Origin of the sequence: Psychrobacillus sp. NPDC096426 (assembly GCF_044762745.1) — a bacterium.
GTDB lineage: Bacteria > Bacillota > Bacilli > Bacillales_A > Planococcaceae > Psychrobacillus.
Map to the genome: position 1 here is coordinate 57,672 of NZ_JBIWEX010000007.1, position 57,671 is coordinate 115,342.

47 protein-coding genes and 1 pseudogene are annotated in these 57,671 nt (G+C 36.4%); 18 read left to right on the top strand and 30 right to left on the bottom strand.

Annotated elements, in window-relative coordinates; all coding sequences use genetic code 11:
* Nucleotides 1-584: 584 nt before the first annotated feature.
* On the top strand, nucleotides 585-1,133 hold the full coding sequence (locus tag ACIQYS_RS07740) for a GNAT family N-acetyltransferase (RefSeq protein WP_402977158.1): 549 nt from the start codon (nucleotides 585-587) through the stop codon (nucleotides 1,131-1,133).
* A 43-nt stretch (nucleotides 1,134-1,176) separates the two neighbouring features.
* On the opposite strand, the gene ACIQYS_RS07745 is transcribed toward ACIQYS_RS07740, so the two are convergent.
* A complete protein-coding gene (locus ACIQYS_RS07745; RefSeq protein ID WP_402977161.1) occupies nucleotides 1,177-1,995 on the bottom strand; it encodes a GNAT family N-acetyltransferase in 819 nt (272 codons plus the stop codon).
* Nucleotides 1,996-2,280: 285 nt separating this feature from the next.
* On the opposite strand from ACIQYS_RS07745, the gene ACIQYS_RS07750 reads away from it, so the two are divergent.
* A complete protein-coding gene (locus tag ACIQYS_RS07750; protein WP_402977163.1) occupies nucleotides 2,281-3,231 on the top strand; it encodes a nucleoside hydrolase in 951 nt (316 codons plus the stop codon).
* Nucleotides 3,232-3,237: 6 nt separating this feature from the next.
* Here ACIQYS_RS07750 and ACIQYS_RS07755 read toward each other — a convergent pair whose 3' ends face one another.
* Genes ACIQYS_RS07755 through ACIQYS_RS07765 form a run of 3 tightly spaced genes read right to left on the bottom strand, consistent with a single transcriptional unit; the run spans nucleotide 3,238 to nucleotide 7,009 of the window.
* Nucleotides 3,238-4,362, bottom strand: a complete 1,125-nt coding sequence (locus ACIQYS_RS07755) for a Ger(x)C family spore germination protein (protein WP_402977166.1) — start codon at nucleotides 4,360-4,362, stop codon at nucleotides 3,238-3,240.
* Between the two features lie 2 nt (nucleotides 4,363-4,364).
* Complete coding sequence (locus ACIQYS_RS07760) at nucleotides 4,365-5,471, bottom strand: GerAB/ArcD/ProY family transporter (protein WP_402977169.1); 1,107 nt, start codon at nucleotides 5,469-5,471, stop codon at nucleotides 4,365-4,367.
* Between the two features lie 20 nt (nucleotides 5,472-5,491).
* Nucleotides 5,492-7,009 carry a spore germination protein gene (locus tag ACIQYS_RS07765; RefSeq protein ID WP_402977172.1) on the bottom strand — a complete coding sequence of 506 codons (1,518 nt, stop codon included), beginning with the start codon at nucleotides 7,007-7,009 and terminating at the stop codon, nucleotides 5,492-5,494.
* Between the two features lie 168 nt (nucleotides 7,010-7,177).
* Here ACIQYS_RS07765 and ACIQYS_RS07770 point away from each other — a divergent pair, with 168 nt between their 5' ends.
* From ACIQYS_RS07770 to ACIQYS_RS07790, 5 genes are all read left to right on the top strand, one after another.
* Nucleotides 7,178-8,206: a Wadjet anti-phage system protein JetD domain-containing protein gene (locus ACIQYS_RS07770; RefSeq protein WP_402977176.1), complete on the top strand. Its 1,029-nt coding sequence runs from the start codon at nucleotides 7,178-7,180 to the stop codon at nucleotides 8,204-8,206.
* Nucleotides 8,179-9,699, top strand: coding sequence for a replicative DNA helicase (locus ACIQYS_RS07775; protein ID WP_402977179.1), 1,521 nt, complete (start codon nucleotides 8,179-8,181; stop codon nucleotides 9,697-9,699). The genes ACIQYS_RS07770 and ACIQYS_RS07775 overlap by 28 nt, the downstream gene beginning before the upstream one ends.
* Entirely contained in the window at nucleotides 9,689-10,429 is a 741-nt protein-coding gene (locus ACIQYS_RS07780) for a DUF6063 family protein (RefSeq protein ID WP_402977181.1), read from the top strand. Before ACIQYS_RS07775 ends, ACIQYS_RS07780 begins: the two co-directional genes overlap by 11 nt.
* Nucleotides 10,416-14,828 (top strand): coiled-coil domain-containing protein, encoded by a 4,413-nt coding sequence (locus tag ACIQYS_RS07785; protein ID WP_402977184.1) that lies wholly within the window; start codon nucleotides 10,416-10,418, stop codon nucleotides 14,826-14,828. The genes ACIQYS_RS07780 and ACIQYS_RS07785 overlap by 14 nt, the downstream gene beginning before the upstream one ends.
* Nucleotides 14,829-15,092: 264 nt before the next feature.
* On the top strand, nucleotides 15,093-16,394 hold the full coding sequence (locus ACIQYS_RS07790) for a CitMHS family transporter (protein ID WP_402977187.1): 1,302 nt from the start codon (nucleotides 15,093-15,095) through the stop codon (nucleotides 16,392-16,394).
* 56 nt (nucleotides 16,395-16,450) lie between these two features.
* On the opposite strand, the gene ACIQYS_RS07795 is transcribed toward ACIQYS_RS07790, so the two are convergent.
* Both ACIQYS_RS07795 and ACIQYS_RS07800 read right to left on the bottom strand, forming a co-directional pair.
* Nucleotides 16,451-16,705, bottom strand: a complete 255-nt coding sequence (locus tag ACIQYS_RS07795; protein WP_402977191.1) for a (4Fe-4S)-binding protein — start codon at nucleotides 16,703-16,705, stop codon at nucleotides 16,451-16,453.
* A gap of 17 nt (nucleotides 16,706-16,722) precedes the next feature.
* Nucleotides 16,723-18,393 carry a ribonuclease J gene (locus ACIQYS_RS07800; RefSeq protein WP_402977194.1) on the bottom strand — a complete coding sequence of 557 codons (1,671 nt, stop codon included), beginning with the start codon at nucleotides 18,391-18,393 and terminating at the stop codon, nucleotides 16,723-16,725.
* 209 nt (nucleotides 18,394-18,602) lie between these two features.
* Between ACIQYS_RS07800 and ACIQYS_RS07805 the strand changes: the two genes are divergently transcribed.
* From ACIQYS_RS07805 to ACIQYS_RS07820, 4 genes are all read left to right on the top strand, one after another.
* Nucleotides 18,603-19,991 (top strand): amino acid permease, encoded by a 1,389-nt coding sequence (locus ACIQYS_RS07805; protein WP_402977197.1) that lies wholly within the window; start codon nucleotides 18,603-18,605, stop codon nucleotides 19,989-19,991.
* Between the two features lie 159 nt (nucleotides 19,992-20,150).
* Nucleotides 20,151-21,101, top strand: coding sequence for a polysaccharide deacetylase family protein (locus ACIQYS_RS07810; RefSeq protein ID WP_402977200.1), 951 nt, complete (start codon nucleotides 20,151-20,153; stop codon nucleotides 21,099-21,101).
* Nucleotides 21,102-21,212: 111 nt separating this feature from the next.
* Nucleotides 21,213-22,025, top strand: coding sequence for an LAGLIDADG family homing endonuclease (locus ACIQYS_RS07815; protein WP_402977203.1), 813 nt, complete (start codon nucleotides 21,213-21,215; stop codon nucleotides 22,023-22,025).
* Entirely contained in the window at nucleotides 22,009-22,386 is a 378-nt protein-coding gene (locus ACIQYS_RS07820; RefSeq protein WP_402977206.1) for an rRNA methyltransferase, read from the top strand. The genes ACIQYS_RS07815 and ACIQYS_RS07820 overlap by 17 nt, the downstream gene beginning before the upstream one ends.
* A 206-nt stretch (nucleotides 22,387-22,592) precedes the next feature.
* Here the strand turns inward: ACIQYS_RS07820 and ACIQYS_RS07825 are convergent, their stop codons facing one another.
* The 4 genes and pseudogenes from ACIQYS_RS07825 to ACIQYS_RS07840 form a co-directional block, all read right to left on the bottom strand.
* The gene (locus ACIQYS_RS07825; protein ID WP_402977209.1) at nucleotides 22,593-23,096 is read right to left on the bottom strand and encodes a GNAT family N-acetyltransferase; all 504 of its coding nucleotides are present in this window, start codon (nucleotides 23,094-23,096) and stop codon (nucleotides 22,593-22,595) included.
* Nucleotides 23,097-23,232: 136 nt separating this feature from the next.
* Entirely contained in the window at nucleotides 23,233-26,403 is a 3,171-nt protein-coding gene (locus ACIQYS_RS07830; protein ID WP_402977212.1) for an ATP-binding cassette domain-containing protein, read from the bottom strand.
* A gap of 279 nt (nucleotides 26,404-26,682) precedes the next feature.
* Nucleotides 26,683-27,099, bottom strand: a complete 417-nt coding sequence (locus tag ACIQYS_RS07835) for an SRPBCC family protein (protein WP_402977598.1) — start codon at nucleotides 27,097-27,099, stop codon at nucleotides 26,683-26,685.
* 138 nt (nucleotides 27,100-27,237) lie between these two features.
* Nucleotides 27,238-27,426, bottom strand: a pseudogene (locus ACIQYS_RS07840) (ArsR family transcriptional regulator); the annotation flags it as partial.
* Between the two features lie 273 nt (nucleotides 27,427-27,699).
* Between ACIQYS_RS07840 and ACIQYS_RS07845 the strand changes: the two are divergent.
* Nucleotides 27,700-27,927: a hypothetical protein gene (locus ACIQYS_RS07845; RefSeq protein WP_402977215.1), complete on the top strand. Its 228-nt coding sequence runs from the start codon at nucleotides 27,700-27,702 to the stop codon at nucleotides 27,925-27,927.
* Here ACIQYS_RS07845 and ACIQYS_RS07850 read toward each other — a convergent pair.
* The 5 genes from ACIQYS_RS07850 to ACIQYS_RS07870 all read right to left on the bottom strand — a co-directional run bounded on the left by ACIQYS_RS07850 (nucleotide 27,907) and on the right by ACIQYS_RS07870 (nucleotide 34,758).
* Nucleotides 27,907-29,013, bottom strand: coding sequence for a copper resistance D family protein (locus tag ACIQYS_RS07850; RefSeq protein WP_402977218.1), 1,107 nt, complete (start codon nucleotides 29,011-29,013; stop codon nucleotides 27,907-27,909). The two genes, ACIQYS_RS07845 and ACIQYS_RS07850, sit on opposite strands and share 21 nt — an antisense overlap.
* Nucleotides 29,010-29,558, bottom strand: coding sequence for a copper resistance CopC family protein (locus ACIQYS_RS07855; RefSeq protein ID WP_402977221.1), 549 nt, complete (start codon nucleotides 29,556-29,558; stop codon nucleotides 29,010-29,012). Before ACIQYS_RS07855 ends, ACIQYS_RS07850 begins: the two co-directional genes overlap by 4 nt.
* Before the next feature lie 169 nt (nucleotides 29,559-29,727).
* Complete coding sequence (gene parC / locus ACIQYS_RS07860) at nucleotides 29,728-32,160, bottom strand: DNA topoisomerase IV subunit A (protein ID WP_402977224.1); 2,433 nt, start codon at nucleotides 32,158-32,160, stop codon at nucleotides 29,728-29,730.
* Nucleotides 32,157-34,109, bottom strand: a complete 1,953-nt coding sequence (parE, locus tag ACIQYS_RS07865; protein ID WP_402977601.1) for a DNA topoisomerase IV subunit B — start codon at nucleotides 34,107-34,109, stop codon at nucleotides 32,157-32,159. Before parE ends, parC begins: the two co-directional genes overlap by 4 nt.
* Before the next feature lie 367 nt (nucleotides 34,110-34,476).
* Entirely contained in the window at nucleotides 34,477-34,758 is a 282-nt protein-coding gene (locus tag ACIQYS_RS07870; RefSeq protein WP_402977227.1) for an ATP-binding protein, read from the bottom strand.
* Between the two features lie 211 nt (nucleotides 34,759-34,969).
* On the opposite strand from ACIQYS_RS07870, the gene plsY reads away from it, so the two are divergent.
* Both plsY and ACIQYS_RS07880 read left to right on the top strand, forming a co-directional pair.
* Nucleotides 34,970-35,575 (top strand): glycerol-3-phosphate 1-O-acyltransferase PlsY, encoded by a 606-nt coding sequence (plsY, locus tag ACIQYS_RS07875; RefSeq protein ID WP_402977230.1) that lies wholly within the window; start codon nucleotides 34,970-34,972, stop codon nucleotides 35,573-35,575.
* Between the two features lie 19 nt (nucleotides 35,576-35,594).
* Nucleotides 35,595-35,888: a HesB/YadR/YfhF family protein gene (locus ACIQYS_RS07880; protein ID WP_402977233.1), complete on the top strand. Its 294-nt coding sequence runs from the start codon at nucleotides 35,595-35,597 to the stop codon at nucleotides 35,886-35,888.
* A gap of 17 nt (nucleotides 35,889-35,905) precedes the next feature.
* Here the strand turns inward: ACIQYS_RS07880 and ACIQYS_RS07885 are convergent, their stop codons facing one another.
* The 11 genes from ACIQYS_RS07885 to ACIQYS_RS07935 all read right to left on the bottom strand — a co-directional run bounded on the left by ACIQYS_RS07885 (nucleotide 35,906) and on the right by ACIQYS_RS07935 (nucleotide 45,559).
* The gene (locus ACIQYS_RS07885; RefSeq protein WP_402977236.1) at nucleotides 35,906-36,202 is read right to left on the bottom strand and encodes a hypothetical protein; all 297 of its coding nucleotides are present in this window, start codon (nucleotides 36,200-36,202) and stop codon (nucleotides 35,906-35,908) included.
* The gene (locus tag ACIQYS_RS07890) at nucleotides 36,202-36,627 is read right to left on the bottom strand and encodes an acyl-CoA thioesterase (protein ID WP_402977239.1); all 426 of its coding nucleotides are present in this window, start codon (nucleotides 36,625-36,627) and stop codon (nucleotides 36,202-36,204) included. The genes ACIQYS_RS07885 and ACIQYS_RS07890 overlap by 1 nt, the downstream gene beginning before the upstream one ends.
* Before the next feature lie 57 nt (nucleotides 36,628-36,684).
* Nucleotides 36,685-38,163, bottom strand: coding sequence for a class I adenylate-forming enzyme family protein (locus ACIQYS_RS07895; RefSeq protein WP_402977242.1), 1,479 nt, complete (start codon nucleotides 38,161-38,163; stop codon nucleotides 36,685-36,687).
* Between the two features lie 18 nt (nucleotides 38,164-38,181).
* Entirely contained in the window at nucleotides 38,182-38,922 is a 741-nt protein-coding gene (gene fabG, locus ACIQYS_RS07900; RefSeq protein ID WP_402977245.1) for a 3-oxoacyl-ACP reductase FabG, read from the bottom strand.
* Nucleotides 38,919-39,818 (bottom strand): intracellular short-chain-length polyhydroxyalkanoate depolymerase, encoded by a 900-nt coding sequence (gene phaZ / locus ACIQYS_RS07905; RefSeq protein WP_402977248.1) that lies wholly within the window; start codon nucleotides 39,816-39,818, stop codon nucleotides 38,919-38,921. Before phaZ ends, fabG begins: the two co-directional genes overlap by 4 nt.
* Before the next feature lie 19 nt (nucleotides 39,819-39,837).
* The gene (locus ACIQYS_RS07910) at nucleotides 39,838-40,845 is read right to left on the bottom strand and encodes a 3-oxoacyl-ACP synthase (protein ID WP_402977251.1); all 1,008 of its coding nucleotides are present in this window, start codon (nucleotides 40,843-40,845) and stop codon (nucleotides 39,838-39,840) included.
* On the bottom strand, nucleotides 40,842-41,852 hold the full coding sequence (locus ACIQYS_RS07915; RefSeq protein ID WP_402977254.1) for a branched-chain amino acid ABC transporter permease: 1,011 nt from the start codon (nucleotides 41,850-41,852) through the stop codon (nucleotides 40,842-40,844). The genes ACIQYS_RS07910 and ACIQYS_RS07915 overlap by 4 nt, the downstream gene beginning before the upstream one ends.
* 9 nt (nucleotides 41,853-41,861) lie before the next feature.
* Nucleotides 41,862-42,722: a branched-chain amino acid ABC transporter permease gene (locus ACIQYS_RS07920; RefSeq protein ID WP_402977257.1), complete on the bottom strand. Its 861-nt coding sequence runs from the start codon at nucleotides 42,720-42,722 to the stop codon at nucleotides 41,862-41,864.
* A 12-nt stretch (nucleotides 42,723-42,734) separates the two neighbouring features.
* Nucleotides 42,735-43,442, bottom strand: coding sequence for an ABC transporter ATP-binding protein (locus ACIQYS_RS07925; RefSeq protein WP_402977262.1), 708 nt, complete (start codon nucleotides 43,440-43,442; stop codon nucleotides 42,735-42,737).
* Nucleotides 43,426-44,193, bottom strand: a complete 768-nt coding sequence (locus ACIQYS_RS07930) for an ABC transporter ATP-binding protein (RefSeq protein WP_402977266.1) — start codon at nucleotides 44,191-44,193, stop codon at nucleotides 43,426-43,428. The genes ACIQYS_RS07925 and ACIQYS_RS07930 overlap by 17 nt, the downstream gene beginning before the upstream one ends.
* Before the next feature lie 100 nt (nucleotides 44,194-44,293).
* The gene (locus ACIQYS_RS07935) at nucleotides 44,294-45,559 is read right to left on the bottom strand and encodes a substrate-binding domain-containing protein (protein WP_402977269.1); all 1,266 of its coding nucleotides are present in this window, start codon (nucleotides 45,557-45,559) and stop codon (nucleotides 44,294-44,296) included.
* A gap of 398 nt (nucleotides 45,560-45,957) precedes the next feature.
* Between ACIQYS_RS07935 and ACIQYS_RS07940 the strand changes: the two genes are divergently transcribed.
* Nucleotides 45,958-46,512: a sigma-70 family RNA polymerase sigma factor gene (locus ACIQYS_RS07940; RefSeq protein WP_402977272.1), complete on the top strand. Its 555-nt coding sequence runs from the start codon at nucleotides 45,958-45,960 to the stop codon at nucleotides 46,510-46,512.
* Nucleotides 46,513-46,542: 30 nt separating this feature from the next.
* Complete coding sequence (locus tag ACIQYS_RS07945; protein WP_402977275.1) at nucleotides 46,543-47,550, top strand: DUF4179 domain-containing protein; 1,008 nt, start codon at nucleotides 46,543-46,545, stop codon at nucleotides 47,548-47,550.
* 110 nt (nucleotides 47,551-47,660) lie between these two features.
* On the opposite strand, the gene ACIQYS_RS07950 is transcribed toward ACIQYS_RS07945, so the two are convergent.
* Nucleotides 47,661-50,870, bottom strand: coding sequence for an AfsR/SARP family transcriptional regulator (locus tag ACIQYS_RS07950; RefSeq protein ID WP_402977278.1), 3,210 nt, complete (start codon nucleotides 50,868-50,870; stop codon nucleotides 47,661-47,663).
* A gap of 152 nt (nucleotides 50,871-51,022) precedes the next feature.
* Here ACIQYS_RS07950 and ACIQYS_RS07955 point away from each other — a divergent pair, with 152 nt between their 5' ends.
* Nucleotides 51,023-51,565, top strand: a complete 543-nt coding sequence (locus ACIQYS_RS07955) for a GNAT family N-acetyltransferase (RefSeq protein WP_402977281.1) — start codon at nucleotides 51,023-51,025, stop codon at nucleotides 51,563-51,565.
* A 136-nt stretch (nucleotides 51,566-51,701) separates the two neighbouring features.
* Here ACIQYS_RS07955 and ACIQYS_RS07960 read toward each other — a convergent pair whose 3' ends face one another.
* From ACIQYS_RS07960 to ACIQYS_RS07970, 3 genes are all read right to left on the bottom strand, one after another.
* Entirely contained in the window at nucleotides 51,702-52,118 is a 417-nt protein-coding gene (locus tag ACIQYS_RS07960) for a hypothetical protein (RefSeq protein ID WP_402977284.1), read from the bottom strand.
* Between the two features lie 824 nt (nucleotides 52,119-52,942).
* Nucleotides 52,943-55,651 carry an aconitate hydratase AcnA gene (acnA, locus tag ACIQYS_RS07965; RefSeq protein ID WP_402977286.1) on the bottom strand — a complete coding sequence of 903 codons (2,709 nt, stop codon included), beginning with the start codon at nucleotides 55,649-55,651 and terminating at the stop codon, nucleotides 52,943-52,945.
* 116 nt (nucleotides 55,652-55,767) lie between these two features.
* Nucleotides 55,768-56,271: a DinB family protein gene (locus ACIQYS_RS07970; RefSeq protein WP_402977289.1), complete on the bottom strand. Its 504-nt coding sequence runs from the start codon at nucleotides 56,269-56,271 to the stop codon at nucleotides 55,768-55,770.
* 129 nt (nucleotides 56,272-56,400) lie between these two features.
* On the opposite strand from ACIQYS_RS07970, the gene yfkAB reads away from it, so the two are divergent.
* Entirely contained in the window at nucleotides 56,401-57,510 is a 1,110-nt protein-coding gene (gene yfkAB, locus ACIQYS_RS07975) for a radical SAM/CxCxxxxC motif protein YfkAB (protein WP_402977294.1), read from the top strand.
* The last annotated feature ends 161 nt before the right edge of the window (nucleotides 57,511-57,671 follow it).

Here is a 57,671-nt window from a genome sequence, read left to right on the forward strand (position 1 = left end):
GTAAAAAATACAAAAGCATTAGTGAGATAAATATAGGACGCTTACCAGTAAAACATCCGGCTGATTTAGTTGGTTCATCGCCAATTACTAGGATATATACTAACACTTCTCTATAGTCTATAGAATATTCCGATAAAAACTCCTTCTAATATATTTAGTTTATAGAATTCCCAACAATAAAATAGAGTTTGTTTTAATATGACAAAATATTAATAATAGTGATATAATTTAATGATATTTTAATATTATCTAACACATGGACTAAAATTGAAGTATTAAATAGGTTGTTCTAGGGGGCATTTTCAATCGCCCGCTTTTCTGTTCATTTAACTTGATCAAGCTATGGAGCTAATGTCGTTTAAAGACACTTAAAGCATTGATGGTTGCATGTTTGACGGGGGGAAATGCTATATTTACGGGACCTTGAACGTTTGTTCGGTTTTTAGGTCGAATGGAAAGAATCGTTGAGGAAGTGGCTTCTAATCACTGATAACACAAGGTTTTCTGCAATATTCAAATTTTTATCCAATCCAACATAACAAGTCTGTATAATAATATTATGTTAACTAATAGGAGGAATTCAATTGTTTACACACACTATAAATGAAAAAACAAAGTTAAAAATGCTCGATTTGCGGGATGCTGAACATTTGTTCGATTTAACGATTGGATCAAAAGAAACGTTGAGAGAGTGGCTACCATTCATCGATTATACGAAATCGGTTGCTGATACACAAAATTTCATCCAGTCAACGATGAAACAATTTAGTGAGAACAATGGCGTTCAAGCGGGAATCTGGTATGACGGTAGCTTAGCAGGAGTACTTGGTTTTCATAAAATAGACTTGAATAATAAATCCACAAGTATAGGTTACTGGCTAGGAAACGACTATGTAGGGTTAGGGTTAATGACTGAATCCGTTAAAGCTTTTGTTGAATACGCATTAAACGATTTGAAATTAAACAGAGTGGAGATTCGTGCTGCTGTAGAAAATAAAAAAAGTAGAGCAATTCCCGAAAGAATAGGGTTCACAAAAGAAGGTACCATACGTCAAGCAGAGTGGTTGTATGATCATTATGTTGATCATATAGTTTACGGAATGCTAAAAAAAGATTGGGAAGAGAAAAGCTAAACCCTGATATATGTTTTTAAGATTTATATCAGGGCATGATCATTCAATTATAATTATAGTAATCTTGCGCATGAATCACTTGGAATCCAATTGATTCATAAAGTCGAAGTGCATGTGCATTTTTGGTTTCTACTTCTAGATGAACGGAGTAACCCGACTTTGATTGCTCTTTAACTACTTTTTGTAATACCTTCCGGCCAATACCTTTTCCTTGATGTGTAGGTAAAATGGAGAAACCATAAATCCATGCTTCTCCATTTTCTCTTTTCACTCGAATTTTTCCGACCGTTTCACCAAGCACGTCAATCATGAACATAGTATTATCCGTATCTCTGTCGATTCTGCTTTCACTTTCTTCTGCATCTTCCGCAAGAATTCCAAATGCTTCTATATCTAAACGGATACGCATGTCTAAATCAGCAATATTTGCTTGCCTCAAAGTAAAACCATTCGCTTCTTCTAGATGCTTTTCTTTCCATCGCATTTGATACTCGGAAAATCCATATGTAGCTCCTAATTTTGCTAACAATAATTTAGCTTCCACAGAACTTGCTGGCGCATTTAACAAAATACTTTTAAAATTTTCTTGTTTTACGGTAGTCATCCCACGTTGAAACAGTGTATAAAAATGTCCTTTTCGACGCTCATTTGGTTTCACCATGCCGCATATTTCTACTTTTGAACCGAAAGGATATAACCCTAAAAAAGCTACAAGTTTATCGTTTTCATAATGAAAGAAATCGAATTGATCAGACGCTCGATTTTTAAGCATATCCCAGTTTAATTTTAATTGAATATGATCATATACTTCGCATTCTTGTTGAAGTTGTTCAATATCTATTAATTGCTTTGGTTTTAACATAATTGCTCCTTTATGTTTGTTATAGAGGATAGAGTTACTCTGTTTTAATTTTACATTAGCTGAAAGACAAAACAAGTATTCTCAGAAAATTTTATCAAATAAATTTTTTCGATGTATTCTATTCTTTTAATTATTGTTTTATATAATAATATTATGTTAACTAAAAGTTGAATTTGCTAATGTGCGAAACAATATTAATATTAAATGCTTTATGTACTAGTTTTTTAGGATTAAAGTGATTCTATAGATAATAATCCAAACACCATAGGAAAAGGAGCGATTTCCTTGATAAAGAAAGTATTGCTGTTTGGAGATATAGGCATTGATGACACAGTTACATTAATTTATGCAAGCTTAAATATAGAGATAGAAATTGTAGGGATAGTGGCTGATTACGGAAATGTTTCAAGAGAAGATGCCGTATCCAATATTTGCTATCTAATGAAATTGTTTAACTATCCTAAAACAATCCCTGTTTTCCGTGGAGCGGAAGTGCCCTTAACAGGGGAACAACCTACCTTTTATCCAGAGATTCATGGGAGACATGGCCTTGGACCAATTATTCCAAATGATGACCAGGAATGGAAGATTGAAAACTTTTTAGAAATCGTGAAAATATTGGAGACCTATAAGAATGATCTGGTTATCGTCAATATAGGTCGCCTTACATCTCTAGCGACGATGTTTATACTTTACAGAGAATTAATGAATAATGTGGAAGAGTATTATATTATGGGCGGGGCATTTTGGGTTCCAGGGAATGTAACGACTGTAGCAGAGGCAAACTTCCACGGGGATCCTATCGCTGTGAATATTGTATTAACTTACGCAAATAATGTCACAATCATCCCATTGAATGTAACTCAAAAGGCAATTGTTACACCTGATATGGTAAATTATATTGACCAATTTGGGAAAACAAAAATCCTTAAATCTTTAATGGAATATTATACACGCTTTTATAAAGAGCGAGAACCTTCACTTCAAGGAGCACCCGTCCATGATGTTATTACTTTAATAGCGACTATTCATCCTGAAATGTTCTCTTTTGTTTCCTATCCTATTAGCATCGTCCGAGACCTCAACGGACCTGCTAGAGGTCAAAGTATCGCTGTGAATCAGTCGAATAAGCAGCATAGAAATAAAATCCACCGCATCTCGTTTGACCTACATTATGATATGTTTTTTCATCATTTTCTATCCGTTATGACCGGACAACAAATAAAAAGAGTGTAAAACATTTTACTCGAAAACCCCAGCTCTAAGTATGTCAAACTCAACCTTTACATTCACCTTCATGTTTTTATACATTTCAATCCACTTTTCTTTCGTCAGATTCGAATTTCTCACCGAGCTTCTATATTTTTCGCCAAAGCCAAAGATATCCGATTGGACATTTTGGCAATGGGCAATAACCCTTGATAGCTCTCTTGATAAATTTTTACTTATCGCATTTTCTAGTCCTTCGATTACTTTTGGATCTCCTGAGTTTACATCTGGATATATTTCTACTAGTCTTGCTTTTAGATTAATCTGCAAGTCAAACTCTGGGGTGTTCGGATCAACCAGTTTCAACTCTCTTTTCGAGTGAATAGTATCAAATGCTACAGGAATATCGCTAGTTGTGCCTTTCAGCAAATTGGGAGGGATATCCTCTTTTTTTATAATCGTTTCAAATATTCCGGACTTAAAACTGTCTCTCATAAGCTTCACATAAAAGCTATCTTTCAGCGGAAGTGTACTTACCATTTTACCATCCTTAAATAGGGCAAGACTTGATAATTCGATTAATTCTCCATCCCTTCTAATAATTGGTATCGTACTATCTTTACCTACCATATAAAGATCGTGGGCAATTTCATGCAAGGTAGAAGAAATCATGTGTTCCTGTTTAATGTTTTGTTCGATTAACCTGTATAAATGTTGACCAATATCATCTATATTTTTATATTGGTACTGGAGTAAAGGAGCCGTTTCTCCCTCTACCACAGCCAGATATAGACTATTACTTACACTAGCATTTTCTAAAAGTGAATCAATGTAATAATGAAGATCATCTTTTGCCAACTCTTCTCCAAACAAAACGACTCGCATTTGTCCGACTGTCACTTTTTTGGCTAATTTTCGATTGGCTTTCATCTTATTACCTTTGCTCGTTTCGTTTTCCGTCGTAATCACTTCTACATTGCTCTGAAATTCTGGGTTTATTTCTCTAATAACCGTAGTAGTGGACATTTTTTCTTCGGTCCCGATATCATACCCGACTAAAGTGGTTAATCCTACTCTATCCAATATATTTGTCTCTGCACAACCAATTAAAATACCGGATAGAATAAGAAGAATGAAATAGAACATAACTTTTTTCATTATTATTTCTCCTTCTGTGATGTATATTTCTTTTTCAACAACGTTACGAAAAATAAGAAAATAGGATAAACAAATATAATATATACAGCCACATGCCCAAATTGAGTGTTAATCGAATCTATTTGGGTTCTACTTTGAACGAACAATGTGCATATAAATATAATGAGGGAGAAAATCCAAACGAATTTAGTCCCATTTATTTTTACTACTCTTATAGCACCACGATAAGCAGCCCATAAATAAAGACATAGATTAGGTAAAATAATCAACATCCAAAAACATACCGCTACAAATTCGAATCGCTCCATAAAAGGAAAACTAATAAAACTGAACAAAGTTAACGTCGCCCATATCGTTTTAGTTAATTTTCCTTCGCTATAATAAGTAAGCGAGACGAGCATAATAAGCAGATAAACAAATGTAGTAAATAACAAGCCTAAATGCACATGCTTTCGTACATTTTTTTTGTCTTTTACAAAAGGGTAAATGATTTGAAGAATTTCAAAGCCAACAATCGTAAACGACATAGAATGTGCACCTTTTAATATAGAGCCTAAATTTGTCTCTAAAATAGGGAAAAGGCTTTCTACTGATGCAAATTTTAAAGGTACTAATAACAAGGGGAGGATCCATAAAGCGAGTACGATACTAAAAAAAGAAACGCCAACAATCACCCGAAGTCCACCTGTAAACGCATATATAATGATTAAAAGTATGGTTGCAGAAAGAAACCACGTACCTAGTCCTGGAAAAACCCAAGTCTGGATCACTTCAATATAATTTCGTAGTACAGAAAAAAATGCAATGAAACAATACAAGATATAAATTGCATTGAAGAAATTACCAATCCATTTTCCAAAGATATCTTGATGGATTAAGTAAAGATCATTGGAACCGTATATTTCCAATGTTTTGATCATACAAAAAGCCACGATATGAGTGGCAAGACCTGCCAGAAGAACGGAAATCCATGCATCGTGTTTTGCATCTTGATAAACAATACGCTGAAATCCATGAATACCTACCCCAACCTGAGCCCCGTGAACAACAAAAAAGAGCAAATAAGCATTAATCATATCATTGGGGCTAAGTTGTATTGGATTTTTCATTCATTTCACCTTCAGTTCAACTATTTTTCCGGGTTTGCAGGTTCTGGATTAATTTTTTCTTCATCATCAGGTCTGACAAAGGAAGGTCTTTTTGCTGTATATGAAAGAGGCATTCTTATAAGACTATCTCTCATATCTCGAACTCTAGGTGGATAGAAAGGCGCCATATACGGAGCACCCAAACTAGACTGACGTAATAGATGAACTAGTATAAAACAAAAGGCGAGCATAATGCCATAAAATCCCCAAAATCCTGCTAGTATGATGATTGGGAAACGAATGAGACGGATAACATTTCCCATTATATAACTTGGCGTCGTAAAGGATGCTAAGGCGCTTAAAGCGACAATAATAAGTAAAATATTACTTGTAATTCCTGCTTGTACGGCTGCAGTACCAATTACGATACCCCCTACAATCCCAATCGTTTGGCCAATCTTTGTTGGTAATCTTGCCCCGGCCTCTCTCAGTAATTCAATGATAAATTCGAGCAGGAGAGCTTCAAATACAGGTGGGAAAGGGACTAACGCTCTTGATTCACTTAGTGGAACTAGGAAGGCCAGTGGAATTACTTCATAGTGAAATGTCAGTGCACCTACATATATCGGAGTCAAAAAAACAGATAGAAAAATGGCACTAAATCTTAGTAGGCGAACAAATGTGGCAATTTGCCATCGTAGATTTTGATCCTCTCTACTTTCAAAAAACTCCAGAAACGATTGAGGGCAAACAATTGCCATGGAACTGCCTTCGACTATGACTCCCAGTTTCCCATTTAATAGACCATCGCAAAATCGATCCGGCCTTTCCGTTAGAAGCATTTGGGGAAAAGGAGAAAACGAGTTATCATCAATCATTTCAACAAGAACCGCGCTATCGAGTATTGCATCCACTTCCAGATCTTTTATCCTTTGGCGAAGTGTATTGACCATTTGATCCGAAGCAATACCATTCATGTACAAAAGTGTGACGGAAGTATTTGAGCGCTTTCCAACTTTAATTTCTTCATTACAAAGATCGGGACTTACTATATAGCGGCGAACCAATGAGATATTTGTAGAAAGACTTTCATTGAATCCTACTTGCGCTCCGATTACTTGTGATTCATTTTCAGGTGCTGACAAACTTCGGGATTCTCGTTTAGGTATTTTGGCCAACACTACTTGGGAGTACCCTTCAATCAAGATAAGAACACTCCCATTTACTAGCGAAGCCACTATTGCATCTAGTTGACTAGATATATTTACCTCTGGTATCGATAGAGCAGACTTGATAGCTTCTGGCTTTTCATAAAATTCATTTTGTAAATTAGTAATAATATGATTGTTTAAAGTCTGATCATTTACTAAATTATTTATGTAAATAAGGGTTAGGTTTGGTGGAATAGATTTAATGATTAGATCAGATGGATTATGGATCGCATCTTTTATCGATTGAATAAAATCATTTTTCGATGAAGTAATCATTTCTGCATCTTTTTTAGGTCCTTGTATGACTATAGGTGTTTGTTTTTTATTGAAAGGTAGTTTAAATTTCATCTTGAATATTTGGCTCCTCTCATTTCTTGCTATAGTGTATAGAATAGGCTTTAGAAAGGGTATCTATACTTATTTCAATAATCTTCAATAATTTGTTTTTAAAACAAGGGAGGCATTGCTATATATTTTGTATAATGAAAGAAAGGAATAGAACTAGGAGGGAGAAATATGGATGAGGCACTAAAACAGTTGGCGGCACGAAAGAAAATGACCATTTCATTAGATGAACTCTCTGCTTTATTTTATAAAGAGGGTCAAACCTATGAAGAACTAGCTACTATCATTTTAAATTTGGTAAATGATAGTATTCTACAAGCGGTGAAATCTACTGGACGAACGACTCGTACTCCTTCTGTTGCTTATAATTATCGAATCATGAAAACTGTGATGAAAGCAGATCACCATGGGGAACTACATACTTATAACCAAACTTTCCATAACTCCATTCATCTAGATGCCTATTATAAGCTACCTGCGGACGTTTTTTACAAAGACCTACCATTTTTAAAACGTCTTGATACTTATATAATAACGAACGGGTTACCGAAAGAATCTGTTCCTGCTCCAGAGCGTAGTGCAGAAATAGTAGGAGATGAAAAATGGTTGGATGAAAAAGGTGGAAAAGAACTGCTTGAGCGTGTTCAACTTTGGGATCTTATAAAGATTATTCCGGTTTCTGACCCATTAATGATGGCAGTAAATCCGAAAACGCTTCAAAGAGCCAAACAAGTGCATCTGATCGTTGAAAACAAAACTACATACCAGGCGCTACTAGCAGTGTTGTCTGATACGATCTTCTCGACATTAATTTATGGCTGTGGCAATAAAATCGTCAAAAGCATCGAGCAATTTGACTGGCAATTACCGTTACCTGAAGTGGAACATACTTTTTACTATTTTGGGGATATCGACAAATCTGGCTTGACCATTTGGTATTCGCTCCATAAAAAGCAGCAAATTAAACTTGCTGTTCCTTTTTACGAAGCATGCTTAAAAAAACAACCTTTTCAAGGAAAGTTGAGTCAAAGAAAAAATGAAGACGCAACAAAATCTTTTCTAGCAGAATTACCACAAGGAGCAGCTATCGAAAAATTACTAGACGCGGGATTTTACTATCCGCAAGAAATACTTACATCTGCTGAACTCGGATCGATTTGGAGGGAATGGTCATGGAAAGTTATGAATGGGAAGGACTAACGGATGGTTATAAAGAGCGAATGCGGAGACTTGCCCTTTTTGATTCATTATATGAACTGCAGCGCAAACAGAAAAAAGATGTAAACGGAACGCCAATTGATATGCAAGGACTTGGGCTTCTAACACTCCTGTTTTTCTTTGAACATAAACTACTACGAAATAATAAAGCAGGCACAGTAGAACTTGCAGCATATATTTTGCATATTACTGAACAAAAATACGAATTGTCCCCAGGTCAAGAAGAGTCTCTTGCAAAAGAACTTGTCGAAGCATTTCGCCCACCAGATGGTCGCAAAAGAACGTATTCCTTTTACAACTGGGAGACGAGACAAGACGAATCAATTTCGTACTCTATTTTAAAGGATAATAATTTTGATGCAGCTTCTGGTCGGCAATTTTACACGCTTGATGAAGACGGACTGGAACTAATTTTTGCGACGAAAGAGTTTTATAGTGAGTACCAATTATCCATTAACCAGCTAATGATCCGTAAACAGCTGGAAAAAGGTGAATACGGTAGTGCGCTAAGGCAAATGAATGAAATGCATATTAATGTAGAAACACTCAGGGAACGTATGACAAAGTTGAAACACGAAGTACTACGTAATATCGTCTCCGAAGATACGTTTGAGCGGTACAAAAAGTTACTAGAAGATATCCGCTTCCGACTGACTCGTGAGAATGAAGAATTTGTGGAATTGGAAAACTTCGTACATGAAACGCGGACAAGACTGTTTGAGAAGGATTACCATTTGGAGCAGCCAAAAGCATATAGCTATATACTTTCTATTACGAAAGAACTGGAAAGTGTACATAATGAACACTCTAAATTATTAACAGAAAGTCAAATTCTTATTAATGATACGCTCGTTGCAGCGCAGCAATCACTCTATTATATGGGAGTGGAAGCATTCAATTTTAAACAGGATATTTTATTGCCTATTGTAACGAAGCCGCTTCCGCTTGAAACGATGAAGGGAGTTCTCCATCCATTTTTCAAGCTGCCATACGCACAGTTATGGTCCCCCCTTAGCGTATTACAAGAGCAACATTTCAGAGAAGAACGAGAAGAAACGGTGGAAGACGCTTTTATGCAGCCAGATGAGGAATTGGTTAACAGCGCTGAACATCTATTATTGAAGGAACATTTTACAGCTTATTTAGAAGTACTTTTAGATGCGCTAGATACCGGGGTTTCTACACTTGATGAGCTTATCAAACAGATGCGTGAAACGGAGCATGAAGCTTTTCTTCATCGCCGAACATTTTATCATTTTTTGTTATATATCCATCAGCGTTCTCCAATACGTTTTAATGTGGGAGAGACGGACGAGGAACAGATTGTCAATACGTTTTATGAGGCATTTAAGTTACTTGGTAGCAATGAATTAAAAGTAGTGGAGTTAACAGAAACGATCGAGGTAACGAAACGATACTCGATTCAAAATATGGAGTTTACTTTGGTCAAGGAGGTAGAAATGGATGCTTTATAGTGAAGAAAAAGTGATCATGGCTTTTCAAGCTTTTCGTGAACTTGCACGTGATGGTATTGTTGGTGCCGAATGGTCTACTGTATACAAGGCAGATGATGATGTACGAGATTTGCTCGATTTGTTTGCAAAGGAAATGGCTTGTGTGAATGTTCCAGTTGGCAGTGAATTGTATTTGATTCCGGAAACGAAAATGTCGCCTTTCCATGTGAATAATGATTTTTTGAAGAAAAACTATTTTAAAAGCGGAGCAGTGAATGCGGATATTTACTTAATGTATTTTTCAACGCTTATTTTGTTCGGTTATTTTTATGATAGTTATCAAACAAAGGAAGCGACGCGTGAATTTATCGGGATGGAAGACTGGGTTCGTGAAGTGCATGATAATATTCAGTCGTTAAAAGAGCATGATGAAGAAACATTAAAAAAAGAAGAACAGGAATTTTCGTATAACTGGACACAAATCATCTCGAAATGGGATGACATGAATGATTTAAAAGAAAGTGCCAAAAAACAAACTGGTAATACAATTAGCAGATTAAGCTTTTTAGATGGAGTGAAACGGTTTCTGCTCGATCAGGAGCTAGTACGAGAGCTAGGCAATCAGGAAATCACCTTAACGGAAAAAGCGAAAACCATTATTCAAAAATACTTTATGGACCTTGAATACAATAAAGGCATCTTTGAATTCATTTACCGTACAGAACAGGGGGACAATCATGCCAACAATTAGTAAGGTTCGGTTTACGAATGTGGTGTATGAGGACGGTCAAAAACGCTATAATGACGATTTGTTTCGGTTTGAAGGATTTAATGGGGCGGTTGTACTGGAAAATGGGGGCGGGAAAACAGTCTTTATCCAAACATTATTACAAGCAGTTATTCCTCATACGGATCTTGGAGAACGTAAAATTCGGGATACGCTTAAACTAGAAGGGCCGGCACATATAGCAATTGAGTGGATTATTTCGGAGAAGCCACGGCGTTATGTTATGACAGCCGTAAGCTTATTTTTGAGTGACAACAAAGTCGATTCCTTTCGGTATGTGTATGAGTATGGGGCGAAGGATTCGGACGGAATTGAATCAATACCTTTTGTGAGTAATGAAGGAAAAAGACCTGCTGAAAAGTATGAAATACAAGAGTATTACGCCAAAAAAACACAGCATTCTCCTCTTGCCAAGACATTCGGGACCATCAAATCGTATCGTCATTTTTTAGAGGAGCAATACCACATCATTTCAGATGAATGGGATAGTATCGTTAAAATTAATAAAAATGAAGGCGGTATTGAGGCTTTCTTTGACGATTGTAAAATTGAAAAGCATTTATATGATCGACTTTTAATCCCGACGGTAGAGTCATCAATTGCTGGTTTCGATTCAGGAACATTTGCAGATACATTTGAAGAGCAGCAGAAAAGCTTTCAATTGTACAAAGAGCTTCGTGCACAAATCGCCGAATACCAGTCTATTGAAGAAGAACTAACTGCATTTGTAAAAGCCAATGAAGTACTTCATACGAAATCACTCGAATATACCGAACGAAAAGCAGATGCGAAAGGTATTTTCAATCTCGCCGAAGAGCAAAAGGAACAGATAAGTCGAGAATTGGAACTTCTTTCAAAGTCCAGCAGGAATTTAGAACAAGAGCAAGTTGTATTAACGGTAAAGAAAGACTCTCTCACGATTCGTTTAAAAGAAGAAGAACTAGCAGCAGTTACAAATCGGTTAGATGAGCTAATAGAAGAGCGGGATCGTGTTCGGTCTTCCGTGTTTCAACTGGAAAAGCATTTTTACTCCTTACAGTTAGACAAACAAAACGCCATTTATATAAAACAGCAAGAATTGACTTCCTACTATAAAGAAGAGATAGAACGGCTGAATGAAGACTCAGATGCAGTGGAGCTTGCGGATGAACTTGCGACTGTCCACCGGGAAATGAAAGGTTATTTTGATGAGCAACAAGAAAAGTTGAAAAAAGAGCGCCAAGCGTTAGGATATGAGCTTCAGCCGTTAGAAGAGGAACTAAAAGCTTGCGAAAAAGAACAACAGATTCTAAATGAAAATAAGCAACAACTTGAAAAAGAACAAACAGAAAAAACGACCCGCATAGAGCTATCAGAACACTCGATGCGAAAAATTCGTCACGCAATTCTTTCCAATGTAGATCAAGAAACAATTGCAACACGCTTACCAGAATGGATTACAGAGCACACTCGTGTAGACGAAGCAATTGTTTCCACACAAAATGACATGAAAAAGTTCCGAGAAACACTTGTAAGCATGCGTGATAAAAAAGAGGAACTGCAAGAAAAGATTAAAGAGGATTCTATTGCGCATGCAAATCTAGTAACGAAAACGAAACAAATGGAAGAAGCGCATACGACTCAAAAAGAGAAGCTTGCAAACTTAAGCTATAGTTTGAGTAGAAAAGATTCACTTTATATGACACAAAGTTCAACCGAACAAGATATGATGCGTACAATTGCAAGATTAAAAGACGAGAAAGAAGACAAACTTGCAATAGAGCGACTTGCTTTCCGCTTTATCGATGATTACGAGGCGCAAGATGTGTTTTTTGCAGATCCTTATTTAGAAAAACAACTTTCAGTCTGGTCTAACAGTATTGGACTAATCGAAACGGGTATTCGTTACTTGAATCGACTGGACTTATCTGTCGAGGAGCAGATCCGAAATTTTCCAAACTGGCCAGTAACGCTGATCACAACAGAAGATAAAAAGAAGACATTAATAGAACGTGTTGATCATGTTAGGAAGCATTTATTACATCCCATTCATGTAATTGATTTGCAAGAAGCGAAAGCAATTACGGAAAAGGGAACGGAAGCATCTTCTACAGTCATTTTACCATTACATTGGCGTGAAAATATGGAGAAAGAGTCCTTCACCCGTTGGAAAAATTCGCTACGTGCAGAAGCAAATAAAATCAAAGAAGAGCGTCAAGATACAGAAGAACGCCTTCGAATTTGGGAAGCCGCACTCGGTTCCCTAAAAGACTTTTTTGCTGAATATCCATATGAAATGGTAAAAGAGATAGAAACACGTGAACAACAGATGAAAGAGCAATTGCGTGAGTCAGAACGAATACTTACACGCTTAAAAAGAGAGAGTGCGGAGCTAGAGAATCGACTAGAAGCAAGTGAACGGCAAATTTCTAATAGGAAAGAGGAGCTTGCCGGATTAGAGTATAAAATAACAGAAGGACGTAAACATGAAAACGAAGCGAAAGATGTGCTCCGTTTAAAAGAAGAATTAGAAACAACGAAAAAAGAACTTGCTACATTAATAGGAGTAGCGCGAAGACTACAAAATAGAAAAGAAAATGTGGAAGATGAGAAAGAATCGATCCGGGAAAAGCTCGCCAGCAACCAAACTGAAATGGCTTTATTGGCTGCAGATGATTATTATCAACCGGTGAGAAATGAAATGCCTATTTACTCTGGGAAATCACTTACATTATTGAAATCCCAAGCAGAAAATATTCGATTTAAGCTGCATAAAATTTCAAGCTCTCGAGGAGAATGGGAGACGAAAATGAAGATTGCAGCGGAAAAAATGCAAGAAGCGGAACGAGAAATAGCTCGTATCCAGAAGGATTGGTCCGATTTCATTCCAGACGCAGGATTCCCTGAAAATGGAGGCATTCAAATCGAGCATTATCGTGAACGAATCCGCACTGAAAAGCGTGTATTAACTGAAGCAATAGCTAACTATACAGATCAAGATAAAGTAGTGATGCTTGTTAAGAACAAGCTAGAGGAGCTCACGAATAGTTTCTTTAGCGCACACCCAGACGCATCTATTCATACATTTACGGAACCACTGCATATTATTCAAAATATACTTGCAGAGGAAGCATCTAACGTCACACGCCAAATGATGCAGTTACAGGCAAGTATAGAGCAGTTCAACAAAGAGTTGTTAGTAATTCAAAATGCTATTGCAGAACTAGAAAAATTTAATGAAGCACATCATTTTCAGTCCACATCCATTGAAGAGAAAAAACCATCCGAACAAGAGGTAAATGAATTTACGTACGCAAGGATGAAGACTGTAAATCGTGTAACAGCCGCTATGAAGCAAGGGAAGGCATTTGTGGAAGAGGAGCTGGAGCGGGTAACGAAGAAGCGGATGGAATTCAATGACTATATTCGTCGTAATATGTCTGATGCAAAAATGCGAGATAATTTATTTCAAGGGTTAGAATATAAGCGAAGTTACTTGGAGCTAGTTGCTTTCCACCAAAATATTCGTTCGAAAATGGATAGTATTATTTGTTTCAATGAAGAAAGTATTCGTAGCCATGATGAACGGCTGGAACAATTCGTTACACATATGCATGAACATGTAAAAATGGTTGTACGGGAACTTGAAATCATCCCAACGAAAACACGCATTAGGTTTGCCTACGATACAAAACAAATCTTCCATTTCCGTATACCAGAATGGGAAGAAAAAGATGGACTAGCTAGATTAAGAGCATATATCGATGAAATTCTTGGATGGATTGAGAAAGACCGCTATCTAGATGTGGACGGAAAAGTAAATAACGGAAAAGTCCGTGCAGATGTGGAGAAATGGTTTGCAACACCGCAATTATTGCGCGTTATTTTACAAAATAGCGAAATGAAAGTGTCTTGTCGTAAAGTAACGAATGATAATGAAGTAACGTCCAAATCATTCTCCTGGAGAGAATCCAATGAATGGTCGGGTGGGGAAAAATGGAGTAAAAACATGACGCTTTTCCTTGGGTTGCTCAATTATGTTGCAGAAAAGAAAAAACTACTGGATACGTCTATGAAACGAAATCGTGCTGTTATTCTAGATAATCCATTTGGTAAAGCATCTAGTGAGCATGTCCTTAGCCCAGTATTTTTCATTGCTGAAAAGCTCGGCTTCCAGATTATTGCTCTTACGGCACACGCAGAAGGAAAATTTCTTCGTGACTATTTCCCGGTTATTTATAGCTGTCGTTTACGAGGGGCCAAAGATACATCCAAATTGATTATGACGAAAGTGAAAACAGTGAATCATGCGTTCTTTCAAGATCATGAACCAGTAGCACTTGAAAGATTAGGCGAATCGGAGCAACTGTCGTTATTAGATTAAAACAAAAGAAAATAGTGCTGTCTAATTAAGAGGAAAAATCTTAGTTAGACAGTTTTTTAGTTTATTCATTACTTCCAATATAATCTTGACTGAAGTAAGCCTTGAACACGACAAACCAAATCATCAAAGTTAGATCTTCCACGCTTGTATTGTTAATATTCTAAAAAATTAAACTTGACATAATAGTATGTACTTTATAAAATATATTGCATATACATAGAAAATTCGTGATTCTATACACGAACTAGAGGGGAATTATAATTCATGTTGGCTTTGTTAGGTTTTGGTATGATTGTTACTTTTTTATTTTTAGTAATAACTAAAAGACTTTCGGTAGTAGTTGCTTTCATTGGTGTTGCAATTGTGTTTGCGTTAATCGGGGGATTTGGAGCAGATATGGGGGAGATGATGATGGCTGGTATCCTCAAAGTTACTCCAACTGCAGTCATGATCGTTTTTGCCATATTGTATTTTGGTTTAATGATCGATGTAGGCCTATTTGATCCAATGATTAATCGAATTTTAGCGCTTGTAAAAGGGGATCCGTTGAAAGTAGTACTAGCTACTGCTGTTATTACCATATTAGTAGGCCTAGATGGCGATGGTTCTTCTACGTTTATGGTTTCTGTTACAGCAATGCTTCCTTTATACATACGACTTGGGATGAGCCGATTAGTATTAGCGTGCGTAGTCGCTTTAGCAGCAGGTGTAATGAATATTATTCCATGGGGTGGTCCTTTGGTTCGCGCAGCAGCTAGCCTCCAAGTAGAAGTTTCTGATTTGTTTATTCCGCTAATTCCGGTTATGGTTGCAGGCCTATTATGGACGTTATTTTCTGCCTATTTATTAGGGAAGAAGGAAAGAGCAAGACTAGGAGTTATTGTGTTAGATCAACCAGCGCCAACAATAACAGAACTAGCAGCAACGACGGTTGAAAAAAGTGGCGTTTCTAAAACTTATTGGTTTAACCTTTTCTTAACGGTTGTTTTAATGGTCTTACTTGTATTGGATGTACTTCCAATTGCTATTTTATTTGCAACTGCATTTGCCGTTGCATTAGTAGTTAACTTCCCAGATGCACAAAAACAACAAGATCAGATCCTACGACATGCGAATAACTTTGTAATGATTAGCACGATGGTTTTTGCAGCAGGTATTTTTACAGGTATATTCAGTGGGACTGGGATGATGGATGCAATGGCTGCATCATTAGTTTCTATAATTCCACAATCACTAGGAAGCCATATGCCTGTCTTAGTCGCATTAACTAGTATTCCTCTGGGACTTGTATTCTCACCTGATGCGTATTACTTTGGTATTCTACCTATTTTAAGTGAAACAGCAGCTGGTTTTGGAATTGCCCCTGTAGAAATCGGTAGGGCTGCATTACTAGGGCACTCAACCGCTGGATTCCCGTTATCACCTTTAGTTCCAGCTACATTTATCCTAATCGGGTTAGTTGGTGTGAGTTTTGGTGAACATCAAAGATTCCTTTTTAAATGGGCTTTTGGTACTACTGTCGTTATGACGATTGCTGCCGTATTAACTGGGGCGATTACATTATGAACGTTCGAATTAAACTGTTAAAACGCTACTGCACAAAGATGTAGTAGCGTTTTATGTTAAAGATCGAACGAGTCATTCTTTTCAATAAATGTTAATGCTTCACTGGGGCATGTTGAAATAACTCTTTTCACATCTTCTCTAAGTGCTACATTAGGTAGTATCCAAGGTTTTCTATTCATGTTGAATGTAGATGGTAAATATTTTATACAATTGGCTGCATGTGTACATTTCCCTGGATGAAAATATACATCGATTTCATGACCAGTATATTTTTTATATCCTGCATTTAGTAAGACTTTTTCATCTCCCATGATATCCTTCAAGGATGTTACACTTCGATCATAATTGGAAGAATCATTGGTTTCCGTTTTGTACGGGAATATAAATGCTTTTCCACTGATTTTTTTATAGTTTGTTTTAATATACGCTGATTTCGATTAGTATCTTTCATTCTATCTATAGTCGTTTTTACGATTTGATTCACTTCGTTTATCAGTTCTCCAGCTTCAGGACCGTACACAAATCCTCGTGAAATCGTATCTGGACCAGAAATAATTTTTCCTTGCGATTTAGTTATTGTCGTGACAATAACTAGCATGCCGTCTTCTGAAAGTAATTTACGATCACGCAAAATGATTTCTCCCACATCACCTATTCCAATGCCATCTACAAAAACATTCCCAGACTCTACACTTCTCGTTTGAATGGCCTCATTGTTTACAATATCTACTACATCTCCATTATTAACAATGAAAATATTTTCTATTTTGACCCCAACGGCTTCTGCTAATAGGCGATGTTGATGAAGCATTCGATACTCTCCATGAATGGGGACAAAGTACTTTGGTTTCATCAACGTGAGCATTAGTTTCAGTTCTTCCTGACAAGCATGACCAGAAACATGAAGCCCCGTAACGCTACCTGAACCATAGATTACCCTCGCACCTAATTGAAATAGATTATCTACTATGCGGGAAATACTCCGTTCGTTTCCTGGAATGGGACCAGCGGCAAGAATAACCGTGTCTTCAGGGAGAACTTCAATTTGCCTAAAGTTGGAACTCGATAAACGCGATAATGCGGCCATCGGTTCACCTTGACTTCCTGTACAAAGAATAACCACTTTTTCAGGATCCATCGCATTCACTTCATTTGCATCTATAATCATATCGTCTGGCACTTCTAAATATCCACGCTCTATCGCAACCGATACAACATTGACCATACTACGTCCAAGTAGAACAAGCTTGCGATTCGTCTTAGTCGCTGCATTCACTATTTGCTGAACACGATGCACATTGGAAGCGAATGTGGAGATGAACACTTTTCTTGGTGCATGTCGAAATGCTTCTTCGATATGATCTCCTACAAGGTGTTCGGATGCAGTAAACCCAGGTCTTTCTGCATTTGTGCTTTCGGACAGGAGCAACAGCACACCATCTTCACCAAGTGCTGCCATTTTGTGAATGTCGGAACCGTGTTTATCGACAGGAGTCCAATCAAACTTAAAATCTCCAGTATGTACGATTATGCCTTGTGACGTATGGAAAGCTATTCCAAGACAATCAGGAATACTGTGGCTAGTTTTGAAAAATGTCGTCTTAATTGTTCCAAACTGCAACTCCGACTCACTATCAATCATAAAAAGTTTCGTTCGTCTTAGGAGACCGTGCTCTTTTAATTTAATTTCGATTAAACCTAACGTTAAATTAGTAGCATAAATTGGGACATTAAGTTGTTTTAAAAAGTAGGGGATACCTCCAGTATGATCTTCATGTCCATGTGTTACGATCAGAGCCCTCACTTTTTCTTGGTTCTCTTTTAAGTAGGAGATATCCTGGATGATTAGATCAATACCTAAAAGACTTTCATCCGGAAATTTAGAACCGCAGTCGATAACGACAATATCATCCTCCGATTGTATAACATACATGTTTTTACCGATTTCATTTACGCCACCAAGAGCGAAAATCGATATTTTTTGGTCTAAAGTATTCAAAATAATATTCCTCCCCTTCAAATTCATATTCAAAGTATTGCCTTTTCTACATGTTTTATAAGTAAGTTTATAATGATTTTTTATTTTCTAAACTATTAGGATTTTGTTATTGTCGAATACGCTCGTATTATGCTAGAATGATATTTATACAAAAATTCATAAATATCGGATAAATCAAAGGGATGGAATCAGAGGGAGAGGGAAGTTATATGCAAGAACAACAGTTAGCGAGAGGTTTAAAAAACAGACATGTTCAGTTAATCGCTATTGGCGGGGCAATCGGAACGGGATTATTTCTTGGCGCAGGTAAATCTATTCACTTAGCAGGACCTTCGATATTATTTGCGTATTTGATTACAGGTATCGTTTGTTTTTTGATCATGCGTGCACTGGGTGAATTACTTCTATCGAATTTAAACTATCATTCATTTGTAGATTTTGTACAAGATTATTTAGGTAATATGGCAGCATTCATCACAGGATGGACGTACTGGTTTTGCTGGATCTCTATCGCAATGGCCGATCTAACTGCGGTTGGGCTTTATACTCAATATTGGCTTCCAGAAGTACCACAGTGGATGCCCGGATTAATCGCACTTGTCATTTTGCTAATTATGAATCTTGCAACTGTAAAGCTTTTTGGCGAAATGGAGTTTTGGTTTGCACTCATTAAAGTGATTGCAATTTTAGCATTGATTGTTATTGGGATTCTCATGATTATTAAGGGCATTTCAACCGATGCAGGAGCATCAAGCTTTTCGAATATCTGGAGCCAAGGGGGCATGTTCCCAAATGGCATAAATGGCTTTATTCTCTCGTTCCAGATGGTTGTATTTGCATTTGTCGGTATTGAGCTTGTCGGACTGACTGCAGGCGAAACAGAAAATCCGGAAAAAGTAATTCCGAAAGCAATTAATAATATACCTATTCGGATATTAATATTCTATATCGGTGCACTTATTATCATTATGAGTATTTATCCGTGGAACGCTATTAATCCAATGGAAAGTCCTTTCGTCCAAGTCTTTGTAGCTGTTGGTATCGCAGCAGCAGCCGGTATAGTCAACTTTGTCGTGCTAACTTCTGCAGCATCGGCATGTAACAGTGCCATTTTTAGTACAAGTCGTATGGTATACTCACTTGCTAAAGACAAAAATGCACCTGTACCATTTACAAAACTAACTTCTCATAAAGTACCTTCCAATGCATTGTTCTTTTCAACAATTGTTATTTTAATAGCTGTTGTTTTGAACTATGTAATGCCAGAAGGGGTGTTTACACTAATTACTAGTATTTCTACCGTATGTTTTATCTTTATATGGGGAATTACAGTCATTTGTCATTTAAAATATCGAAAAACAAGACCTGATCTAGCTAAAGTAAACAAGTTCAAAATGCCGCTTTATCCTTTTGCTAATTACTTAATTCTTGCTTTCCTAGCATTTGTTCTTGTTATTTTAGCACTTGCAGCAGATACACGTGTTGCGTTGTTTGTAACGCCTGTTTGGTTTATTTTACTGTTTGTATTTTATATGTTAAGGAAAACGAAGGGTAAACAAGGAACTCTTCTGGAAACTGCATCAGTTGAGAACCATTAAGAATATACTTATTTAATCATGAAATCCTCTGTCTTTAGTTTCGAGACAGGGGATTTCTATGTTTTATTATTGATGTCATCCTACCGAAAATTGTGCAAGTATATACCTTAAGCGAAAGGGAAACTTAATATCATCAAACTCTCAAAATGGAGGATCGCAATGGAAAAACATAATCCAAGAAGGAAATCGACAGGTAAAAAGTATATATTACACACTATAATGTTCACCAGTTTGTTCCTGTTATTGTTTGGAAATTTTATAATTTTAACTTCCGCAGAGTCTAATAAGGACAATCTTTATCAAGAAATTCAAGACTATAGCAAGCAACATGATATTAAGCCGATTAATGCAAAAGTGGATAGAGTTTGGAAAGCAATTCCTGGGTACAATGGATTGAGTGTAGATATCAAAGCAAGTTATGAAAAAATGAAAAAAGAAGGCGTCTTTAATACAAACAAAATCGTTTATAAAGAGATATCGCCAAATATACATTTGGATGATTTAGATCCCCAGCCTATTTATAGGGGTAATCCAGAAAAACCAATGGTAACACTGTTAATTAATGTTGCCTGGGGTAACGAATATATTCCAACCATTCTAAAAACATTAAATACTCATCAAGTAAAGGCGACATTTTTCTTTGATGGTAGTTGGGTTAAGAAGAATCCTGATTTGGCTAAAATGATTAGTCAAGAGGGGCATGAAATTGGTAATCACGCTTATAGCCATCCAGATCTTAATCAACGTTCGAGAATCGAAACAATAGAAGAAATTAAAAAAACGAATGATGTGATCCAGACTACGCTTGGGATAAAACCAAAATGGTTTGCACCGCCAAGTGGTAGTTTTAATCAGGAAACGATCAATGTCGCTCATGAGCTCGAGATGAAAACTATCCTGTGGACGGTCGATACGGTTGACTGGAAAAAACCTTCCCCATCGGAAATGGTCACTCGCGTTGCTTCGAAAATAGAAAACGGCTCTATGATTCTTATGCATCCCACACAACCTGTTGCTGAAGGGCTAGATTCCATGATATCGACTATCAAAGCGAAGGGGTATCAATTAGGGACAGTTAGTGATCTGATGAGTGAAAAACGGATTGATTGACGAATAATTATATATAGCTGAGAAAAATATTCATTTTTTCTCAGTTCTTTTTTGATTTAAAGAACATTTGTTTGTATAATGGATATAAAGCTATTCTGGAGGGTTAAAATTATGCCTAGAAAACGAGGAATAACCGATGAAATGATTATAGAGATGTATAAAAGCGGTATGACATATCAAGAAATGGAGACAGTAGTTGGACTAACTTCCGTAGCAATACTGAATGTTATACACAAACACAAAGTACCTATAAACAGAAAACAGTATTCTGGTCGACCAAGAAAGAACAAGGTAAATGAACATTTCTTTAAGGTTTGGTCACATGAAATGGCTTGGGTTTTAGGAATGCTCATAACGGATGGTCATGTGAATAAAAAATCTCATAGTATAAATTTCTCTCAAAAAGACGAAAGAATACTGCAGTTGATAGCAAAATATTTGGAAGCCGATTACGTGTTAGCCACTTTTGGTAAAACAAAAAAGACTCCTACATTAATTATTAATTCAAAGATTATGAAAGAAGATCTTGCTATACTAGGGATTACTCCAAATAAATCATTAACATTTCCTTTCCCAAAAGTCCCTGATAAATATTTATCTTCTTTTATTAGAGGCGTGATTGATGGGGATGGATGGGTTCAAAACAAAGGTTATGTAATGAATGTAACTACGGCAAGTGTAGATTTTGCTAAAGGCCTTTTGGCTGTCTTCAAATCATGGAATTTAAGAACCGAAATAACAACGGAATATAGCCGAAAAGGGAGTATAATATACCGTGTTTGGGTAAAAGGGAAAGATGATCTACCAAAGCTTGCAAAAATAATTTATGAACATGTCGCAGGTAACTATAATTACCTAAAAAAAGAAAGACTAACTCAAAGGTTGAAGGATAAGGAGACGATCTATTATGTGGAAATTAGTTAATGGAAGATTAATACAAACAATTGATCAAACAAGAAGTGAATATAAAACACGAATTAGTTCAGATCTAATTAAACAACTAAAAAAAATGGCTGAAGAAAATAACTCACATATCGGATATTTACTCGAAAACGGCTTTGAAAATATGATGAAAGTAGATGAAATTTTATTCGATAAGAAAAATCGTCCTAAGGATCGTGTAGAGTTCAGAACTACTTGTGATAAAGAAGTGATAACAAACCTAAGACTATTTGCTAAGAAAAATAATCTGAATTTAAATGACGTAATAGAGGCTAGTTTTGCTTATATAGATACAAATCACTTAAAAAGTGCTAACTGGAGATATAGAAAGGAAATAGAATAATAAGTAATAAAAAAAGTCTCCCTAAAATAGGGATGTGGTCATAATATAAATTATACAAAGCTACGTTTCAATGAATAAGTATACTTGTAATAGTGAGATATTTGATGAAAATCGCTATTTATAAAAATGCGTAGATTGGTTAAGAATTAACCATTCTACGCATTTTTTTTGTAAACCTGACTTGTTTTCATATACTAAAAGCATTTTTAATATTGTCCAACTTTTTCACTTCTACGTTCCAACAATACTACATCTCGCCAAACTCCATTTAACTTACCTATGCGTTGTCGGGTTCCTACTTCTTTAAAATTAAATTTTTTATGTAAGTTAATACTTCCTTGATTTTCCGGAAAAATCATTGCCTGCAATGTCCAAAATCCTAGTTGTTCACTGTCTTTTACTAATGCTTCTAATAGCTTGCTGCCAATACCCATTCCTTTGATCGTATTCGTTAAATAAATACTTATTTCAGCAACACCAGCAAAGGATTCTCTACTAGAAATTGGACTTATCGCAATCCAACCTACTACTTCCCTACCCATTCTTGCAATGAATCGACATTTTTGAAAATGGACCGCATTCCATTCATTCCAAGTCGGTGCTTTAGTTTGAAATGTTGCATTTCCTGATTGTATACCTTCTATATAAATCGTTTTTACCTGTTCCCAATCGGTTTCTAACATCTCGTCAATTACTAGATCATTAATCATATATATTCCTCAATTTCACTGTCAAGTTCAGACTAGCATAAAAACTCATGTGTAATTTATCATTACTCATGAGTTTTTATCACTAACTGACATATAAGTTTGTTTTATAAATATGGCTTGCTTTAATAATTCTAATTTAATTATTTTGCTCAAGGCATTGATAAATTGCCATCAAATCTCGTTTATTTAACTCACGAATACGATTGAAGATTGGTATATCAGCAACAGCCTCATTATATAAGCTTTCAGCAACAACATCACTGACTTTACCAGTAAGCCATGTATCTACTGCTATGCCTTCGACAACTTCCTGAAGTCCTTCATCATTGATACCACTTTCATTACAACTCACACAAGGTATCGTTAATTTAAATACGCCGTCATGTAAATTATCTTCTGTAATGACTTTCTTTCCTTTACAGAATGGACATGGATTACTTTTTTTAATTTTATTAATTTCGGTAACTAATTTTTTGTAACCAAATGCTTCATAAACGTATGTTAGTTTTTTGTATTTTCCATTTGTGAAATACTTATCTATGATTGTTTCTCTTGTTTCATTGATATTAGGAAAATCACAGATGGTCACTTGATTATTGTTGCTAATGGATTCGATACTGTCTTTGATTGTGTCCCAGAATGGCAAGACATTTTGTAAAACCATCTCATAGCGGGCAAAGCTTGCTAGTTCTAGTTCAAGCGTTTTCAGTGCGACTTGTGTTTCTCTAGGCAGTAAAGAGACATCTTCCGTCAAAGTCATATCTCCGCCAACAATAGATTTCAATTTTACCAGTTCCGGTAACTTTCCTACTGTTTTTATCACTTGAGCAAGTGGCTGATGAATAATCTCTCGAATATCCGTGTCTCCAAACTGGAGCTTTTTATGGTGGTTTAACACAGAACCTTCGCAAATCGGACAGGTTATCTTTTCTTTAGAAGCTTTCATTTGTTCTTTAATAATTGATTTTGAAACGACCATATACATACCAAGTATGGTATTAAAACCTACCCATGTTCTACGTGCCTTCCCTTTCTTATCATAAAATGATTTTTCAAAATAACCGTACCAAAATGTATGCTTTTCTTCATCTGACATTTCATTATAGCTTTTTGTCAAGTCATGACCGAGCTCATTTTTAATTTCTTCAAATATAAATTCTAATTTCTCATATTGATAATATTTTAATACTTCCATCACTTCTGGATAGAATAGACCATCCCAGAATGGAACATTTTTGTCTTGAATTATAAGATCTTTATCGAATATTTCAATCACAAGACGTCCCGAGCATGATGGGCAATGATTGTCCGTTGAAAAGAAATCAAAGCTTCTCGTATCTTTATTGGTCGGATGCGACGCTATAATATGGTTAATCATGCCACCAATTTCATAAAGGAAACTATATTGACTATACAAATGTCTTTCAAGATCAATGGCAATGACAGGAGCAATTTTATTAGAATCGTATTCACCATAAATCAAACGGGCCATTGAGGATAAGCTTTTTAAAATACCGCCTTTATAGACATTTTCTGCATTTTTAAAATAGTCGATATGATTTTCTTTTAAATACGTTATGCCATTTTGTGAGTTGAGTACAGACGAAATAGGCGATGGTTGCGCGGTAACTTCCCTATTTTTAGTCTCATAATATTCCTGATGATTAACAACATCAAGATGCGTGACGGGTTCATTTTTTCTTTTACCAAAATCAACGATAAAATCCGAACTTTCCATCATATAGGCATTATGTTCAATCATCATGATAGAAACAGATTCATCCTGCAGAATGCCCCTGACACTGTCAATGAATTGATTTAAAATATTTTGTGATAAACCTTTTGAAGGCTCGTCAAAAATGAAAAGTGTATGAGGATTTCTAGAGTTTGCAAACAATTCCGAGACTAAATGCACACATTGAAATTCACCAGTAGATAATGTTTGCGTTTTTCTATTTAAAGTCAAATAACCTAGTCCAAGTTTAATCAATAAGCTCAAACGTTTATGTGCGATATCTTCATTTGGAAGTTCATCAATGATATCTTCAATTGAACGATCGAAAATATCATCAATATCTTCACTATATTTGGTAAGTTTCTTTTTAATATCAAGAAAAGTTGCAACGGTTGACCGACTCGTAATCGATTGGTTTCGATCTTGCCCCACCATAACCAGTTTATCTTTTTTGTATCGCTTCTGAAAATCTTTTGCTATACACTCATTGACAAGCGTAGATTTACCACATCCAGACTCACCTGTCACCGTTACAAGCCTATTTTTGGGAATCTGAATTTCAGCTATTTGAATATTACGGCAATATAGATCGTTAAATTGATAGTGTTCTGTTGGTGTTGACTCATTTCGTTCCCAATGGATTGGTTTTGGACGTGGTGATTCTTCTACAATTTTTCCGCCATATTTACCGCTGCCAGGTCCAAAGAACAATTGCTCATCCGTTAAATCAAGCACTGTGTCAGAATGATCAATAAGTAAAATTTGATTTTTATAGCCTAATTGTTTAATCTGTTCTAAAATTTTCAATAGTGTTTCGTGATCAAGACCTACTGAGATTTCATCAATTATAATAACCGTATTTTCACTTGTTGCCATAAATTCAGCCAAGTAAAGTCGTGTTAATTCTCCACCTGACAAAGTACCCATAATTCGATTCAATGTTAAATAGCCAATATTCATATGGATAATATTTTTAAGAATATTTTGTTTTTCTTCACTAATATTTAACTCTGCTGCGAGTGAAAGAATAGATTCCATACTTAAGTCATTAATATCTGAAACATCATGTGTTTTATCAAATAGTTCAATCGTATATTGGCGGACTTCTTCGTTATAGCGTGTTCCCTCACACTTTGAACATTCCACATTTTTAATAGTACCGCGTCCTTTACACGTAGGACACCAGCCTAATTCATTATTAAATGAAAAGACTTCAGGAGAAAGATCGTATTTTTCAGCGAGTTTTACACGAATCTCTGTAAATACGCCTGTATGTGTGCCAATAGTTGAACGTGGATTAGATGAAATGGATGATCTTCCGAGAAAAAGTACTAAAGGCATCTCTTTCATCTTGATAGCACTGAAATTAGTTTCCATAATATTGGAAAATAAATACTGATATTCAGCCTTTGGCAATAAGGAAACAAGACGCTTCTTGGATTCTTCACCAATTGTTTGACAAAAAGTTGTTTTCCCAGAGCCAGATAGACCAGCAATTCCTAACGATTTATCTACTGGTAGTACTGCATCTAATTTGTCAATATTGTTCGCAATTAGTTGATTTATTTTCAAAGTGATATCCTCTCCATTCTCTAAATTTAGTATTGCCATGTTATTAAAACTTCAAAAAGATTGTTATGTATTTTTAGAATATATAAGCCCATACTAATAGGCGAGAAATAAGAATGGCGCCTTTCTTGCTTCAGAAAAAGTGCCATTACCATAATGAAAGAGCACAATCCTTGCTACGGAATTGCGCCCAATTGTTGAAGATTAGATTATATATTCAAGTACCACCCAAAAGGTTGGTCTCGGAAAAAGCAGGCATTATTGAAAATCAAAAAATCATTTTTACAGTTTTGCTAACAATTTTTCGAGTTTATCGCCCATACTCGTCCAACCATATTTAGCTCCCTCAATTGCTCCCTCGCGAGCTTTAGTTGCTTCACTAAATCCAGTTTGATCAAGATGTAGTTGGATAGTCCCATCTGCAGCTTTACTCAATGTCCATGTAACAGTAGTGGTTTCTCCAGCACTTGCCCAAGTGTAAGATAATTTATGAGGCTCGTCCACTTCAAGTACTTCACCATCTACAATACCATCCCACCATTCGGAAGGCTCTGCCCGAAACTGAAATTTATACCCAACGACTGGTTTAAAATCATTTTTCCATATCCATTTCGCAAGAGTATCCGAATCTATTAAAGCGTTCCACACCTGCTCGATTGAACTTGTAAATTGAAAATCTAATGATACATCTGCTTTCATTTTTTGTTCCTCCAATAAAAGATTTAGTTTAACCATTTTTTCTTTCCAGAATCCTTCGTAAAAAGATACCCAATTTTGAATTTCCCTTAAGGGAGCCGCATTTAATCGATATCTTGTTTCTCTACCAACCCTTCGAGCAATTACGAGTTCAGCATCTTTAAGGATAGCCAGATGCTTAGAAACTGCTGTACGACCTATTTGAAAATGAACCGTTATCTCATGTAAGGGTAATTCTTCAACATCTGCCAACATTCGAAGTAATTTTCGCCTTGTTGGATCGGCAACCGCGTCATAAACATCCCTCACTTGACTTTTTTCGTTTAACATTACCCCCTCCTTTTCATTAATATTTCATGTAATGTCACTGATTATACCTTTATAAAATCCAATTCGACACCTTTTGTTGTCTTATTAATTATAGGACACCAAAAGGTGCTATGTCAAGCGCAACTCTGTACACCTATCGTTACAGCATCAATTCCAAAAAAGCTAGTGATTTAAACATAATTATCAATACCGACAAATTATATGACTTGTATTTTAATTTTTATTAATATATTCTATTTGTTGAAACTACAAATTGGATGAGGAGTGATCGACATGGCGAAATCAGCTGCCAAACGAAAAAGAACACATCTACTACGCAATACAGGAAAGGACGTCACGAAACTGCGTAATGATGTCGACTTTAGTACCCATGTACGGACGACGAAAACTAAAAAGGAAATATTGCAACGAAATGATAACAAATATAAAAAGCATTTCCATCGAGATAATGACCTTGTTGGAAATGCTTTTTATATTTGTTTATACAACTTGCACGCTTAAAAGTAATGCTAAATAAGCGGAAATAACGACTAAAATACTCAGTAGAAATGAGAATAATGGCGGCATTTTTTTGAAAAAAGATATAATACTCACCACAAAAAAGCAAAATGCTACGATACCTAGCAATATACCATTCAATTCAGGCGAAAATTGCACGTTTAAGCTAGGTTGAATGTCTCCATCGTAGAATAACGCAAATAAAGGAGAAATCCCTTCAGAACTCAAAATATGCGCTAAATTGCTAGGAGGAGATTGCTGACTTAAGGCACCTGTAGCTGTAAAAATGAGTAAAATGATAAAAAATTCTACTTTTGTCCATGGTCTAGGGTCAAAGTTGGATTCTTTTTGCAGTTTTCGCTTCATTATTATCCCATTAATGAATGCATAGCCGATCAACGGAATAATGAGTAAATGTTTCAGTAGCAGGCTTTGTCCGTAAGAAAGCATCCAAGAATCTGGATATGCGCTCCATTCCATTGAAAAATTCATTAAAGATAGTCCTGTAATGATCACAATTGCAAAACAATATAAAGCCATTACATGAAACCACTTCAAAAAGTTAACCCAGTTCTCCGTATTACGAGAAAACCAACTAACGATCATTAATATCCCTACCCACACAACGACGGAAGCAAAGTGAGTGAAATGGGTAATAAAGCCTTTAACAGGAGAAATCGAGCTAGCGTGGCTTGACCAACCAAGTCCTGCAATTAAGACAAAGATGAGTAAAATGCCAATAATCGAATAAATAGAGGCTGTTTTCTTATCAAAAAAGAAAATATACAATCCTAAAATGATGGAGAAAATAGCTAGGAATAACCATGCCCTACCTACTCCGAATGTAAAAATAATAGAATATAGCGTTTGCCATAAACCATAATCCTCATATAAAAAAGTAACTAGATTCAATAGTGGCGTAAAAGAAAAAATAGCGATCCCTGCAACTGCAAGAAGCTTGATTTTTTGTGAGACCATTATTTTAGGTTTTAAATCAGATGGAAATAATGAAAAAATATAACTTCCCATCAACAAGGCGAAGCACGTATAAACAAGCGCTTCGCTAATTGTTGTTAGAACAAAAATCATTTATTTTTTCTCCGTGTCATAAACCATATTGCAGCAGCAAGTACAACAACAATTCCGATAATAATCCCCGTGTTGCTGTTTTTATCTTCTTTTACATCTGTTGTTGTCGTTTCTTCTACAACCGGTTCTTCTTCAGTTACTTCTGGCTCTTCAACTGTTTCAGTAGCTGTATTTTCTACTACTTCTTCCACAATTGGAGCATTTAATACGAAGTCCACTTGCCCTTCGATTGGATGTCCATCGATACCGACGATTTTCCAAACAATTTTATAGGCACCGTTATCAAGGTTTTCATCAACAGTTCCAGTCATCACATTATCGTTTACAGCTAAATTCGCAATAGCCATTGATTCGTTAGCAGCGTTTACTAGTTTAAATGAGCTTGTCTCCTCAATTTTTGTTGCATAAGTTAATGTGATATCGTTCAATGTTTCCATTACTGTACTACCTTGAGCAGGGTTTGAACTTTCTAATCCTGTGTGTGCAAAGGCTTGTGTACTAAATATCAATAAACAAGCAATTGTCATTAAAATAATTTTCTTCATGTTTTTCCTCCAAAACTTATATGTATTAGCTTTCCGCCTTTATATTTATAACATAAAGTTATGAAAAAAGAGTGAAGTTGTCCTTTTTTGTAAAATTCTATTTAGTTTATAAAAAAAGCATTTCTCAAAAGGTATGTTACCAAATGAGAAATGCTTTTTTTAATATTATTTACTCTTTCTGATCTATCGATTGCTTCCACACACGGATAAGTGCCCCGTCTTTTTCAGTATCTACTATAAACGAACCGTTCGAATAGCGATCGGTTGGTCGAAGTGTATTCATATGAATACTTTCCTGAACACCTTTTTCTGTTTCTAACACAAGTTTATCATCTTTATTTGTTAACAGTACGCTAAACACTCTATGTGGGTTTGCTTTTAGTTCTCGAAGGGTTACAACCCCGCGTTTTGCACGAACTCCTGCTTCGATTTCTTTTAATGCCATTTTCTTTACTGCACCGCGATGTGTGATTAATGTAATATCATCGCTGCTATTTAGCGGCACGACATTTACGCTTACTACATAGTCATCGTCTTTTAAACTTATTCCTTTTACTCCACCCGTTTTTACTCCTGTAATCGGAACTTCATCCAAAGAGAATCTTACAGAGTAACTTAAATGCGTTGTAAATAGCACATCATCGGAAGGGGCTACTAACTGTGCAAGAATCATTTCATCATTTGACTTCAAATTAATCGTTTTAATCGGACGGGCATAGCGCTGCACGACATAATCCGATAACAAGGATCGTTTTATCTGCCCATCTTTCGTTGCAGTTAGAACACATAGATCTTGATCAAACGAGTCAATTCCTATGACATTAATAAGTGTTTCATTTGCTTCTAGTGGCACAATACTGGATATATGCTGACCTAGGTCTTTCCAGCGAATGTCCGGCAACTCATGTACCGGTTGGTAAATATAATTCCCTTTGGACGTAAAAAGAAGTAAATGATGTTGCGTATTAATCGACTCCTGGTACAGTAAATAATCCGATTCTTTAATAGCAAAATCTTGTCCATTAGATGCAGTATGCGATCTAATACTCGTCCGTTTTATATATCCATCTTTGGTCACCGTGACGATTACTTCTTCGCTTGGAATTAGTACATCAAGCGTTACTTTGATTTCTTCAATTTCTTCTTCGATCGTCGATTTACGTGGTTCTGCAAATTGTTTGCGAACAACTAAAAGTTCTTTTTTAATTACTTTCATGAGTGCTGACTCTTTCGCAAGAATGTTCTCTAATTCTTTTACAAGTGCATTTAATGTTTCTTCTTCTATTTGCAACTCTGTAATATCGGTGTTTGTCAATCGATATAATTGTAAGGAGACAATAGCTTCTGCTTGGGCTTCTGAGAATTCAAAAGAAGCTATTAAGTTATTTTTAGCATCTCTTTTATCTTTCGAAGCACGAATTGTTCGAATGACATCATCCAATATCGATAAAGCCTTCATCAGGCCAGCTACAATATGCAGACGCTCTTTTGCTTTATGTAAATCATATGTTGTACGTCGTGTAACTACTTCTTTTTGATGATCGATGTATGAATCCAGTAATAACGGCAATGTCATCATCGTCGGTCTGCGATTATGAATTGCGATCATATTGAAATTATAAGTGACTTGTAAGTCTGTATTTTTAAATAGAAACTGTAAAATACCATATGCATCTACTTCTTTTTTCATCTCAATAACGATTCGTAAACCAGTTCGATCCGATTCATCTCGTACGTCAGCGATACCATCTAGGCGCTTATCGTGACGTTGTTCATCAATTTTTTTGATGAGATTCGCTTTATTGACTTCATATGGAATTTCGGTGATGACAATTTGTTCTTTTCCGCCTTTAATCGTTTCGATTTCGGTTCTAGATCGAACGACGATTTTCCCTTTTCCTGTTTCATACGCTTTTTTGATGCCATCTATACCTTGAATGATTCCACCAGTTGGGAAATCTGGGCCTTTTATAACAGTCATTAATTCATCTACTGTTGCCGTGGGGTTTTCCATCCGCATAAGTACGGCATCAAGTGCTTCATGTAGTGCATGCGGTGGCATATCTGTAGCATAACCAGCAGAAATCCCTGTAGAACCGTTTACAAGCAGATTTGGAAAACGTGCAGGTAATACAATTGGTTCCGAATCTGAATCGTCAAAGTTGGGGATAAATTCTACTGTGTTTTTATTAATATCACGTAATAACTCTTGTGAAATAGCCGAAAGTCGGGCTTCCGTATAACGCATTGCTGCTGGTGGATCTCCATCTACAGAACCGTTGTTTCCATGCATCTCTACAAGCATATGGCGGAGTTTCCAATCTTGACTCATACGTACCATTGCTTCATAAACCGAACTATCTCCATGTGGATGGTAGTTCCCTATCACATTTCCGACCGTTTTAGCTGATTTACGGAATGGTTTGTCATTCGTATTGCCTTCGTGGAACATCGCATACAATATACGACGCTGAACAGGTTTTAACCCGTCTCTTGCATCTGGAAGTGCACGGTCTTGAATGATGTATTTACTATAACGCCCAAACCGGTCGCCAATCACTTCTTCCAGTGGTAAATCTTGATAACGTTCGGGTTGTGTCATACTAATTCATCCTCCGTGTGTATTCTTTCATTTTCTAAAATATTGGAATCGTCTTCTAAGCTAAAGTTGACGTTTGCTTCAATCCATTTCCGACGAGGCTCTACTTTATCGCCCATTAAAGTCGTTACATGTCTTTCTGCTCTTGCACCATCTTCTATTGTTACGCGTATTAAAGTGCGCGTTTCCGGATTCATCGTTGTATCCCACAATTGGTCGGCATTCATCTCTCCAAGCCCTTTATAACGTTGAAGCATGAAGCCTTTACCAATCTGTTTCGTAGCAGCATCCAGTTCTTTTTCGGTCCAAGCATATTGGAAAACTTCTTTTTTTCCTATTCCTTTAAATACTTTATAGAGCGGTGGCAATGCAATATATATCTTGCCATGCTCGATTAGAGGTTTCATATAGCGATAGAAAAAAGTTAATAAAAGCACTTGAATATGTGCCCCGTCTGTATCAGCATCGGTCATAATAACAATTTTATCGTAAGCGATATCTGCTATTTGGAAATCAGAACCAACTCCACCACCAATTGCATGAATGATTGTAGCGATCTCCTCATTTTTCATGATATCAGCTAGTTTCGCTTTTTCGGTATTAATAACTTTTCCTCGTAAAGGTAGGATTGCTTGGAATGTTCGATCTCGTCCTTGCTTTGCCGAACCTCCAGCGGAATCCCCTTCGACTAGGTATAGTTCATTTTTAGCTGCGTTTCTTGACTGGGCAGGTGTTAACTTACCGGATAATAGGGTATCCGATCGTTTACGCTTTTTCCCATTTCGTGCATCTTCTCGAGCTTTTCTTGCAGCCTCCCGTGCTTGTTGCGCTCGAATAGCTTTCCTTATTAAAGATGCAGTGAGTTCCGCATTTTCTTCCAAAATATATTGAAGTTTTTCCGAGATAACTGCATCTACAGCGCTTCTTGCTTCACTTGTCCCAAGTTTTCCTTTTGTTTGTCCTTCAAACTGTAAAATGTTTTCAGGAATTCTAACGGAGACGATTGCAGAAATACCTTCTCGAATATCGGAGCCGTCTAAGTTTTTATCTTTTTCTTTTAATAAGCTTGTTTTCCGAGCGTATTCGTTAAATACTCTTGTCAAAGCCGCTTTTGCACCCGTTTCATGAGTTCCACCATCTCTTGTTCGTACATTATTAACAAAAGATAAAATCGTTTCTGAGTAACCATCGTTAAATTGAAATGCAAACTCTACTTCGATATCATCCTGTGCACCTTCCATATAGAAAACAGGATGAAGTACATCTTTTTCTTCATTCAAATAAGAAACGAATGCTTGAATGCCCGTTTCATAGTAAAAAATATCATGAGCGCCTGTACGTTCATCATGTAGCTCGATTTTAAGTCCTTTCAACAGAAACGCAGATTCTCTCAGTCTTTCGCATAATGTATCGTAATTATATTTCACAGTGGAGAAGATTGTATCGTCAGGTAAAAAGTGTACAGAGGTACCTGTTTCTTTTGTTGTTCCTATTTCTTTTAATGACTGTGCTATTTTTCCTCCGTTTTCAAAGCGCTGAATGAATTTTTTGCCGTCTCGATGAATTATTACTTCTACAAATGTTGAGAGTGCATTGACAACAGACGCACCTACGCCGTGAAGTCCACCACTCGTTTTATACCCACCTTGGCCAAATTTACCACCCGCATGTAGTACGGTGAAAATAACTTCTGCCGTTGGAATTCCCATTTTATGTGTACCTGTTGGCATTCCACGTCCAAAATCACGTACCGTAATGCTCTGATCTTCGTGAATAGTCACTTTAATATGATTACCGAATCCAGCCAAGCTTTCATCGACGGAGTTATCAACTATTTCGTAAACTAAATGATGTAATCCACGTGCATCAGTCGAACCTATATACATCCCAGGTCGTTTTCGAACGGCTTCCAACCCTTCTAATACCTGAATATCATCATCACTATAGCTCATTAATTCTTCATTTTTGCTCAAATACGTTCCCTCCAAAAAAACAAAACATCTGTTCTTTATTCTTTCTATAGCGTACAAACAGATTATCATCATGTCAATAGTGTTCTGGAGCAAAGGCCAGAACTTAATTGTATGTAAATATCCATTAGATTGCAAACTACCATTGTGTAGCATTCTCTATTTTAGTGCAATATTCCTTCTTTATGCGGGTATAGAAAAAGTGGAAAACTGGAGCCGCTTTAATAAAGCTGCTCCAGATGTCTCTTTATCGAATAATCCTGTATTTATTGACCGGTCTACCAACAGAACCATATTGGATATCAATAACTACCTTTTGCTGTTTTTCTAAGTAATCGAGATATCGACTTTAGTAAAAACTAACTTGAAAGCTTGTTCCTTCTCCAAAATTAGTCGAAACAATAATGTTACCATTCTCTTTTTGAACGATTCCCTGTATTAAGTATAACCCTATTCCGTGATTTTGTTGGTTTTTTGTTGAATAACCATTATCAAACATATAATTTAATTGTTCTTCACTTCTCCCGGTTCCATTATCCTCGACTAAAATAGATACTATATATTCGTCTTGATCTATACTGATGAAAACATGTTTTTCTTCTCTCTGTTCCCTGTAAAGCATCGAAAGCATTCAATTGCCTAGCAGGATCACAAAATTATTCATATCAACTTTTGCTGACAAATATAAAAGCTTACTATTTACATCCACTTCTACTTGAATGCCTTGCTTTTACTTGCACAATATAGGCCAGTGTTTGATTTTACATTGAACAAAAGGAACTGTGCATGGTAAACTGAAATAGTTCAATATAATATTAGTTTCATAACTAAAGGAGTATGCTATGACTATTATCATTTTACTTTTGCTAGCTTATATAATTGGGTCTATCCCTTCCGGCTTATGGGTCGGAAAGTTATTTTATAATACGGATATTCGCGAACATGGTAGCGGAAATTTAGGCGGAACGAATACGTTTCGAACGCTTGGAAAAAAAGCGGGATTAATTGTTACCATCATGGATATCCTGAAAGGAACCGCAGCAACGCTGTTAGGTTATTTGGCTATATTTGATGCTGTAAGCGTTCATCCGCTTATTCTTGGGATTATTGCAGTAATTGGGCATATGTTCCCCGTTTTTGCAAAATTCAAAGGCGGAAAAGCAGTTGCTACTTCCGGAGGTATTCTACTTGCTTATAACTGGCCACTTTTTGTTCTGCTAATAATAGGATTTTTCATCATTTTAAAGATAACGAAGATGGTTTCGTTAACTTCTATGATCTTAGCGATTATTGCACTTATTTATTCAATTATTTATTACTTCACAATGGAAAAGGATTGGCCATTAATTGCGATGCTTCTTTTAATAGCAGCTTTTATCTTTTATCGTCATCGCTCTAACATTGAACGTATTAAAAATGGAACAGAATCGAAAGTAAAGTGGATTTAAGGAAAGTAGGGTGATTCGTATGAAAATCTATATTTCGCCAGATGCATTGACTTGGTTTCAAGACGAAATGCAGGCAACGAACGGGGATACCATACGGTTTTATGCACGCTACGGTGGATCAAGTCCAATACAGCAAGGTTTTTCGCTTGGTGTGACAAAGGATACCCCGTTTGAGCCTGTTGTTACAGTAAAAATGGAGAATATTTTATTTTTCATTGAAGAACGAGATGAATGGTACTTCGATGGGCATGATTTGTATGTGGATGTAGATCACCAGTTAGATGAATTAGCTTATACGTATAAAAAAGCGTGATTATATTTCACGCTTTTTTATTTAAACTTATTCAGTTGATCGAGCAGCCCTTCTTCTTTCATGATTTCATATTCATGTTTTCCAAATAAATCGAAGTGAGGATAGGCTTCTTTGTGGTCTATCCATTCTTCTTTTAAAGCGTATTTATGCCCCCACTCGATTAGCTTTTCCAAGTTACTACAACCGACTTTCGTTACCGTTTTACATCCTGGGAAGCGATCATCTAACCAGTAATGGGTGAGAAAGGCAATCTGCCCATTTTCAACTGATGCTTTCCAAAGATATAACTCATCCCTAGTAATGCCAAATGCCATTAATCATTCACCTTTGCAATTTCCACATATTTCGCATCCCACGCAGGATGAATTTTTTTCAGTGCAACTGGTCTAAAACTGTCCTTATTTACGACAACATGCTCCGACGTAGCTGTTGAAGCAATCGTTCCATCCTCATGGACAATTTCATACCCATATGTAGTGCGAAGCTTTCCATGGCTTTCAATCCAAGTTCTCACCACTACTGTTTCCCCGTATGTAACAGATGATTTATAGTGTATATTTACATTCGTCACTGGCGATAAATAACCATCTTTCTCGAGTCCAGCATAGGAGAAGCCTAAATCTTTAATAAGCTGCGTACGGCCAATCTCCAGCCATATGACATAGTTTGCATGGTACACTACTCCCATTTGATCTGTTTCCGCATAGCGTACTTCGATTTCTTTCTCACTAATAAACATATACATGTCACCTCATAACTTATTATACAAAAAGGCAACACAAAAAGCTGTAAATCATTACTTTACAGCTAATTCTTGTAATCTTTTTTTATCGATTTTGCCAACATCCGTTCGAGGTAATTCATTTAAAATATAGATTTTTTTCGGCACTTTATAACTGCTAAGCATACGTTTGCAACAATGTAGTAATTCTGTTTCGAACGATTGATCTTCCTCATGACAAGTCACATATGCAGTTACACACTCTCCCCATTTTTCATCCTCGACTCCGATAACCGCCGCTTCTTTAACATTTGGATGTAAAATAAGGCACTGCTCCACTTCTTGCGGATACACATTTTCCCCACCTGAAATAATCATTTCTTTTTTTCTTCCAACGATATAATAATATCCATCTTCATCTACCTGTGCTAAATCCCCTGTTTTTAACCAACCATCTGCAAATGCGCGATTCGTTTCTTCTTCATTGTTCCAATACTTCGTAAACACATGCTTACCTGAAATATAAAGCTCTCCTACTTCGTTTGGACGACAAAGTTCTCCATTTTCATTTAGTATTTTCACTTCATTAAACAACATGGACTTTCCTACGGATCCTCTTTTTGTGCGCGCATCTAGTGGATCAATATAAAAGTTGTTCGGCCCAGCTTCCGTGAGTCCATATCCTTCTTTAAAGAGAATGCCCTTGTCTTCAAACCGTTGATAAATTGTATGAGGACAAGGTGCACCGCCAGATAAAAACACTTTTACGGTTGGAAAAGCCGCTGTTTGAATATAAGTCGTATCGAGCATGGCTTGATACATAGTCGGAACAAATAAAGACAACGTAGTTTTATAGTAATTTAACGCTTTAAGTGCTTCTTCCGCATCGAAACGACGACCGACAACCACTGTACCACCTGACATTAAAATCGGAATACATAGGGCATTTATCCCGCCTGTATGAAACATAGGCATATAATTCAGGGTACAATCCGAATCGCTCAAGCCCCAGCTTGTAATTGTATTGATTGCGTTCCAATTGACGGCATCAAAAGAAAGCTCTACCCCTTTTGGCTTTCCTGTCGTTCCCCCTGTATAGATGATCATCCAGCAATCGGAAGGGCTCCAATTACGGCGAGCAGGATAGTAAAAAGCAGCCTTTTCTAATACATCTGTCACTAAGAGACGCTCCAAATGTACAAATGAATCACAAATTGCCTGATGCGCTTCATCATGAATAATTAGCACCGGTTGACAATCCTCTAAAATATACGTTAGCTCTACTTCACTTAAACGAAAATTGAGCGGTACATAGAGTAGACCTGTTACGCCACATGCGAATATAATTGCAAATAGGTCCATTCGATTTTGAGAGATAACAACGATTCGATCGCCTTTTTGATAATTTTTTTCTTGGAAATAATGAACCCATTTGGATATATGTTCGGTTAATGTTTGATAACTCCATTGTTCATCTGTGCTACTATCAATGAGGGCAATTTTAGTTGGAGTAAGTAGCGCACGTTTATATATCCAAGCTTGCTCTGTATACACTTTGCACCGCTCCTTTCATTACATCATAATTCCTCCATCTACTTGCAATACAGTTCCATGTACATAACTCGATTCATCCGAAGCCAAATATAAATAAGCATTGGCAATATCTTCTGGTTCACCAAGTCGTTGTAAGGCAACTACAGATTTCATTTGTTCGATGATTTTTTCCGGCATTTTCGCTACCATCGCTGTAGTAGTGAAACCTGGAGAAACCGCATTAACATTAATACCTTTTCGTCCTAGCTCTTTTGCCCATGTTTTCGTCATACCTATAATTGCTGCTTTAGAAGCTGCATAATTGGTTTGACCAACATTCCCATAAACACCACTTACAGAAGACGTATTGATAATTTTCCCGTATTTTTGATCTACAAAATAGGGCACTACTGCTTGCGTACAATGAAAGACACCAGTGATATTCACATCTAAAACGCGTGAAAAGTCTTCCGCTGTCATTTTAGTCAGCATCGCATCTTTCGTGATTCCTGCATTATTGATTAATATATGAATCTCTCCGAAATGTTCAATCGTTTGTGCTACTAGGGAATCTACACTATCCCTATTTGCTACATCTACTTGAATAAACTTAACATTATAGCCTTGTTCTTTTAATGCTTTCTCTTGTTCGACTCCTGCGTTTGCATCATAGTCTGCCAACACCACTTTAGCCCCTTCTTCTGCAAACCGAAGAGCAGCTGCTAAACCAATTCCATTAGCTGCTCCAGTAATAATGGCGACCTTGTCTTGTAATCTCATTGTTCATTCTCCTTTGAAATGAAATTTTCGATTCGGCTTGTTAACTGCTCCAAATCGTCTATCAATGGAGAATGGCCACAATTTGTAAGTGGGATATAAGTGGCATTCTCCCCTAAGTCCGTAACAATTTCCTGTGTCATTTCCGCTGTTACCACGTAATCACGATCTCCTCTTAATATAAGCACAGGAATCGTAATATCCTTTGCTTGATTTGTACCGTTAGCTGCTTTGTTATGTACAGCACTTATATTAAATGTATTTAGGGCATGATAGACATCTGCTAAGTTTCGTTGCGTTAGCATATCTTCTACATACGCGTCATAATCCTCTTCTTTTGGTTGGTTATGCGTATAGATTACAGCATTCCAAACGGCTTTTAATCCTTCTCTATTTTTCATATCGTATAACCCTTGCATCGGTATTGTTTTTACTAGGTCAGACTCTACTTCTTCAATCGTTTGAAATCTTTTTGCTAAATTAGGGGAACCATCAACATTTGATGCGAAAAACGGATACCCTCTCGTTGATGCGGACGCAAGCAGTACAAGTTTCTCACAATACCCTGGATAATCGGCGACGAATTGCATACAAACCGCTCCACCAGTAGACCAACCTATTAAGTGAAAATGCTTCAATTCTAATGCATCGACAAATCCTTTTAAATCATTTGAAAAACCTTTTATCCCTTGAACACGCGTATTATACGTAGATTCACCAAAACCTCTCAAATCAATTGCATAAACTTTATACTTCGCATCTAATTTTTCGATTAGTACATCCCAATGCATAGAAGAAGTCATATTCCCATGAACTAACACTATAACTTCTTTCCCACCTGGACGTTCGCGATAAGCAATCTTTTCTCCGTTCTCCAACTGTACTTTAGGTAAACTCATTTTTATACACTCCTTTTTTTTATCTTCCCCATTTAACTGCTACTGCTCCCCATGCATACCCTATCCCAGCACTAACTAAAACAGCCAAATCCCCGTCTTTTAACTTCCCTTCTTTTTGTGCTAGTTCTAATGAAATAATTTGATCCATTTGTCCAATATGCCCGTAATCGCTTAAATAAGTAGTTTGCTCACTTGTTAAACCTAACTCATGTAATACAAAGTCATGTGCTGATTTTTTCATATGAAGGATAGCTAAATAATTTATGTCTTGCTCGGAAAAACCACTTTTCAATAATGCATGTCGGATAACTTTTATAAAGTTCTGCATCGATTTCTGCTCCAGCCTAGCTTTCATCCCTTCTGGGTCCATTACATCTAGGCGATATAATCCCTTTTGCAAATGTTCCGTCGTTAAGGGCTCTTTCGTTCCACCAACTGGTACGACCACATCTTCTGAGAAAGATCCATCGGTAATAATATCAGATTCTAAAATTAGGTTTACAGGATGATCTTTTTTCAAAATCATCGCTGCCCCTCCTGCTCCAAGATTAAACATAAAGCGAGTTCGTTCATTTGTATAATCAATAAAATCACTATTACGGTAACCACCTGCAAGTAATACGGTGTTGATCGTTGCATCTGATTGCATGAAGCTTTTCGCTAATTTGATCGCCATAATCGTTGTTCCGCAGCGAAGAGCAACATCGAATCCCCACGCATGATAAGCACCTAGTTCTTCTTGCATTTTAATAGCAGCTGTCCATAAAGGATACTCCTTATGTTCTTCCCCAATATAAATAACTAAATCAATTGTTTTTGGGTCAATATTTCCTTTTTGAAGCGCTTTTTCCGCTGCTCGAATCCCCATTGTTACCGTATGATCATCTGGACCTGGAATTGGTTTTTGCGTAATGCCCATTTTATTTTTCACAACATGAATTGGTAAATTGGAAAGCGCAGCTATTTCTTCAGCAGTCATTACACTGTCTGGTATGTAAACACCAGTACTGACAATCCCTATAGTCATTTTATTAGCTCCTTTCGCTTAGGAGCCGTGATGTCAACTTTCGGTTCGTTATTTTTACGTTTCCAAAAAGCATTGCGAATCGTTCCAACAATACCTCTTGGGAAAAAGATAACGGCCAATATATAAATAATTCCAAAGAAAATGATCCATCTTTCAAAAATAGGATATTCTTTTGCAAGTCCTGATAAATAATGCTGGGCAAGTTCAATAACGCCTGCACCAATAATCGGTCCGATTAATGTTCCTACTCCTCCGATAATCGTCATGAGTAGCGCATCAAGCGTAATATCCAGCGTGAAGACACTTGTGTTTACAAAACGTAAAGAAATGGCATATAAAGAGCCTGCTAAACTTGCAACAACACCTGCAATAACCGATGCAATCACTTTGTAATGCAATGTCTGAAAACCTAATGATTTCGTTCGTTGTTCATTTTCACGTACCGCGATTAATACTCTTCCTAATGGAGAAGACACAAACCTGCGTAATAAGAAATATACAAGCGCTAAACAGACAAGAACGAGTAGATAAAACATCACACGGTCTTTAAAAAAATCAGGTGCTCGAAACGTAAATCCATCATTCCCGTGAGTGAGCGTTCTCCACTTCTCCGCAAGTACTAAAAACAATCCAGAAACGGCAAGAGTTAACATAGCGAAAAAGTGACTCTTTAATCGGAGTGTCAATAGTCCAACTAAAAAGCTAATAACACCAGATATAACCATACCAACAACGATTGATAGTAAAAATACACTTAAAGTTTGATCAAAGCGATTGAGCATGATTGCAGTTGCGTATGCACCCATTCCAAAAAACATCGCATGACCAAAAGATACTATTCCAGTATATCCCAATAAAATATCATAACTCATCGCCAAAATAGAGAAGATGAATATTTGTGTCAATAATATAGTCCATGTTCGTGAATCGGAAACAAAAGGGAAGACGGCGAGGGCCGCCAATAAAACTAATAAGATACCATTATTAACTTGGAATTTAGACTTCATTACGTATCATCATCCTTTCGCAGTAAACAAACCTTGCGGACGGAATATTAATACAATGGCCATGAGCATCATATTAACCGCAAGTGATAGAGCAGGAACATAGTACGCCATGAAACTGCCCGCAAGTCCAACGAGTATTGCTGCAAGAAGAGAACCAGGAAAACTTCCCATTCCGCCGATCACGACAACGATAAATGCTAATATCGCAAATTCCATTCCCATTTCCGCATAAATCACACCTGAATAAGGAGCCATAAGAACTCCACCTAGTGCAGCTAGTGCTGCTCCTACCATAAATACATATAAAAATACTTGTTTAATATTAATCCCAAGTGCTTGCACCATTTCCTTGTTCATCACGCCAGCCCGTACGATTAAGCCAATTTTTGTACGTTTTAAGATGTATTGAAAAATACCAAAGACAACGAATCCTACAAGGATGATAAATAGGCGATATTTAATAATAATGACATCCCCGATTTCCCAACTCCCAGATAACAATGGAGGTGTTTTCGCTGCGATTTGATTTGGTCCAAATACTACTTTAAGCATTTCCGACAAAACAATCATGAACCCGAGCGTTATTAAAATTTGTTGAATATGATTGCCGTAAACTGGTGTAATAATAAGCTTTTCCGTAATAAATCCAAGCACAATTCCCGTTACAATTGCTCCGATAATGGCAACAGTAAAGCTATTCGTAAGCCCATAAAACCATACGCCTGAAAAAGCCCCCCACGCAAACAGACCGCCATGCGCAAAGTTTAATACATCCATTAATCCGAATATTAATGTAAGACCTGCTGCTAAAAGAAAAATGAGCATGCCTGTCGCTAATCCATTTATCAATAAATTGATGATTAATTCCATCGTTTACACCCCTTACCCAATTCCTAAATATTGGCGTTTCAACTCTTCATTTTGGATCAATTCGCTCATTTGACCAGATTGAACGGTTTCGCCATCATCGATTAATGTGTATGTATCACCGATTCTGCTAGCCATGATAAAGTTTTGTTCTACTAAAATAATAGTAGTTTGTTTTTTCATTTCGATAATTGCTTCCATTACTTTTTCGATCACAACAGGTGCAAGGCCTTTAGAAGGTTCATCTATTAATAACAATTTGCTATCGTTAATAAAAGCCCTTGCCATCGATAACATTTGCTTTTGACCTCCCGATAAATGTCCGCCTTCTTTTTTCCAGAACTTCTTTAAATCAGGGAAAAGCTGAAGTACGTATTCTTGTCTTGCAAGTGCAGCATCATCTTCTTTTCTCATCGCAACTTTTAAATTTTCCTCTACTGTAAGTGCCCCAAAGATGCCTTGGTCCTCCGGTACATAACCAATACCGTTAGAAGCAATATGATGTGTCGCATTTTTGGTGATTCCTTCATTCAAAAAAGTAACCGTTCCCGATGTTGCTGGAGTCAACCCCATAATCGTCTTTAACGTAGTCGTTTTTCCGGCCCCATTTCTACCTAACAAAACACTTACTTCTCCTTCTTTTGCTTCAAATGAAACACCTTGTAAAATGTGATACTGGCCAATATGCGTATGAATATTGTCTACTTTAAGCAAGATGCTCATCGTATAACCCTCCTAAATAAGCATTTTGAACTGTCTCATTTTCCATAATTTCTGTTGGCGTTCCATCCGCAAGTAATCTTCCATTAAAAAGCACCATAATGGAATCCGATAAATCCATAATCATATCCATTTTATGTTCAATTAGTAAAATTGTTTTATCTCCCGTTTGTTTAATTTGTTTAATCACGTCTAGAATGGCTGGTACTTCTTCTAATGACATTCCAGCAGTAGGTTCATCTAATAGTAAAACTTCTGTATCGAGTGCAAGTAACATCGCAATTTCTAGCTTTCGTTTCTCACCATGAGATAACTGATTTGCAATTGCATTTGCTTTGTTCGATAGTAGTACTACTTCTAGTAATTTTTCCGCTTGTATTTGGAGGTCTTTGTATGCAGTAAAATGGCGAAACATTTGATATCGGATCTTTTCTTTCGATTGGACTGCTAGTCGCACATTTTCTATTACCGTGAGATTAGGGAATACATTCGTAATTTGAAACGATCGTCCAAGTCCTTTTCTTGTGCGTTCCACAGACGAGTATTTCGCCATCGATTCCCCTCTAAAAAAGACATCTCCTTCCGTTGGCTTTAACTCGCCACTTATTAAGTTGAAAAAAGTTGTTTTTCCAGCCCCATTTGGTCCAATAATCGATTTAAAATGTTTTGCTGGCATCGTAAAATTGACATGATCTACCGCGGTTTGCCCACCAAATTTTATCGTTAAATTCTCGGTTCTCAGTATTGGTTCCAACTTCATTTACCCCTTTCCTCTATCGCTCTCCACATCATAGATCCATCTCTATTACATGGAGAGCGATAGAGCTAATTACTTAGCCTATCACTACTCAATTTTATTTATTGTTCAAAATTGGTGGTTCTGTTTCTTTCGGTGACAACTCTCTTATTAGAACTGGTACAGGATAGTCTACTCCTTCTTGTTTTTCTAGCTTAATAGAATAAAGAGGCTGTAGTGCTTGATGGTCATCTGGACGGAAAGTCATTGTGCCTTTTGGCGTTTCAAATGACAAACCTTCCATTATTTTGATTAGTTCATTTCCATCAGCATTACCTTCTGATTTTTTCAAAGCTTCCACGATGGCAATAGCAGCAGACATCCCACCTGGAGTGAATAAATCAGGCACTTCCCCGTTAAACCGTTTTTTATGTTCTTCGACTAACCAATCATTGATTGGATTATTAGGAAGGGTATGATAGTAAACAGAAAATCCTTCCATGCCAACTAATGGTTCCATCACAGATAAAGCAGCGATATCAGGAGCTCCTGTTGAAATTTTGATACCTTTTTCTTGTATTTTCAAATCAGCAATTTGGTTCCACGGTGAGTTCGCTCCTGCCCACACGACAAATAAGTAATCCGGTTTTTCTTGAATAATCTTTTGTAAATTGGATGTAAAATCAGCAGCAGCTGGATCTGCATATTCTTCCAGAACAATTTCAGCACCTAATTTTTCAGCAGCCGTTTTAAATGCTGCAATTCCATCCCATCCGAATGAGTAATCGGGTGCAAATGTTGCAATTTTCACTCCTGGTTTAGCAATAGCAGCTGCACCTGCAACTGCATCTTGTGAGGAGTTACGTGCAGTTCTAAAAATATATGGATTAAACTCTGAACCTGTAATACTATCAGCAACTGCAGGCTCTACGATCATAATCTTTTCATATTCTTCTGCAAGTGGAAGTACTGCCAATGTATCGCCTGAACTAGAAGATCCAACTAGAAAGTCTACTTTATCTTCTTCTAATAGTTTCGTAGCTTTTTGTACAGCAACTTCTGGTTTTGTTTCCGTATCTTCAAAAACAACTTCAATTTTCTTACCTGCTACTTCCATTGTTCCGTCCGTAGCATATTCAAGTCCTAATTCAAAGCCATTTCGCGTTTGTTTCCCATAAGACTCAAGTGCGCCAGTCAACGATGCAAGCACACCAATTTTGATGGTACCGCCTTCTTCTGTCACTTCACTTGAGACTGTAGTTGTTGTTCCTTCTTCTGGTTCTTTTTCTTTTGTTGTACTCGTTGTACTTGTATTATCACTACAGGCTACTGTGAAAATTAAGACGAATACGAACATCAATAATAGGCCCAATTTCTTTGTCATGTAAATCCCCCTTCAATCATTTTGTAAGCGTTCTCATGCTTCTCGTCAATCTTACTGAAAAGGAGTTACAAAAGAGTTACAAAAAAATCGTTTGTATTTAAGCAAACGATTTTTTTGAGACGAGCTTATGCAAGAGCAAATCATTGAGAGCTTGTTCCTAATATAGAAAATTTGATCTATAAATATTTTAAAAGATAGAGAATTCAAATATATGGATTATTGAAGGTAGAAAAAGATTTATAATAATACTAAATAAGAAGCTAGTTTTGCTTTCTAAACCATAAAAGTGAACAACTAAGATATTTTTATCTCATACATAATTTTTTTGTTTTTTGATAGAAATGGTCATTTTACATACGTATTAAGAAGTATAGGGCCCTTATTTTAGGAGGAAGTAAATGAAAATCACGGAAGAGAATGTAGTAGAACAATTGAAACTAAGAAATGAAAAGGCACTCTTTCATATAGTTGATCAATATGGAGGCACAATCAAAATGATTATACAGAAATACTTAGGTAATTTAGAAATCATTCAAGACGAATGCCTAGACGATGTACTCCTTTTAGTTTGGCGAAATATTGATTCGTATGACAAATCAAAAAATACGCTAAGAAATTGGATTGCTGCGATTACAAAATACAAGGCAATTGATTATCAAAGGCAATATAGAAAATTTCTAAATCAATCTGAACTGACAGAAGAGATGCTTGTATCTTCAAATGACGTAGAAGAACTAATTATTGAAAATACGCTAAGTAGCCAAACGGAAAAAATGCTCGTTTTTTTAAAAAAAGAGGATCAGTTATTATTTCTACAACACTATGTCGAACAAAAAAGCGTAGAAGAATTGGCAAATGAACGTGGCATAGATAAGTCTGTTATTTACAATCGACTATCCCGTGGACGTAGGAAGCTACGAAAGTTATTTCAAAATAAGCTTAACAATTATTAAAAAAGTTAGGGTGATAATATGAGGAACTTATTGAAAGAATTAAACAATGAAAAAATAGATTTTGAACATTTGGAAGAACCAACACTAACTAGCATAGAAAAGAAAGCAATAAAGAAGAGGATAAAAAAGAAGCTAAACACTCGGCGTTTTAAGCCAGGTAAAGCACTATCAATAGTTGCTTCATTTGCACTTGTTTTAGTTATCGCAATCAATTCTAATTTTGCATTAGCAGATATTCCAATTGTTGGTGAAAAATTAGAGGCATTTGTTTATGCAAATAATGGGTCTCTACATGATTATAAAACGGTTATAGGTGATTCTGTTAAAGATAATAATATGAAAGTGACGCTAAATGAAGTGATTTTAGATGAAGGTCAGCTCCTTATTAGTAGCACATTTCATACAAATTTAGATGAGGATGATTTAGCTTATAATTGGTTTACAGATATAGACGTATATATAGATGGCAAGAAAATAACTTTAGGTGGTGGTGGCGGACCACAGGAAATAACCAATTCAATGGTAAACTATTTTTGGAGTGCGGATATTGGAAAAGTTCTTTTACAAGAGGATCAACTTATTCGAATTGTCTTTAATGATTTAAAAAGAAGCGATTCAGAAAAAACGCTGAAAGGTGCTTGGGAGTTTGAGTTTGTGGCTTCTGGTGATAATCTAGCAGCAGACACAACAAAAATTCCTATTCATCAACATTTTGTTTTAGAAAGTGGACAAAATGTGGAAATAGAGGCACTTGTTTTAACGCCTGTTTCTACAAAGTTAACATATACTATGACAGATACCTCTAAACAAGTTTATTTTAAAATGGAGGATGAGCATGGCGAGGAAATACAACAATTGTCAGCAAAAATGGGAAGTTATGATAACTACAATCGTTTTGCTGCATTAGAAGGTGGTGTGATTAAAATCATACCATATAGTTATACTGGATCGAATTCTCACAAAAAAGAAGTTATGCAGTCTGATGAAATAATTGAAATAAACATTGATCAAAAGAAGGTGAAAAAAGCGGAGAAGTAAATGTTCTTTATAGAAACAAACCTAAAAACGTTCCATGAAATGAGTAGGGACTATACGGAAAGTGTTTTTCATTAACTTTCTGCACAGTCCCTTTGTTTGTTTTTCTTCGTTCAACTGTAACTTGTAATCATTTCATACATCTGAATTGTTGTATGCATCGGCTCTACTTTTAATTCTGTCTTTAACACGGAAATACATCTTTCGTACCATTTTACCGCTTGGGTTCTATTTTGAAGTTGGTAGTAAGCGAACATCAATAATCGATATGCCTCTTCCCAGGTAGAGTCTATTCTTACTAATTTATCCGCCCAATAGATGGCTTTCTCAAATTCTTTTAATCTTGTATAAGTTTGTGCGAGCCTTTCTAACACTAACAAATATTGTTGTTGGTTTTTTTCCCGATCATTCGATATCCAATCGACCCTAGACTTGTCCTCTAGTAAATCACCTTTGTACAGTTTTACTGCTTTTAGTAAGTAATCTGCGGATAACATAGGATTTTTTTCATCCATCCCTTGTCCCGCAAAATGTTGGAACGATACTAAATCACTCGTTACGTTTGCTTCTGGATTTAATCGATACATCGCTTGTTTTCGAACAATGAAAAATGATTCTTCCCTTGCTATACGATTCGGTTCAATTACTTTTAATAATGAATTTAAACCTACTTTAAAATCGCGATTTAATGATTTTTCGTCTCCTTCTCCCCATATCGCATGCATCAATTCTTCTTTTGGAACAAAACGATTTCGATGCAAATACAAATACGTAAGAAGTTCCTTAGATTTATCGCGTTGCCATTTCCGCTCACTAATTTCTTCATTTCCCATAAAAAGTGTAAAAGGTCCAAGTAGTTGGAGCGTAAGCTGATACCCCGGATAATTAATGTTTTTATTTATTTTCATAAGATTTGCTAATGTATTAAGAGCGATAGAACTCGGCATAAATACGATAGCTTTTTGTAACAATGGATAATGCATTTGTATATCCCCAGGCCCAAAAATGGTCTTTTTTAATAAGAAGAAAGTAAATTCGTATTGTACACATAGCGAAGCAAACTTTTCGGCGTGTAAAACAAATTTTTCATTGTCTTCTAATCTATCATGAATAAACATTAACCAATAATGAGAGATCATTTCACCGTACACGTCTCCACCATTTGTAAAAAGACGATTAGCATCATTAATAGTTTGTATAGCTTGCTCCATCTGTTCATTTTCAACATAAACAATAGTTAAACTAACTAATATATATGCAGATAGCCAGTAGTCATTCCCTTTATTTGTTTCTCTTAGGCCTCTTTCTCCGTAAGAAACGGCTTCTTGAAACATTCCTTGCCTACATTTTAAAATGGCAAGTCCCATGTAAGGCTCAGCTTTTCCTCTAGACACATTCAATTCTTCCATACGCTGAACTGCTTTTAAATAATAATTCTCTGGTGTGTCAAAGTCAAAAGGGTTATCTAATATTTCAGCATGTCCTCTACGTATCCAACCGACTGCCTCCACAAAGCTCGATGTTTCGCGAATACCTGTTTCAATTCCTTTAATAGCCGATCGTTTAGCCTCTTCTATGTTGCCAGTTAACGAGTATATAAAGGAAAGGAGAACTTCAGTTTCTCTATGTGAATCTGGTAAGTTGATCTCGTCGTTAATTCTATTTTTTAAGACGACCTCTGCTTCATTCAATAAGCCTGTTCGAAGAAGAATTCGTGCATCTAAATTCCCTTCCTTTAGAACAGAAGCATCCAACTCCTCTTGTAAGACCCAATTTTTTGCTTCGTTAGCCTTGCCTAAATTCACGAGATTCTCAGCTAATAATCGTTTTAATACAAGTCTTTCAGTAACAATCATTTCTGAGCTTTTTTCTGCCCATTTCAAGGCATCTTCTAAAAACGGTTTCGCAAGAGCAGGTTGAATCGTATCTAAATATATATGCGCAAGTCCTACATTTGCTCGACTAAGATAAAGGAAATTTCCATGATCACCTGCAAAAGATAAACAAGTTTCATAAGCCTTTCTAGCTTTCTCATAAAAGGCCCTATATCGATGGCATTCACCTTCATAGTAATAGAGTTCATAGAGTTCTTCTCTTCTTTTATCCGAGAGATGCTCTTTTAACAAATCTAAAAACCAATCAAATTGCCCATCTTTAATGATGAACGCTGCAAACTGCACGATTATTATCCCAAGAAAATAATCATCATTTGCTTTTACTGCATGATAGATCGATTGAATGATATTTTGTTGCTCGCTAAAATAAGAAGCAGCTCGTTTGTGGGTTTCATAAAACAAAGAACTATCCTTTTGTAACCACTTCGTTTCTAAAAATTGTTGAAACAATGCATGAAAGCGATACGATCCTGGATTACTTAAGGTTTGGATAAAAGCATGGCTACTTGACAATCTTTCTAAAGCTTTTGCTTCATCTTCTCCAAAAAACGCTCGTATTTCTTTTTCCGTGAATATCGGAAAAATGCTAAAATTCAACAACAATTGTTTATCTTCCTCACTCATTAATAAAAATACTTCTTCAGACAAATAAGAAAACAAATCTTTTAACGTAGGATCAACTAACTCGTTGATATGTCTTCCTGTCTCAGCGAGTTGCATTGCTATTAAGTGAATCGCAATAGCCCATCCCTCTGTCAGTTTCATAATTTCTGCTGCTTCTTCATCAGATATCATTTTTTCAAAATAATCTTCAAAAAATACTTGAATTTCTTCTTCAGTAAACATAAAGTCCTTCTCGACGATTTCGACTAACTGGCCTTTAAGTTTGAGTTTTAATAAGATGGACCACTTAGGGCGAGTCCTTGACGCTACGACTAGATGTATATGGGCTGGAAGAAACTCAACTATTTTTTCGATTATATAATTTATATGAAATACATGATCAATAAGGTGAAAGTCATCCAATATAATAGAAAAGGGTTCTTTAATTATTGCAAGCTCATTACTAAATAACGAATACCACTGCGTCAATTCCTCTTCTTTTGGATACATGGATAATAGTTCTCGTTCTAATAGACTTTCACCAAACAATGGAATAACTCTACGAATACTTTGAACTAGATACCGAAGAAAAGGGAGAATATTATCATCTTCTTCTGATATGGTGTACCAAGAATATAATTCTTTTGAATCTGCATAATATTGAGCTAATGCTGAGCTTTTACCAAATCCAGCTCCACTATGTAAAATAGATACTTTGCTATGAGTATTCGCTTTTAATTTCTTAATAAGAGATGATCTTCTCATATAAGAGGAAGACGCTATAGGTGGGGTCAGTTTCGACATTATAATGGTTGTTTGTTCCATCCTTTACCTCCGATCTAGTAGCATAATCATTTATATTAATCCTAACATATCAATTCTCCTAATTGAATGATAATTGGGATGTTTTAGAAAATATAAAAGTGTGATAATATAATCTTCATCATTATATGCTAGAAAGAGAGAGGAAGAATTAAATGGAATTTCCACTTTTACAAACGGATCGACTGAAATTGGTCGACATTACAGCAGAACATATAAACCATGTATTTTCTATCTTTTCAAACGAAAAAGTTACAAAATACTATGGTATGTCCCAATTTACTGAGACACAACAAGCTGCAAATCTAGTCAACTCATTCCAGAAAAATTTTCAAGAGAAACGGTCCATCCGTTGGGGTATTATTCTTAAAGAAACAGATGAATTTGTTGGAACTATTGGGTTGAACAATCTTCAAATAGCTAGTAGAAAGACAGAAATAGGATATGACTTGAATCCAGACTACTGGAGAAGAGGAATCATTAGTGAAGCTGCAAAGGCAGTTATTCAATATAGTTTTGACGAATTAGATTTATACCGGATAGGAGCAGTTACTTTCCCAGAGAATGAATCCTCTTATAAGCTATTATTAAAATTAGGTTTTCAAAAAGAAGGACTCTTAAGAGGTTATATTTATCAAAATGACAAATCCAATGATGCCTTTATTTACTCATTGCTTAGACCGGAGTGGAATTTTTAGTAGGATTAAAGGATTGCCCGGTTATGAACTAAGTGTAAATTTTCTCCATCTATCACTGCCTTACTTTAAAGAAGCCGAATAAAAAGTCGATCCCTGATTTCAGGAATGGATTTTTTGGATTGAAATTCGCTTTAAACTACCAGTTTGTGCTTGGGTCATTGCTTACCTTCACTTTAAATGCTTGCTTATATAAGTTATTTTTAACAACATAATCATTGAACATATCGTTGATTTCTTCCTGTCTTTTTTCGTTAGCTTCTTGATTAATTAGTACAAATTTAACTAAAATCTCATCTTTTGAAGTTATTCCTGCAAGAATATGATGCTCAAAACCTTTTTCATTTAATCTTTGTCCTACCTGGTCATACAAACCACCCTTTTCCATAAGCTTTAGTTGGAGAGTTTGTATTTCTAACGACCCACTTTGAAATAATGGGGAACAAATTTCGAGTACTGCCTTTGGATTATTAGTAAATAAAAAAAGAGATAGAAGAACAAGCGGAATAAGTGCACCCAGAATAAAAGCCATTTTTCTTATTTTCGATTGAGTCACTCCTACAACGTTTATTCTGATGATATGCTAGCAATTATGAAGCTATTCATATCAATGAGTAATAGCAATTGGTATTAATGTATGAGGCGACTTAGAATAGTACGTCGTAAAAAGCTCTATTAGGTTACAGCTATGATTTTCGCTGCAGGCGGACGCTTTCCGCGGGGTGAGCGATGAGCCTTCACCGCCGCTTGGGCGTGCGTTGTGAAGTCTCATCTGTCTCACTTGGATCCCGTCGGAGTCGCCGCCTTCCGCTGCAATCAAATAATTTGCTAGCTAATTAGCGGCACTGCTCTAAATTCAATCTTATGTAGTATTTCTTGAAAATTAAATCCAGTAAATGGATAAGAGCAACCAATCAGTTATTGAAAGCAATCAGTTCTATTCGGAAAGCAACTAATTTGCTAGTGAGAGCAATCAAATTACCAAGAAAGCAACCAAATTGCTGGTGAAAGCAACTAATTCTTAATATAACAAGTTTACTTGGAGTGAGCCGATAATGAATATGAAACATTATTCCAATAAGTGGTTCGATGAAACGAACTTTATTATAGTAAATACTCCAATTAATTGGAGACAGCATATTCTAACTAGGTTTAATAAATATTGCGAAATGGACTAGATAAATATGAATCTCTGATTAATGCAGACGCCAAATTAACAAGAAATTCCCATTGATTGAAGCGGAAAGCGTCCGCCCTGCAGCGGAGATCCAAGCGGTCACTTATTAGAGCTTTTTTAAGACGCATTATCCCTAAAATACGGCATTCTTCCATAAGAAAAGAGCCTAATTCAGCATAAGAATTAGGCTCTTTTCTATTTATTTATGCTTCTAGTACTTTATTACGTAGTACCATTTGAAGGATACCACCGTGACGGTAGTAGTCTACTTCTACTTCAGAGTCAAAACGAGCAAGTACATTGAATTGTTTTTCTGTACCGTCTTCTGCTTTTGCAGTCACTTGTAAAATATCACGAGGTTTAACACCTTCTGCTATATTTATACTAATTTCTTCTTTACCAGTTAGACCTAGAGATTCAGCATTTTCACCTGGTAAGAAATTAAGTGGTAAAACACCCATCATTACTAGATTTGAACGATGAATACGTTCAAAGCTTTCCGTAATTACAGCTTTAATGCCTAATAGGTTTGTTCCTTTAGCTGCCCAGTCACGAGATGATCCCATTCCGTAATCTTTTCCACCAAGTACTACTAATCCAGTACCCGTTTCTTGGTATTTCATCGCAGCATCATAAATTGGCATGATTTCACCAGTTGGCCAGTAAGTAGTGTATCCACCTTCTGTTCCTGGAGCAACTTGGTTACGAATACGGATGTTCGCGAATGTTCCGCGCATCATTACTTCGTGGTTACCACGACGAGAACCGTAAGAGTTGAAATCACGGATTTCTACACCATTTTCGCGCAAGTACTTACCAGCTGGTGTATCTTTACCAATCGCGCCTGCTGGTGAAATATGGTCAGTAGTGATAGAATCACCGAATTTTGCAACAACGCGAAGTCCAGCAAGCGTTTGAATATCACCAGGCTCCTTAGATAATCCTTGGAAGAATGGTGGGTTTTGAATATACGTTGATGTGTTATCAAACGTGTATAGAGATTCTGTTGAAGTTTCAATTGCATTCCATGCTTCGTTTTCGTCAAATACACGTGCATATTCTTTTTGGAATAATTCACGAGTAACTACTTTATTAAGCACTGCATTTACTTCATCAGTTGAAGGCCAGATGTCTGCAAAGAACACGTCATTGCCATCTTTGTCTTTACCTAATGAATCTTTTTGTAGATCGATATCTACTGTTCCAGCAAGTGCATAAGCAACAACTAATGGTGGTGAAGCCAAGTAGTTAGCTTTTACTAGTGGATGTACACGACCTTCAAAGTTACGGTTACCAGAAAGAACAGAAGTTACGAATAGATCTTCGTCAACGATTGCTTTTTCGATTTCAGGAAGTAATGGACCTGAGTTCCCGATACATGTTGTACAACCGTATCCTACTGTATTAAATCCAATTTGATCTAGGTATTGGTTTAATCCTGAATCTTGTAAATAACCAGTAACAACTTTTGAACCTGGTGCTAAAGATGTTTTTACGTAAGCTGGAACTGTTAATCCTTTTTCGACTGCTTTTTTTGCTACTAAACCAGCAGCTAGCATTACGTATGGGTTAGATGTATTTGTACAAGAAGTGATCGCAGCGATTGCTACAGCACCTGTTGGGATTGTTACATCACCATCTGCAAATTTAGCAGTTGCCGTTTTGTCGAACTCTTTTTCTGATAATCCGAAACCTTGTGTACCTTGTGGAGCAACAACTGCTTCATGGTAACGAGCTTTCATGTCAGAAAGTGGAATCAAATCTTGAGGACGTTTTGGTCCAGAAAGGTTTGCTTCGATATCTGCTAAGTTAATGTCGATTATGTCTGTGTAAACTGGCTCTAATGCTGGGTCAAAGAACATATCATTTGCTTTTAAATAAGCTTCTACTACAGCAATGTGCTCTTCATCACGTCCAGTTAAACGTAAGTAGTTAAGTGATTCTTCATCAATTGCGAAGTAACCACAAGTTGCACCATATTCAGGAGCCATGTTCGCAATTGTTGCACGGTCAGCTAGTGGTAATTTAGATACTCCAGGACCGAAGAATTCTACAAATTTACCAACTACCCCGCGCTGACGTAATACTTGTGTCACTTTAAGCGCTAAGTCAGTAGCAGTTGTTCCGTTTGGAAGATCTCCTACTAATTTAACTCCAATTACTTCTGGAATTGGGAAGTATGAAGGTTGTCCAAGCATTCCTGCTTCCGCTTCAATACCACCTACACCCCATCCTAATACACCAAGACCGTTAATCATTGTTGTATGAGAATCAGTACCTACTACTGAGTCAGGGAAAGTTTCTAATGTGCCATCTGCATCTTCATTCACATGCACGATTGGCGCCAAATATTCTAAGTTTACTTGATGAACAATACCAGTCGCTGGTGGAACAGCACGGAAATTGTTGTAAGAGGTTTGTGCCCATTTTAAGAATTTGTAACGTTCTGCATTTCGCTCAAATTCAAGGTCCATATTTACTTTTAGCGCTGTATCTGTACCGTATTTGTCTACTTGTACAGAGTGGTCAATTACAAGATCAACTGGAATAGCAGGGTTAATCTTGTCTGGGTTACCGCCCATTTCTTTCATCGCGGAACGTAATGACGCTAAATCAACTACTACTGGAACTCCAGTGAAGTCTTGTAGGACAACGCGAGATGGTTTAAATGGAACTTCCGCTTCTGTATTAGCGTCTTTCCCCCATTTTGCTAATTGGTTTACATGATCATCTTTGATTACATAGCCGTCATATTGACGTAGAACAGATTCTAATAATACTTTGATTGAATAAGGAAGGCGTGATACATTTGCGATTCCCGCTTCTTCTAATGCTGCTAAACGATAATAGTTATACTCTTTACCATTTACAGAAAAAGAAGCACGGCTGTTGTGTAAATTACTTTTTGCCATTACTATTCCTCCTAATGTCTATTGAAAAGACTCTATTCAAGTGACTTTTCTCCAATTTCAATCATACTCGAATAAAGTCGATAAGTAAATTACATTAAAATTATAATAAGCAATAATTATTTCTTATGACCTTTGATTATCTCGATTGTTTTTTCTAATTGCTTCAGATGTCTTTTCTCATGTAGACCTACAAATGGAAACCACTGAATAAGTGGAACTTGTCCAAAGATTGGATGTTTCAATGATTTTTTTTGCAACTCAATGAAGTTACTAGATGTATAGACAGTGAGTAACTCCATTCTAGCTGCATGAAGCAACGTTTTCATTTTTTCTTTCGTTTCATAATCCGGGGTAGGAACTGTATGGCGTGGTGCTTTTACTTTTATGAATCGCAATGTAGAAAGCTGAATTGGTTTTTTCTTTGCGTTCGGACTTTCTGGATTAGATAGTTGAGCTTTGATTCCTTTTGTAATGGTATGTTCCATTTTCACTAAATGATCGAGGATTTCTTTCGGTGACCAAGAGTTACTATGTGGTTTTTGGTTGAATTGCATGTCTGTTAATGTATCTACTTGTTGAAAAAGTGCTGCTCTAATTTCATTATTTTTTCCGATAAACATGTGATACCTCCACTCATATTTGGTTATATATGTTATACCCTATAGCTCTGCTACGCAATCTTACCGGTGAGTAATATTTTCATTTCTCCTAGAATATGAGACAATAATATATTGGAAAGGAAGATTTACATGATTACTAAAAACATAATGACACCAACAAATGATCCGTGGGAAGCTTATCGTGATATCGAAACACACGGAAAACTTACATTATCCAACATCGAATTCACTACAACCAATCTTTGTAATATGCGCTGTGCACATTGTGCAGTTGGATATACACTACAAACGAAAGATGATGATGCACTCCCTATCGATTTAATCATAACCAGACTAGAAGAAATTCCCCATCTAAAAACGATTAGTATTACAGGCGGAGAACCTATGCTTTCTAAGAAATCTGTCATGAATTATGTACTTCCACTTTTAAAGTATGCTAAAAGTCGCGGAGTGCGTACACAAATAAATTCAAACCTCACATTAGATCCAGAAAGATACTTACAAATAGCACCGTATTTGGACATTTTACATATTTCACATAACTGGGGAACGATAGATGAATTTGTCGAAACCGGCTTTGCGATGATGGAAAGAAAACCTACATATGAGCAACGTGCAAAGTTGTTCCAGCGAATGATCGACAATAGTCGAATGTTATCTGAAGCTGGTGTAATGGTTTCAGCGGAGACGATGCTAAACAAAAAAACACTTCCCTATTTAGAACACATCCATAAACAAGTAGTCGAAGAAATGAGATGTGCTAGGCATGAAATTCACCCAATGTACCCATCCGATTTTGCTAGTGCACTAACAACGCTTACTTTAGAAGAAACCCATGATGCGATAGAACAATTACTGGATTTTCGTGAGGAAGAGACATGGATGTTGTTTGGGACTTTGCCATTTTATCCTTGCAGTCAAAATGATAGAAGTTTAGAGCTTTTAAACAGATTAAACAACGCCAAAAATGTTTCGGTACGAAATGATCCGGATGGTAGATCTCGTTTAAATATAAATATTTTTTCTGGCGAAGTGATTGTAACCGATTTTGGAGACGCACCGCATTTAGGAAATATTCAAACGGATACACTTCCAGCTATTTTTGATAAATGGCTAGCTTCCCCACTATCTAAATCACTGAACTGTCATTGTCCGGCAGTAAAATGCCTAGGTCCTAATATTTTAGTGAAAAATATGTATTATAAAGAAACTGTGTTTGAAAGCGACTCTGTGAAGTAATTATAAAACGACCGAATGTGTATGCTACATTCGGTCGTTTTTCTTTTTAGATGCACTTCCATTTCTAGTGAATAGAAAATATATCTAATGCTAGGTTTAAAATGAAAATAGTGTGGAGAATCGCGAACCATACCCCTTGTTTATTTAACTTTTTTGTAACC

Excerpts from the sequence above, each read along its gene's own strand:
- ACIQYS_RS07845 (WP_402977215.1), top strand. The coding sequence starts at position 27,700 with ATGGCGAAATCAGCTGCCAAACGAAAAAGAACACATCTACTACGCAAT.
- ACIQYS_RS07885 (WP_402977236.1), bottom strand. The coding sequence starts at position 36,202 with ATGGCATTTGGCATTACTAGGGATGAGTTATATCTTTGGAAAGCATCA.
- ACIQYS_RS07780 (WP_402977181.1), top strand. The coding sequence starts at position 9,689 with ATGCTTTATAGTGAAGAAAAAGTGATCATGGCTTTTCAAGCTTTTCGT.
- ACIQYS_RS07855 (WP_402977221.1), bottom strand. The coding sequence starts at position 29,558 with ATGAAGAAAATTATTTTAATGACAATTGCTTGTTTATTGATATTTAGT.
- parE (WP_402977601.1), bottom strand. The coding sequence starts at position 34,109 with ATGAGCTATAGTGATGATGATATTCAGGTATTAGAAGGGTTGGAAGCC.
- ACIQYS_RS07850 (WP_402977218.1), bottom strand. The coding sequence starts at position 29,013 with ATGATTTTTGTTCTAACAACAATTAGCGAAGCGCTTGTTTATACGTGC.
- ACIQYS_RS07880 (WP_402977233.1), top strand. The coding sequence starts at position 35,595 with ATGAAAATCTATATTTCGCCAGATGCATTGACTTGGTTTCAAGACGAA.
- fabG (WP_402977245.1), bottom strand. The coding sequence starts at position 38,922 with ATGAGATTACAAGACAAGGTCGCCATTATTACTGGAGCAGCTAATGGA.
- ACIQYS_RS07795 (WP_402977191.1), bottom strand. The coding sequence starts at position 16,705 with ATGGGAGATGAAAAAGTCTTACTAAATGCAGGATATAAAAAATATACT.
- ACIQYS_RS07950 (WP_402977278.1), bottom strand. The coding sequence starts at position 50,870 with ATGGAACAAACAACCATTATAATGTCGAAACTGACCCCACCTATAGCG.
- ACIQYS_RS07940 (WP_402977272.1), top strand. The coding sequence starts at position 45,958 with ATGAAAATCACGGAAGAGAATGTAGTAGAACAATTGAAACTAAGAAAT.
- parC (WP_402977224.1), bottom strand. The coding sequence starts at position 32,160 with ATGACACAACCCGAACGTTATCAAGATTTACCACTGGAAGAAGTGATT.
- ACIQYS_RS07745 (WP_402977161.1), bottom strand. The coding sequence starts at position 1,995 with ATGTTAAAACCAAAGCAATTAATAGATATTGAACAACTTCAACAAGAA.
- ACIQYS_RS07890 (WP_402977239.1), bottom strand. The coding sequence starts at position 36,627 with ATGTTTATTAGTGAGAAAGAAATCGAAGTACGCTATGCGGAAACAGAT.
- ACIQYS_RS07810 (WP_402977200.1), top strand. The coding sequence starts at position 20,151 with ATGGAAAAACATAATCCAAGAAGGAAATCGACAGGTAAAAAGTATATA.
- ACIQYS_RS07955 (WP_402977281.1), top strand. The coding sequence starts at position 51,023 with ATGGAATTTCCACTTTTACAAACGGATCGACTGAAATTGGTCGACATT.
- ACIQYS_RS07755 (WP_402977166.1), bottom strand. The coding sequence starts at position 4,362 with ATGAAAAAAGTTATGTTCTATTTCATTCTTCTTATTCTATCCGGTATT.
- ACIQYS_RS07920 (WP_402977257.1), bottom strand. The coding sequence starts at position 42,722 with ATGGAATTAATCATCAATTTATTGATAAATGGATTAGCGACAGGCATG.
- ACIQYS_RS07915 (WP_402977254.1), bottom strand. The coding sequence starts at position 41,852 with ATGAAGTCTAAATTCCAAGTTAATAATGGTATCTTATTAGTTTTATTG.
- ACIQYS_RS07770 (WP_402977176.1), top strand. The coding sequence starts at position 7,178 with ATGGATGAGGCACTAAAACAGTTGGCGGCACGAAAGAAAATGACCATT.
- ACIQYS_RS07910 (WP_402977251.1), bottom strand. The coding sequence starts at position 40,845 with ATGACTATAGGGATTGTCAGTACTGGTGTTTACATACCAGACAGTGTA.
- ACIQYS_RS07925 (WP_402977262.1), bottom strand. The coding sequence starts at position 43,442 with ATGAGCATCTTGCTTAAAGTAGACAATATTCATACGCATATTGGCCAG.
- ACIQYS_RS07785 (WP_402977184.1), top strand. The coding sequence starts at position 10,416 with ATGCCAACAATTAGTAAGGTTCGGTTTACGAATGTGGTGTATGAGGAC.
- plsY (WP_402977230.1), top strand. The coding sequence starts at position 34,970 with ATGACTATTATCATTTTACTTTTGCTAGCTTATATAATTGGGTCTATC.
- ACIQYS_RS07825 (WP_402977209.1), bottom strand. The coding sequence starts at position 23,096 with ATGATTAATGATCTAGTAATTGACGAGATGTTAGAAACCGATTGGGAA.
- ACIQYS_RS07835 (WP_402977598.1), bottom strand. The coding sequence starts at position 27,099 with ATGAAAGCAGATGTATCATTAGATTTTCAATTTACAAGTTCAATCGAG.
- yfkAB (WP_402977294.1), top strand. The coding sequence starts at position 56,401 with ATGATTACTAAAAACATAATGACACCAACAAATGATCCGTGGGAAGCT.
- ACIQYS_RS07970 (WP_402977289.1), bottom strand. The coding sequence starts at position 56,271 with ATGTTTATCGGAAAAAATAATGAAATTAGAGCAGCACTTTTTCAACAA.
- ACIQYS_RS07765 (WP_402977172.1), bottom strand. The coding sequence starts at position 7,009 with ATGAAATTTAAACTACCTTTCAATAAAAAACAAACACCTATAGTCATA.
- ACIQYS_RS07820 (WP_402977206.1), top strand. The coding sequence starts at position 22,009 with ATGTGGAAATTAGTTAATGGAAGATTAATACAAACAATTGATCAAACA.
- acnA (WP_402977286.1), bottom strand. The coding sequence starts at position 55,651 with ATGGCAAAAAGTAATTTACACAACAGCCGTGCTTCTTTTTCTGTAAAT.
- ACIQYS_RS07790 (WP_402977187.1), top strand. The coding sequence starts at position 15,093 with ATGTTGGCTTTGTTAGGTTTTGGTATGATTGTTACTTTTTTATTTTTA.
- ACIQYS_RS07805 (WP_402977197.1), top strand. The coding sequence starts at position 18,603 with ATGCAAGAACAACAGTTAGCGAGAGGTTTAAAAAACAGACATGTTCAG.
- phaZ (WP_402977248.1), bottom strand. The coding sequence starts at position 39,818 with ATGAGTTTACCTAAAGTACAGTTGGAGAACGGAGAAAAGATTGCTTAT.
- ACIQYS_RS07815 (WP_402977203.1), top strand. The coding sequence starts at position 21,213 with ATGCCTAGAAAACGAGGAATAACCGATGAAATGATTATAGAGATGTAT.
- ACIQYS_RS07870 (WP_402977227.1), bottom strand. The coding sequence starts at position 34,758 with ATGCTTTCGATGCTTTACAGGGAACAGAGAGAAGAAAAACATGTTTTC.
- ACIQYS_RS07760 (WP_402977169.1), bottom strand. The coding sequence starts at position 5,471 with ATGAAAAATCCAATACAACTTAGCCCCAATGATATGATTAATGCTTAT.
- ACIQYS_RS07775 (WP_402977179.1), top strand. The coding sequence starts at position 8,179 with ATGGAAAGTTATGAATGGGAAGGACTAACGGATGGTTATAAAGAGCGA.
- ACIQYS_RS07935 (WP_402977269.1), bottom strand. The coding sequence starts at position 45,559 with ATGACAAAGAAATTGGGCCTATTATTGATGTTCGTATTCGTCTTAATT.